Source organism: Streptomyces longhuiensis, from assembly GCF_020616555.1.
GTDB lineage: Bacteria > Actinomycetota > Actinomycetes > Streptomycetales > Streptomycetaceae > Streptomyces > Streptomyces longhuiensis.
Genome location: NZ_CP085173.1, coordinates 1704413 through 1759667, shown reverse-complemented (window position 1 = coordinate 1759667; position 55255 = coordinate 1704413). Strand labels below are relative to the sequence as shown.

55 protein-coding genes, 1 pseudogene and 1 riboswitch (2 of these 57 cut by a window edge) are annotated in these 55255 nt (G+C 71.7%); of the genes and pseudogenes, 27 read left to right on the top strand and 29 right to left on the bottom strand.

Features of this window, described 5'->3' with window-relative positions; translation table 11 throughout:
* The 3 genes from LGI35_RS08375 to LGI35_RS08365 all read right to left on the bottom strand — a co-directional run.
* On the bottom strand, positions 1–116 hold the beginning of the coding sequence (locus LGI35_RS08375) for an Rv1733c family protein (protein WP_227300244.1). Its footprint begins 490 nt before the window's first position; only the first 116 of its 606 coding nucleotides appear in the window; its start codon is at positions 114–116; the stop codon falls past the left edge of the window.
* Between the two features lie 173 nt (positions 117–289).
* Positions 290–1114: an MOSC domain-containing protein gene (locus tag LGI35_RS08370; RefSeq protein WP_227293263.1), complete on the bottom strand. Its 825-nt coding sequence runs from the start codon at positions 1112–1114 to the stop codon at positions 290–292.
* Positions 1115–1159: 45 nt separating this feature from the next.
* Positions 1160–1597 carry a DUF6643 family protein gene (locus tag LGI35_RS08365; protein ID WP_116500463.1) on the bottom strand — a complete coding sequence of 146 codons (438 nt, stop codon included), beginning with the start codon at positions 1595–1597 and terminating at the stop codon, positions 1160–1162.
* A 260-nt stretch (positions 1598–1857) separates the two neighbouring features.
* Here LGI35_RS08365 and LGI35_RS08360 point away from each other — a divergent pair, with 260 nt between their 5' ends.
* The gene (locus tag LGI35_RS08360; RefSeq protein ID WP_227293262.1) at positions 1858–3135 is read left to right on the top strand and encodes a TerD family protein; all 1278 of its coding nucleotides are present in this window, start codon (positions 1858–1860) and stop codon (positions 3133–3135) included.
* Positions 3136–3148: 13 nt separating this feature from the next.
* Here the strand turns inward: LGI35_RS08360 and LGI35_RS08355 are convergent, their stop codons facing one another.
* Positions 3149–4324 (bottom strand): glycosyltransferase, encoded by a 1176-nt coding sequence (locus LGI35_RS08355; protein WP_227293261.1) that lies wholly within the window; start codon positions 4322–4324, stop codon positions 3149–3151.
* A gap of 58 nt (positions 4325–4382) precedes the next feature.
* Here LGI35_RS08355 and LGI35_RS08350 point away from each other — a divergent pair, with 58 nt between their 5' ends.
* The gene (locus LGI35_RS08350; protein WP_227293260.1) at positions 4383–5171 is read left to right on the top strand and encodes a glutamate racemase; all 789 of its coding nucleotides are present in this window, start codon (positions 4383–4385) and stop codon (positions 5169–5171) included.
* Between the two features lie 105 nt (positions 5172–5276).
* Positions 5277–5828 (top strand): hypothetical protein, encoded by a 552-nt coding sequence (locus LGI35_RS08345; protein WP_227293259.1) that lies wholly within the window; start codon positions 5277–5279, stop codon positions 5826–5828.
* Between the two features lie 14 nt (positions 5829–5842).
* Here the strand turns inward: LGI35_RS08345 and LGI35_RS08340 are convergent, their stop codons facing one another.
* Positions 5843–6913 carry an O-antigen ligase family protein gene (locus LGI35_RS08340; protein WP_227293258.1) on the bottom strand — a complete coding sequence of 357 codons (1071 nt, stop codon included), beginning with the start codon at positions 6911–6913 and terminating at the stop codon, positions 5843–5845.
* A gap of 226 nt (positions 6914–7139) precedes the next feature.
* Here LGI35_RS08340 and lnt point away from each other — a divergent pair, with 226 nt between their 5' ends.
* From lnt to LGI35_RS08320, 4 genes are all read left to right on the top strand, one after another.
* Positions 7140–8738, top strand: a complete 1599-nt coding sequence (gene lnt, locus LGI35_RS08335) for an apolipoprotein N-acyltransferase (protein WP_227293257.1) — start codon at positions 7140–7142, stop codon at positions 8736–8738.
* 10 nt (positions 8739–8748) lie between these two features.
* Positions 8749–9228: an NUDIX hydrolase gene (locus tag LGI35_RS08330; protein WP_227293256.1), complete on the top strand. Its 480-nt coding sequence runs from the start codon at positions 8749–8751 to the stop codon at positions 9226–9228.
* 55 nt (positions 9229–9283) lie between these two features.
* Positions 9284–10075 (top strand): 3-hydroxybutyrate dehydrogenase, encoded by a 792-nt coding sequence (locus tag LGI35_RS08325; protein ID WP_227293255.1) that lies wholly within the window; start codon positions 9284–9286, stop codon positions 10073–10075.
* Between the two features lie 90 nt (positions 10076–10165).
* Positions 10166–12109 carry a helix-turn-helix domain-containing protein gene (locus LGI35_RS08320; protein WP_227293254.1) on the top strand — a complete coding sequence of 648 codons (1944 nt, stop codon included), beginning with the start codon at positions 10166–10168 and terminating at the stop codon, positions 12107–12109.
* Between the two features lie 143 nt (positions 12110–12252).
* Here LGI35_RS08320 and LGI35_RS08315 read toward each other — a convergent pair whose 3' ends face one another.
* Positions 12253–13644 (bottom strand): MFS transporter, encoded by a 1392-nt coding sequence (locus LGI35_RS08315; protein ID WP_227293253.1) that lies wholly within the window; start codon positions 13642–13644, stop codon positions 12253–12255.
* Positions 13645–14357: 713 nt separating this feature from the next.
* Here LGI35_RS08315 and LGI35_RS08310 point away from each other — a divergent pair.
* Both LGI35_RS08310 and LGI35_RS08305 read left to right on the top strand, forming a co-directional pair.
* Positions 14358–15359: a putative sodium/potassium/calcium exchanger gene (locus LGI35_RS08310; RefSeq protein ID WP_227293252.1), complete on the top strand. Its 1002-nt coding sequence runs from the start codon at positions 14358–14360 to the stop codon at positions 15357–15359.
* Positions 15360–15608: 249 nt separating this feature from the next.
* Complete coding sequence (locus tag LGI35_RS08305) at positions 15609–16361, top strand: class F sortase (RefSeq protein WP_227293251.1); 753 nt, start codon at positions 15609–15611, stop codon at positions 16359–16361.
* An 81-nt stretch (positions 16362–16442) separates the two neighbouring features.
* Here LGI35_RS08305 and LGI35_RS08300 read toward each other — a convergent pair whose 3' ends face one another.
* Positions 16443–18158, bottom strand: coding sequence for an FAD-dependent oxidoreductase (locus LGI35_RS08300; protein WP_227293250.1), 1716 nt, complete (start codon positions 18156–18158; stop codon positions 16443–16445).
* A gap of 230 nt (positions 18159–18388) precedes the next feature.
* Between LGI35_RS08300 and LGI35_RS08295 the strand changes: the two genes are divergently transcribed.
* From LGI35_RS08295 to LGI35_RS08265, 7 genes are all read left to right on the top strand, one after another.
* Positions 18389–19513, top strand: a complete 1125-nt coding sequence (locus LGI35_RS08295) for a SchA/CurD-like domain-containing protein (protein ID WP_227293249.1) — start codon at positions 18389–18391, stop codon at positions 19511–19513.
* 68 nt (positions 19514–19581) lie between these two features.
* Entirely contained in the window at positions 19582–20061 is a 480-nt protein-coding gene (locus LGI35_RS08290) for a cupin domain-containing protein (RefSeq protein WP_227293248.1), read from the top strand.
* Positions 20058–21326: a beta-ketoacyl-[acyl-carrier-protein] synthase family protein gene (locus LGI35_RS08285; RefSeq protein ID WP_227293247.1), complete on the top strand. Its 1269-nt coding sequence runs from the start codon at positions 20058–20060 to the stop codon at positions 21324–21326. Before LGI35_RS08290 ends, LGI35_RS08285 begins: the two co-directional genes overlap by 4 nt.
* Positions 21323–22570, top strand: coding sequence for a ketosynthase chain-length factor (locus LGI35_RS08280; protein ID WP_227293246.1), 1248 nt, complete (start codon positions 21323–21325; stop codon positions 22568–22570). The genes LGI35_RS08285 and LGI35_RS08280 overlap by 4 nt, the downstream gene beginning before the upstream one ends.
* A gap of 26 nt (positions 22571–22596) precedes the next feature.
* On the top strand, positions 22597–22857 hold the full coding sequence (locus LGI35_RS08275; RefSeq protein ID WP_227293245.1) for an acyl carrier protein: 261 nt from the start codon (positions 22597–22599) through the stop codon (positions 22855–22857).
* A 1-nt stretch (position 22858) separates the two neighbouring features.
* Positions 22859–23335, top strand: coding sequence for an SRPBCC family protein (locus tag LGI35_RS08270; protein ID WP_227293244.1), 477 nt, complete (start codon positions 22859–22861; stop codon positions 23333–23335).
* A gap of 31 nt (positions 23336–23366) precedes the next feature.
* On the top strand, positions 23367–23699 hold the full coding sequence (locus LGI35_RS08265) for a TcmI family type II polyketide cyclase (protein ID WP_227293243.1): 333 nt from the start codon (positions 23367–23369) through the stop codon (positions 23697–23699).
* Between the two features lie 94 nt (positions 23700–23793).
* Here the strand turns inward: LGI35_RS08265 and LGI35_RS08260 are convergent, their stop codons facing one another.
* The gene (locus tag LGI35_RS08260; protein ID WP_227293242.1) at positions 23794–24822 is read right to left on the bottom strand and encodes a methyltransferase; all 1029 of its coding nucleotides are present in this window, start codon (positions 24820–24822) and stop codon (positions 23794–23796) included.
* Positions 24823–24872: 50 nt separating this feature from the next.
* Complete coding sequence (locus tag LGI35_RS08255) at positions 24873–25937, bottom strand: right-handed parallel beta-helix repeat-containing protein (protein ID WP_227293241.1); 1065 nt, start codon at positions 25935–25937, stop codon at positions 24873–24875.
* 104 nt (positions 25938–26041) lie between these two features.
* On the opposite strand from LGI35_RS08255, the gene LGI35_RS08250 reads away from it, so the two are divergent.
* A complete protein-coding gene (locus LGI35_RS08250; protein WP_227293240.1) occupies positions 26042–26506 on the top strand; it encodes a hypothetical protein in 465 nt (154 codons plus the stop codon).
* 19 nt (positions 26507–26525) lie between these two features.
* Here LGI35_RS08250 and LGI35_RS08245 read toward each other — a convergent pair whose 3' ends face one another.
* Together LGI35_RS08245 and LGI35_RS08240 are read right to left on the bottom strand one after the other, a co-directional pair.
* Positions 26526–27662 carry an LCP family protein gene (locus tag LGI35_RS08245; protein WP_227293239.1) on the bottom strand — a complete coding sequence of 379 codons (1137 nt, stop codon included), beginning with the start codon at positions 27660–27662 and terminating at the stop codon, positions 26526–26528.
* 67 nt (positions 27663–27729) lie between these two features.
* Entirely contained in the window at positions 27730–28239 is a 510-nt protein-coding gene (locus tag LGI35_RS08240) for a transglycosylase SLT domain-containing protein (protein WP_227293238.1), read from the bottom strand.
* A 406-nt stretch (positions 28240–28645) separates the two neighbouring features.
* Here LGI35_RS08240 and LGI35_RS08235 point away from each other — a divergent pair, with 406 nt between their 5' ends.
* Both LGI35_RS08235 and LGI35_RS08230 read left to right on the top strand, forming a co-directional pair.
* Positions 28646–29527 carry an MBL fold metallo-hydrolase gene (locus LGI35_RS08235; RefSeq protein WP_227293237.1) on the top strand — a complete coding sequence of 294 codons (882 nt, stop codon included), beginning with the start codon at positions 28646–28648 and terminating at the stop codon, positions 29525–29527.
* A 112-nt stretch (positions 29528–29639) separates the two neighbouring features.
* The gene (locus LGI35_RS08230) at positions 29640–30863 is read left to right on the top strand and encodes a cytochrome P450 (protein ID WP_227293236.1); all 1224 of its coding nucleotides are present in this window, start codon (positions 29640–29642) and stop codon (positions 30861–30863) included.
* Between the two features lie 56 nt (positions 30864–30919).
* Here the strand turns inward: LGI35_RS08230 and LGI35_RS08225 are convergent, their stop codons facing one another.
* From LGI35_RS08225 to nicT, 8 genes are all read right to left on the bottom strand, one after another.
* Positions 30920–32164 (bottom strand): cytochrome P450, encoded by a 1245-nt coding sequence (locus LGI35_RS08225; protein WP_227293235.1) that lies wholly within the window; start codon positions 32162–32164, stop codon positions 30920–30922.
* Positions 32161–32775, bottom strand: coding sequence for a GTP-binding protein (locus LGI35_RS08220; RefSeq protein WP_116500514.1), 615 nt, complete (start codon positions 32773–32775; stop codon positions 32161–32163). Before LGI35_RS08220 ends, LGI35_RS08225 begins: the two co-directional genes overlap by 4 nt.
* Complete coding sequence (locus LGI35_RS08215; RefSeq protein ID WP_116500515.1) at positions 32756–33115, bottom strand: DUF742 domain-containing protein; 360 nt, start codon at positions 33113–33115, stop codon at positions 32756–32758. The genes LGI35_RS08220 and LGI35_RS08215 overlap by 20 nt, the downstream gene beginning before the upstream one ends.
* A complete protein-coding gene (locus tag LGI35_RS08210) occupies positions 33112–33531 on the bottom strand; it encodes a roadblock/LC7 domain-containing protein (protein WP_116500516.1) in 420 nt (139 codons plus the stop codon). Before LGI35_RS08210 ends, LGI35_RS08215 begins: the two co-directional genes overlap by 4 nt.
* Before the next feature lie 119 nt (positions 33532–33650).
* The gene (locus LGI35_RS08205; protein WP_227293234.1) at positions 33651–35366 is read right to left on the bottom strand and encodes a sensor histidine kinase; all 1716 of its coding nucleotides are present in this window, start codon (positions 35364–35366) and stop codon (positions 33651–33653) included.
* Positions 35367–35909: 543 nt separating this feature from the next.
* Positions 35910–36617, bottom strand: a complete 708-nt coding sequence (locus LGI35_RS08200; RefSeq protein WP_227293233.1) for a hypothetical protein — start codon at positions 36615–36617, stop codon at positions 35910–35912.
* A gap of 91 nt (positions 36618–36708) precedes the next feature.
* Positions 36709–37422 carry a YoaK family protein gene (locus LGI35_RS08195; RefSeq protein WP_376224056.1) on the bottom strand — a complete coding sequence of 238 codons (714 nt, stop codon included), beginning with the start codon at positions 37420–37422 and terminating at the stop codon, positions 36709–36711.
* Between the two features lie 42 nt (positions 37423–37464).
* Entirely contained in the window at positions 37465–38559 is a 1095-nt protein-coding gene (gene nicT, locus LGI35_RS08190) for a Nickel transporter NicT (RefSeq protein WP_227293232.1), read from the bottom strand.
* Positions 38560–38588: 29 nt separating this feature from the next.
* A riboswitch (cobalamin riboswitch) is annotated at positions 38589–38812 on the bottom strand.
* A gap of 89 nt (positions 38813–38901) precedes the next feature.
* On the opposite strand from nicT, the gene LGI35_RS08185 reads away from it, so the two are divergent.
* The gene (locus tag LGI35_RS08185; protein WP_227293231.1) at positions 38902–39264 is read left to right on the top strand and encodes an ArsR/SmtB family transcription factor; all 363 of its coding nucleotides are present in this window, start codon (positions 38902–38904) and stop codon (positions 39262–39264) included.
* A gap of 25 nt (positions 39265–39289) precedes the next feature.
* On the opposite strand, the gene LGI35_RS08180 is transcribed toward LGI35_RS08185, so the two are convergent.
* From LGI35_RS08180 to rho, 3 genes are read right to left on the bottom strand one after another with little or no spacing between them, the layout of a single operon-like run.
* Positions 39290–39829, bottom strand: a complete 540-nt coding sequence (locus tag LGI35_RS08180; RefSeq protein ID WP_227293230.1) for an inorganic diphosphatase — start codon at positions 39827–39829, stop codon at positions 39290–39292.
* 48 nt (positions 39830–39877) lie between these two features.
* Entirely contained in the window at positions 39878–40366 is a 489-nt protein-coding gene (locus tag LGI35_RS08175) for a GNAT family N-acetyltransferase (protein WP_227293229.1), read from the bottom strand.
* A 60-nt stretch (positions 40367–40426) separates the two neighbouring features.
* Positions 40427–41590, bottom strand: coding sequence for a transcription termination factor Rho (rho, locus tag LGI35_RS08170; protein ID WP_227293228.1), 1164 nt, complete (start codon positions 41588–41590; stop codon positions 40427–40429).
* A gap of 413 nt (positions 41591–42003) precedes the next feature.
* Here rho and LGI35_RS08165 point away from each other — a divergent pair, with 413 nt between their 5' ends.
* On the top strand, positions 42004–42729 hold the full coding sequence (locus LGI35_RS08165; RefSeq protein WP_227293227.1) for a class I SAM-dependent methyltransferase: 726 nt from the start codon (positions 42004–42006) through the stop codon (positions 42727–42729).
* Here the strand turns inward: LGI35_RS08165 and LGI35_RS08160 are convergent.
* A complete protein-coding gene (locus tag LGI35_RS08160) occupies positions 42726–43211 on the bottom strand; it encodes a YybH family protein (RefSeq protein WP_116500525.1) in 486 nt (161 codons plus the stop codon). The genes LGI35_RS08165 and LGI35_RS08160 overlap by 4 nt on opposite strands.
* A 136-nt stretch (positions 43212–43347) precedes the next feature.
* On the bottom strand, positions 43348–44574 hold the full coding sequence (locus LGI35_RS08155; protein WP_227293226.1) for an alpha/beta hydrolase: 1227 nt from the start codon (positions 44572–44574) through the stop codon (positions 43348–43350).
* 158 nt (positions 44575–44732) lie between these two features.
* Between LGI35_RS08155 and LGI35_RS08150 the strand changes: the two genes are divergently transcribed.
* Entirely contained in the window at positions 44733–46478 is a 1746-nt protein-coding gene (locus tag LGI35_RS08150) for a phosphatidylglycerol lysyltransferase domain-containing protein (protein ID WP_227293225.1), read from the top strand.
* On the opposite strand, the gene LGI35_RS08145 is transcribed toward LGI35_RS08150, so the two are convergent.
* On the bottom strand, positions 46465–47823 hold the full coding sequence (locus tag LGI35_RS08145) for a hypothetical protein (protein WP_227293224.1): 1359 nt from the start codon (positions 47821–47823) through the stop codon (positions 46465–46467). The two genes, LGI35_RS08150 and LGI35_RS08145, sit on opposite strands and share 14 nt — an antisense overlap.
* Before the next feature lie 152 nt (positions 47824–47975).
* Here LGI35_RS08145 and LGI35_RS08140 point away from each other — a divergent pair, with 152 nt between their 5' ends.
* Both LGI35_RS08140 and LGI35_RS08135 read left to right on the top strand, forming a co-directional pair.
* A complete protein-coding gene (locus tag LGI35_RS08140) occupies positions 47976–49208 on the top strand; it encodes a molybdopterin-dependent oxidoreductase (protein ID WP_227293223.1) in 1233 nt (410 codons plus the stop codon).
* Positions 49208–49756, top strand: a complete 549-nt coding sequence (locus tag LGI35_RS08135; protein WP_227293222.1) for a hypothetical protein — start codon at positions 49208–49210, stop codon at positions 49754–49756. The genes LGI35_RS08140 and LGI35_RS08135 overlap by 1 nt, the downstream gene beginning before the upstream one ends.
* On the opposite strand, the gene LGI35_RS08130 is transcribed toward LGI35_RS08135, so the two are convergent.
* Genes LGI35_RS08130 through LGI35_RS08120 form a run of 3 tightly spaced genes read right to left on the bottom strand, consistent with a single transcriptional unit; the run spans position 49711 to position 51760 of the window.
* A complete protein-coding gene (locus LGI35_RS08130) occupies positions 49711–50364 on the bottom strand; it encodes a class I SAM-dependent methyltransferase (RefSeq protein ID WP_376566486.1) in 654 nt (217 codons plus the stop codon). The two genes, LGI35_RS08135 and LGI35_RS08130, sit on opposite strands and share 46 nt — an antisense overlap.
* The gene (locus LGI35_RS08125; RefSeq protein ID WP_227293221.1) at positions 50361–51029 is read right to left on the bottom strand and encodes a TIGR04282 family arsenosugar biosynthesis glycosyltransferase; all 669 of its coding nucleotides are present in this window, start codon (positions 51027–51029) and stop codon (positions 50361–50363) included. The genes LGI35_RS08130 and LGI35_RS08125 overlap by 4 nt, the downstream gene beginning before the upstream one ends.
* Entirely contained in the window at positions 51026–51760 is a 735-nt protein-coding gene (locus LGI35_RS08120; RefSeq protein WP_227293220.1) for a glycosyltransferase family 2 protein, read from the bottom strand. The genes LGI35_RS08125 and LGI35_RS08120 overlap by 4 nt, the downstream gene beginning before the upstream one ends.
* 123 nt (positions 51761–51883) lie before the next feature.
* Here LGI35_RS08120 and LGI35_RS08115 point away from each other — a divergent pair.
* Together LGI35_RS08115 and LGI35_RS08110 are read left to right on the top strand one after the other, a co-directional pair.
* A pseudogene (locus LGI35_RS08115) lies at positions 51884–52576 on the top strand (response regulator transcription factor); the annotation flags it as partial.
* Positions 52577–52874: 298 nt separating this feature from the next.
* Positions 52875–53987 (top strand): sensor histidine kinase, encoded by a 1113-nt coding sequence (locus tag LGI35_RS08110; RefSeq protein ID WP_227293218.1) that lies wholly within the window; start codon positions 52875–52877, stop codon positions 53985–53987.
* Positions 53988–54020: 33 nt separating this feature from the next.
* On the opposite strand, the gene LGI35_RS08105 is transcribed toward LGI35_RS08110, so the two are convergent.
* Positions 54021–55046, bottom strand: coding sequence for an NAD-dependent epimerase/dehydratase family protein (locus LGI35_RS08105; protein WP_227293217.1), 1026 nt, complete (start codon positions 55044–55046; stop codon positions 54021–54023).
* 203 nt (positions 55047–55249) lie between these two features.
* On the opposite strand from LGI35_RS08105, the gene LGI35_RS08100 reads away from it, so the two are divergent.
* Positions 55250–55255, top strand: the beginning of a protein-coding gene (locus LGI35_RS08100) for a VOC family protein (protein WP_227293216.1). It continues 786 nt past the right edge of the window; only the first 6 of its 792 coding nucleotides appear in the window; the start codon lies at positions 55250–55252; the stop codon falls past the right edge of the window.

The window sequence follows — 55255 nt, the reverse complement described above, 5'->3', positions numbered from 1 at the left end:
GGTGCGACAACGACGATGAGCAGCACCGCCACCAGCGCGACCCAGGCCTCCGCGAGGTCGGTCGCGCGGCGCAGCGGATTGTGCCGCCACCGCCAGAGTCCGGCGATTGCCCGCACAGCCAAGCACCCCCTTCCGCGTCCGTCTTAACCGTGAACGGCACGGCTCACGCGCAGGTGGGGCGAAGAGAGAGCGAAATCACCCCACTCGACGAAGCTCTCCGCCTGTCCCCGCCTTTCCATTGTGCTCCAACGACCGTGATCCGGCGCGGGGTTCCCCGCGCGGCCAGGAGTCAGGCCAGGATCGTGATCGCGTCACCGATCCGGACGGTCCCGGTCGTCTCCGGGACCAGGTTCGTCCCGAAACACAGCTGGTCACCGAAGCGGCGGTGGCGGGCGAGCGTCCGCAGCGGCTCCTTGCCACGCTCCGAAGTCGACTGGTTCGTGGTGGTCACCACGCAGCGGCCGGACTTCTTGGTGATACGGAACGTGACTGCGCCGATGGCGATGCGTGACCAGTCGTCCTCCGCCCAGGGCGCGGTGCCGTCCACCACGACGTTCGGCCGGAAGCGGTTCATGGGCAGCGGGCCCTCGTCCGCGTGATCACCCTGCGCGATGAGCGAGTTGAGGGCGTCCAGGGAGGACAGGGTGGTGAGCAGCAGCGGATACCCGTCGGCGAAGCTGACCGTCTCGCCGGGCTTCGCGTACTCGGGGTCGATGGGGCGTCGCGTCGCCGGGTCGTCGAGGTGGAGGAGTCGCACGTCGGCTTCCAGTTGCGCGCTCCACCAGGCGTGCGCCGCGTCGTCGGCGAGTACGGCCTCGACCTTGTCCCCGAAGATGTTCACCGTGGTCGTCCCGGCGGGCCGGGGCACCGGCACGGTCAGGGGCGCGCGGCCGGGGGCCGACATGCGCAGACCGTCACCGTCCGGGATCTCGGCCGACGTGAGCGCGAGGCGCGGGTGCTGGCGCTGGGTGACGATTTTGCCCGAGGTGTCGATGAGCACCCACCGGCGGTCTCCTGCAAGACCCCACGGTTCCACGGCCGCCTCGCGCGGCGCGTGCCCCCGAACCGACTTCAGTGGGTGTATGTGGATCGAACGAAGCGAGGCATTCGGCATGGGGCCATCCTGCCAGCAGGCACGGACAGCCCCATGTCCGGGAGATCAATAACCGCGGTACTGCTGACGGTTGTACGGATCCTCGTAGGGCGCGGCAGGGCGGGGCGCCGCGGGGCGCATGGCCTCGTAGCCGGTGCCGGGCGCCGGGCGCTGCTGCTGTTGTTGCGGCTGCTGCATGCCCGCGTAGCCGCGGGGCCCGGAGGCCTGCTGCGGGATGTACGGCGCCGGCGCGTGCTGGAGAGGCGCCTGCTGCGGGGTCGCGTAACCGTACTGGGGCATGGGTGCGGAGGGCGCGGCCGGCAGCGCGGGAAGCGCGGACGGGAGCGCGGGCAGATGACTGCCGGTGTCGTACATGGCAGGAACCCGGATCGGGGCGATCTGGGGTGTGCCCCGCTCTGCGACGAGGGAGTCGTAGATCGGAGTGTCCGGGAAGGACGGCGCGGAGTAGTAACCGCCGCCATAGGTGGAGCGGGGGGAGGTCATGGCACATAAGTTAAGCCCACGATGTGCTGGTTGGGGAGACCGATAAGAGGGTTGTTTTGCGTGTCGGCAGTGACGCGAGATCCCCAATGCGAGCGAACTTGGCAAAATCGGTCGTCGTTCAGCGTTCGGATCGTGTAAAGGCGAGTTCTCGGTGGGTTACCGGCGGTTGGCCAGTGATCATCAACCGCGTGCCCCTGTGCCGCTTTCGGTCGCGGGGAATAGGTTGACCAGGAAGCCGGAGATCTCTGTTGGGGGCGGACATGCCAATGTCTAAAGGTTCGAATGTCGTCGTGCCGGCGTCGGCCGTGCGGATCGAATTGGGGTGGCGTTCAGGCGCGGGGGTGCCCGACGCGGACGCGTCCGCGCTGTTGCTCGTCGCCGGAAAGGTCCGGTCGGACGCGGACTTCGTCTTTTACAACCAGCCGGCGCACGCCTCGGGGGCCGTACGTCACGAGGGCAAGCGGAGCGCGGACGGCCAGGTGACCGACACGATCTCGGTCGACCTCGCGCGCGTGGAGCCCGCGATCGAGAACGTGGTGCTCGCCGCGTCGGCGGACGGCGGCTCCTTCGGGCAGGTCCCCGGGCTGTACATCAGGGTCCTCGACGCGGCGGACGGCGCCGAGATCGCGCGCTACGACAGCGCCGACGCGAGCGTGGAGACCGCCTTCGTCCTCGGCGAGCTCTACCGGCGCCAGGGCGCCTGGAAGTTCCGCGCCGTCGGCCAGGGGTACGGCACCGGTCTGGCGGGCCTCGCCGGTGACTACGGAATCACGGTCGACGAACCCCAGACACCCGCGCCGACACCCGCACCCACGCCCGCGGTCACGCCCGCCCCTGCACCGCCGGTCGCGGCCCCCGTCACCGCGCCGCCGCCCCCCGCCGCACCCCCGCAGCAGCCCGTCCGCCTGACCAAGGTGACGCTCACCAAGGCCGCTCCTTCCGTCTCCCTGGCCAAGCAGGGCGGCACGTCGGGCTCGATGCGCGTGAACCTCAACTGGGAGGTGCGCAAGCAGTTCAAGGGGTGGGGCAGCAAGCTGGGCCGCGCCGTCGCGCAGCACGCGGACCTCGACCTGGACCTGTGTGCCCTCTACGAACTCACCGACGGACGCAAGGGTGTCGTCCAGGCACTGGGCAACGCCTTCGGCGCCCTGAACCGCCCGCCGTACATCCACCTCGACGGCGACGACCGCACCGGTGCCGTCTCCAGCGGCGAGAACCTGACGATCAACCTCGACCACAAGAACGAGCTGCGGCGCGTCCTCATCTTCGTCACCATCTACGAAGGCGCCCGCAGCTTCGCCGACCTGCACGCGACCGTCACGCTCCAGCCCCAGTTCGGCGCGGCCGTCGACTTCTCCCTGGACGAGTGCACGGTCCCGTCCACGGTGTGCGCGCTCGCGCTGATCACCAACACGGGCAGCGACCTGACCGTGCAGCGCGAGGCCCGCTACCTCGTGCCCGAGCGCGGCGTGAGTCCGCAGCGCACCGTCGATCACGCCTACGGGTGGGGCATGAACTGGACGCCCGGCAGAAAGTAGCCGCCCCAGTCCGCTACTGCCGCTCCGGCGCGGGGTCCGGCCTGGAGTACGTACGCCCCTTCCAGGCCGCACCTCGCCCCCTGTAGTGCTGCACGGCGGAGTCGACCGTCATGAGGAGATACAGGAACGCGGTACCCGGCAACAGCGGCGCCAGCCACAGCGGTTGCACGTAATAACGCAGCATCGGGATGTACGTCGCCGTCATCAGCAGCCAGGCGAGCCCGCCGAGCAGTGCGATGAGCCCATGGCCTGTGGCCAGTCCGGCGACGAGCGCGACCGGCGGCGCCAGATAGACGAGCGCAAGCCCGGCCACGGTCCCGGCGAGGAGCAGCGGGTTGTGCCGCAGCTGGGCGTAGGCGCTGCGCGACACCATGCGCCACAGGTCGCCGAGCCGCGGGTAGGGACGCACGCTGTCGACGCGGTCGGCGAGGCCCAGCCAGATGTGACCTCCGGAGCCCTTCACCGCCCGGGCGAGCGCGACGTCGTCGATGACGGCGTGCCGGATCGAGTCGGGGACCGCGGCGCGGTCGGCGGCTTCGGCGCTCAGCAGCACGCAGCCGCCGGCCGCGGCCGCCGTGCGCGATCCCTTCCGTGCGATCCGGCGGAACGGGTACAGCTGGGCGAAGAAGTACACGAAGGCCGGGACGACGAGCCGCTCCCACACACTCTCCACGCGCAGCCGCGCCATCAGCGAGACGAGGTCGAACCCACCCGCACGGGCCGCGGCCACCAGCTCCCTCAGGCTGTCGGGCTCATGCGCGATGTCGGCGTCGGTGAGGAGCAGGAACTCGGGGTCACGCGCGCGTGCCAGGCCGATACCGTGCCGCACCGCCCACAGCTTGCCGGTCCAGCCGGTCGGCGGCTCGCCCGGCGAGTCGACCGTGAGCGGCAGCCCGCCGTGGCGCAGGGCCAGCTCCCCGGCCAGGGTTCCGGTGCTGTCCGTGCTGCCGTCGTCGATCAGGAAGATCTCGGCGCGCCCCGGGTAGTCCTGCGCGAGGAGCGAGGGCAGGCTCTCCGGAAGCACGGCCGCCTCGTCCCGCGCAGGGACGACGACACACACCGAGGGCCACTCGGAAGGGTCCGTGCGCGGGGGCAGACGCAGATCCGTACGCCAGAAGAAGCCCTGTCCGATCAGCAACCACACCCACGCGGCAAGCGATGCTGCGGTCATCCACACAACGGCGTCCATCCGCCGCAGTCTGCCCCACCGCACCCTTGGTGCGAGGGGCATCGTCTATGGTTTCCGGGTGAAGATCGCGCTGATGGACTCGGGAATCGGACTCATCGCGGCCGCCGCCGCGGTACGGCGCCTGCGGCCCGACGCCGATCTCGTCCTGTCCTCCGACCCCGGCGGGATGCCCTGGGGGCCGCGCAGCGTGCAGGACGTCACCGAACGGGCCCTGGCCGTCGCCGAGGCCGCCGCGGAGCACCGTCCCGAGGCGCTGATCGTGGCCTGCAACACCGCCTCGGTCCATGCCCTGCCGGCCTTGCGGGCCCGCCTCGAACCCGGCATCCCGGTCATCGGCACGGTCCCCGCGATCAAGCCGGCCGCGGCCGGCGCCGGACCCGTCGCCATCTGGGCCACTCCCGCCACCACCGGAAGCCCTTACCAGCGGGGACTGATCCGGGACTTCGCGGACGGGGTCGAGGTCACCGAGGTGCCCTGCCCGGGTCTCGCCGACGCCGTGCAGTACGCGGACGAGGACGCCATCGACAGGACGATCGCGGCCGCCGCTGCGCTCACCCCGACCGATGTAAGTGCCGTGGTCCTGGGCTGCACCCATTACGAACTCGTGGCGGAACGCATCCGCGCCGCCGTCCAGCAGCCCGGCATGCCGCCGCTCGTCCTGCACGGCAGCGCCGGGGCCGTCGCCGCGCAGGCACTGCGCAGGATCGGCGCCGGGCTCGACGCCGAGAGCGGTGCGCAGGGCGCCCTCACCGTCATCCTCAGCGGCCGCACCTCCGCGCTGCCGCCCGCCGCACTCGCGTACGCGGAAGGCCGGCTGCTCCAGGCCGCCGTCAGCCACGCACAGTGACGGCGGCGCCCGGATTTCGGGCACGGCCCAGGAGTTTTGGGGCTCTGGGCAATCACTCTCCGCGGCACAGTGCCTTCACCGAGGAACATGCGTAGTCTCAGTTCCATGAGGGACCACTCCGGTAGTGAGCGGCGCGCGTCCGTCGCCCCCGAGATCTGGACAGGCCGTGCACACAATCGCGTGCAGTGGCTGGCAGCGCTGGGCGGAGCCGCGTGTGTGGCGCTCGGCATCGAGCTCGCCGTGGCTTCCCAGTGGACTTCCGGTATCGCCGCGCTGGTGATGTCGGTGGTCGGCTGCATCGCCGCAGGTCTTCTGATCCTCTTCGGGACCCTTGCCTTCGTCCACGTGGCCGTGAAGGTCGACAAGGACTACCTGGAAGTGCGGTGCGGCCACATAGGAGTGCCACGCCGCCGCATCCTGCTCGCCCATGTGGTGGGAGCCGAGTTCGAACCCCGTGTCACGCCCCGCCAATGGGGCGGCTGGGGATACCGCTGGCGCCCCGAGCAGGGCACGGCCGTCATCGTCCGGCGCGGTGAGGGCGTCGTGCTGATCATGGTCGACGGCAGGAAGTTCACGGTGACCGTGGACAACGCCGAGTCCGCGGTCCGCGCCATCCACGACCGGCTCAAGCCGACCTCGATGGGCCCCGTGGCCTGACGGCGCTCGCACACTTACACACGGCCGCCCCGGACACGTACCGGGGCGGCCGTAGTGCTGTCCGAGGGCTCGTCGCCCCAGGGTCTCGCCGTCGCCACCCCCGCGAGCAGGCCCGCGCCCGCGGTGACGGTGGTGAAGCTCAGGGCGTTGCCGAGCGTCGCCAGACCGGCGAGAGCGGTCAGCGCCGCGCCCGCCGTCAGGACCACCGGCGTGGAGCGCGCCGACCGCCACAGGACGTACAGGAGCCAGCAGAACACCGCGGCCAGCAGGCAGACGCCTACGAGTCCCTGCTCGGCGGCCTGCTGGAGCGGGGCGGAGTGCGGCTTGCCGTCGGGCAGAAGCGTCTCGCCGACCGTGGGGCTGAGCTCCCCGAAGCGGCCGGGGCCCACGCCGAGGCCCGGATCGGACTCGGCCTGGCGCAGCGCGTCCTGCCACAGAAGGATCCGGTGCTGCGAGAGCTGCCCCTCCAGGGAAGCGGTGAGCCCCGAGGGCAGTGCGCCCTTCAGCAGTGCCAGGGAAAGACCGGTCACCAGCCCCGTCACGACGCCGAGACCGGCGAGGCCGAGCCCCCTGTGGCGCCGCATCCTGACCGAGGCGAGGGAGCACAGCAGCACTCCCGCGCACGCGGTGACACCAGCGACCGACCCGACGGCGGCGGCAGCCGCGACCGTGCCGCCCGCCAGCAGGAACAGGGCCGCGCGCACCGGTGGACGCTGCGCCGCCCAGGCCGCGCAGCACGCCGCCCCGGTGGACAGCGCCAGGAGCGCGGCCGTCGCGCCGGTGCGGCCGAGCGGAGAGCCCGTGTCGGGCGCGGGCACGGCGTGCGGGGACGCGAGCGCGAGCCCAAGTCCCGCCAAGGCCGCCGCGCAGGGCGCCGCCATGGGTGACAGCGCGCCGGAGATCCGGCCGCACGCATAACCCGCCGCCACCGCGAGCACCGCCAGGAGCACGCCCTCAGGCCTGCCCGCGCGGGCGGTCGCGGTGATCAGCGACCAGGCGGCGCACGCTCCGAGCGCGAAGACGCCCGCCGCGTCGGCGACATTGCGCCGCTCGTACTCCGCCGACGGACCGGCCGTCGACGACATCCCCGTGGTCCCCACCACCCCGTCGCCCCCCGACTGTGACGGGCCCCGAGCGTCATGGCCGGATACGACCGTTCCTCGGGGACTCGGGGCACACCGTAACGGCTGATGCACCGGTTTGTGCACGGGTTGCGCAGGAACGATGCTGCGCGGGGTGCTCCGGCGGGGCCGGCGCGACCCCCGCGGACCGCCGTGTCGCCCGGCAGGTGACCCGCCGTACACTCCCCGAGTGACCGCCACCGCAACCTCCGTAGACGAGCCGGAACAGCTCGATCCGCAGTCGGCGCCCGCCTCGCGCCGGGCCCGCCTGCCACGACGGATCGCTCCGGCCGCCGCAGCGGTGCTCTCCGGAGTGCTGCTGTACGTCGGCTTCCCGCCCCGTGAGCTGTGGTGGCTCGCGCCCCTGGCCCTCGCGCTCTTCGGAGCGTCCGTCCACGGGCGGCGGATGCGCGCCGGATTCGGCCTCGGCTTCCTCATGAGCCTCGGCTTCCTCGTGCCGCTCCTGTCCTGGACCGGCGTCGACGTCGGGCCGCTGCCGTGGCTGGCTCTCGCCCTCGCCGAATCGCTCGTCATGGCCCTGGCCGGACTCGGCATCGCCTATGTCTCACGGCTGCCGCTGTGGCCGCTGTGGGCCGCGGGCGTGTGGATCGCGGACGAGGCGCTGCGGGCCCGCTTCCCCTTCGGCGGCTTCCCCTGGGGCAAGGTCGCGTTCGGTCAGCCCAGTGGCGTGTTCCTGCCGCTCGCGTCGCTGGGCGGCACCCCGCTCCTGGGCTTCGCGGTCGTCCTGTGCGGCTTCGGCCTCGCCGCTCTCGCGCTGCGCCTCAAGGACGTACGCGGTGTACGTGACCGGGGCGTGGCCGTCGCCGCCGCGTTCACCGTCGCGCCCGTCATCGCGGGAGCCGTCGCGGCGCCCCTCGTCTCCACCGCGGCGGAAGCGGGCACCGCGCGCGTGGCCGTCATCCAGGGCAACGTGCCGCGTATGGGCCTCGACTTCAACTCCCAGCGCCGGGCCGTGCTCGACTACCACGTACGGGAGACGATGAAGCTGGCCACGAAGATCGAGGCGGGCCAGGTCAAGAAGCCCGACCTCGTGCTGTGGCCCGAGAACTCCTCGGACATCGACCCCTACGTCAACCCCGACGCGTACGCCGAGATCGACAAGGCGGCCAAGGCCGTCGGCGCGCCCATCTCCGTCGGCGCCGTCGTCACCGCCAAGGACGGCACGCCCCGCAACCGGCAGATCCTCTGGGATCCGAAGACGGGCCCCGGCACCGTCTACGACAAGCGGCAGCTCCAGCCGTTCGGCGAGTACATGCCCTACCGGAGCTTCTTCCGCATCTTCAGCAAGGACGTCGACCGCGCGGGCAACTTCGTGGCAGGCAAGAAGCCGGTCGTCTTCGACATGGCGGGCACCAGGATCGGGCCGGTGACCTGCTACGAGGCCGCGTTCGACTCCGTCGTGCGCGACCAGGTGCAGGCGGGCGCGCAGATCCTCTCCGTGCCCAGCAACAACGCCACCTTCGACCGCAGCCAGATGACCTACCAGCAGCTCGCCATGGACCGGGTGCGCGCCGTGGAGCACGGCCGCGCCGTGATGGTGCCGGTGACGAGCGGCGTCAGCGCGATCATCAGGCCCGACGGATCCGTCGCCCAGCACACCGGCATGTTCGTCGCCGACACCCTGGTCGCCGACGTGCCCAAGCGGACCTCGCTGACCCTCGCCACCCGCCTGGGCGGATGGCCGGAACTGCTGCTCGTGGCCATCGGCGTGGGCGGTCTCGGCTGGGCCGCGCTGCGCTCCCGCCGGAGCGGGTCCGCCGCCGGATAAGGTCGCAGGCATGGCTACCCCAGAGTTCATCCGCAAGATCCGGGCCAGCGTCGGCCACCAGCTCCTCGTGCTGCCCGGCGTCAGCGCCGTCGTCTTCGACGACGCCGGCAGGGTGCTCCTCGGGCGCCGCGCCGACACCGGAAAGTGGGCGGTCCTAGCCGGAATCCCGGAGCCGGGGGAGCAGCCCGCCGAAGCCGCCGTACGCGAGGTGTACGAGGAGACGGGCGTCGAGTGCGTGGCCGAGCGCGTCGTCCTGGTGAAGACCCTCAAGCCGGTGACGTACCCGAACGGCGACCGGTGCCAGTTCACGGACACGTCCTTCCGGTGCCGGGCGACCGGCGGCGAGGCCCGGGTCAACGACGACGAGTCCCTCGAGGTGGCCTGGTTCGAGCTGGACTCGCTGCCGCCGCTGGGCGACTTCTGTCTGCTCCGGATCAAGCAGGCGGCCTCCGACGGGCCGACATGGTTCGAGACCACGTCCGAGCGCTGAAGTATGGGTGCTGACCACATCGGGCGGGGCGCGAGCGCTGCCTAGGGTGCGGAGCATGACCGCGCCCAACGCACCCCTCACCGCGCCGCTCGATCTCGGCGGCCGCATCGCACTCGTCACCGGCGCCGCAGGCGGCATCGGCCGCGCCTGCGCGCTGCGGCTCGCCGCGGCCGGGGCCAAGGTGAGAGCGGTCGACCGGGACCGGGAGGGCCTCGACGCGCTCGCCGAGCAGGCCGGCGCCACCCCGGGCGGCATCGAGCCGCGCGTCCTCGACCTCACCGACCTGGACGCGGCCGAGGAGTGCGCCGCGGGCGCCGACATCCTGATCAACAACGCGGGCATCCAACTGGTCCGCCCCATCGAGGAGTTCCCGCCCGACGTCTTCCACACCGTCCTGACGGTGATGCTGGAGGCACCCTTCCGCCTGATCCGCGGCGCCCTGCCGCACATGTACCAGCAGGGCTGGGGGCGCATCGTGAACCTCTCCTCGGTCCACGGCCTGCGCGCGTCCGCGTTCAAGTCCGCGTACGTCGCCGCCAAGCACGGCCTCGAAGGGCTCTCCAAGACCGCCGCGCTCGAAGGCGCTCCGCACGGCGTGACCTCGAACTGTGTGAACCCCGCCTACGTCCGCACGCCGCTGGTCGAGAAGCAGATCGCCGACCAGGCCGCCGCCCACGGCATCCCCGAGGAGCGGGTCCTCGCCGAGGTCATGCTCCAGGACAGCGCGCTCAAGCGGCTCATCGAACCCGACGAGGTCGCCGAGGCGGTCGCGTATCTCTGCAGCCCGCGGGCCTCCTTCATCACCGGGACGTCGCTCGTCCTGGACGGCGGCTGGACCGCGCACTGATCACCCTCGCGGGTGGCGCCGATTGTCTGATCCACTGAGTTGTCCACAGGGCTGGCGGGGCCGGCCGTACGACGGGTAATCCTGTTGAGCATGTCGCACGATCCAGCACAGTCCCCGTCGGGCCCCGCAGGCTCTGAACGCCCCGCATCGAGTGCCGAGGCACCGTTCCTCGAGCTCCTCGCCCGGGGCGCGTCCGCCGACGCCTACGAACAGCCCGTGCTGGTCGCCCGCGCCGAGGGCGAGCCACCGGGGCGGATCGACGCCCTCGAACACGCCAAGGGGCTCGCCCTGCGCGTCCGTGCCGACCTCGAAGACAGGCGCCGCCGCGAGGCGGAGCTGTCCGCGCTCTTCGAGACCGCGCACGATCTCGCGGGCCTGCGCGACCTGAGCGCCGTCCTCCAGGCCATCGTGCAGCGCGCCCGCTCCCTCCTCGGCACGGACGTCGCCTATCTGACGCTGAACGACCCGGCCAGGGGCGACACCTACATGCGCGTCACCGAGGGCTCCGTCGCCGCGCGCTTCCAGCAGCTCAGGCTCGGCATGGGCGAGGGCCTCGGCGGACTCGTCGCCCAGACCGCCCGGCCCTACGTCACCGCGGACTACGCCCAGGACGTCCGCTTCAAGCACACGCGCACCATCGACACGGGTGTCCACGACGAGGGGCTCGTCGCCATCCTGGGCGTGCCTCTGATGCTCGGCCCCCATGTCATCGGCGTGCTGTTCGCCGCGGACCGGCGCGCTCGGGTCTTCGAGCGGGAGCAGATCGCGCTGCTCGGCTCGTTCGCGGCGCTCGCCGCGGCCGCCATCGACACCGCGAACCTGCTCTCCGAGACCAGGGAGGCGCTCGGCGAGCTGGAGCGCGCCAACGAGATCATCCGGGACCGCGGCGACGTCATCGAGCGCGCGTCCGACGTCCACGACCGCCTCGCCGAACTCGTCCTGCGGGGCGGCGGCGTCCACGACGTGGCGGCCGCCGTGTCCCAAGTCCTCGACGGGACGGTGGAGTTCGCCGACGTGGTCACCGCCCCCGACAAACCCCTCGACGCCTCGCGCGCCGACGGGCACGCCGTGCGGGACGGGGACGACTGGGTCGCCGCCGTCGCGGCGGGCGGCGAACTCCTCGGCGCGCTCGTGCTGCGCGGCCACCCGGGTCTCGACCCCGTCGACCAGCGCACCCTGGAGCGCGCCGCGATGGTCACCTCGCTCCTGCTGCTCGCCCGACGCTCCGCGTCCGAGGCCGAACAGCGCGTACGGGGTGAGCTGCTGGACGATCTGCTCGACGCGCGGGACCGGGACCCGCGACTGCTGCGGGAGCGCGCCGCGCGGCTGCACGCCGACCTGGACGCCACCCATGTGGTGCTGGCCGCGCGCCTGGAGACCCCGGGCGCCGACGCCGAACATGAGGCCGCCGCACGGCGCCGCCTGTGGTCCGCCGCGTCCCACCTCGCCGCCACTCGGCACGGGCTCGCCGCCGCGCGCGACGGGGGAACGGTCCTGCTGCTTCCCCTGAGCGCCGCGGACCGGGCCTCCGACCTCGCCCGCCGCACCGCCAAGCACCTCTCCTCCGCGGTCCACGAGCAGGTGACGGTCGGCGCGTCGGCCCCCGTGGAGGACCTGGCCGACCGCACCGACACCGTCGCCGCGGCCTACGCGGAGGGGCAGCGCTGCCTGGACGCCCTGCGCCTGCTCGGCAGAGCGGGGGAGGGCGCGGCCGCGGAGGACTTCGGCTTCCTGGGCCTGCTCCTCGCGGAAAGCCGGGACATCTCCGGGTTTGTCGAACGCACCATGGGTGAGGTCGTGACGTACGACCGGCGCAGGGGGACCGACCTCGTGCGCACGCTCGACGCGTACTTCGCCTCGGGCATGAGCCCGGCCCGCACCAAGGACACGCTGCATGTGCACGTGAACACGGTGGCGCAGCGCCTGGAGCGAATAGGGCGCCTGCTCGGCCCGGACTGGCAGTCGCCGGCGCGTGCTCTGGAGATCCAACTCGCGCTGCGGCTGCACCGGTTGGCCGGGGCGACAGCGGGTTGACGGGCGGGTCGCGGGTAGCTGGTCGCGGTTGCGGGTCGCGCTGCTCTGTGCTCAGTGCTCAGTGCTCAGTGTGTCGTGTGTTGTGTGACGGCAAGGCCCCCGTACGCGGGGTGCGTACGGGGGCCGGGGGAGCGGTGGCCGGGTCAGGCGGTGCGGGCGTCCGCCGTTCGGGCCGTGGCCGACGTCTCGTCGGCGGTGCCGTCCTCCTCGATCTGGGCCAGGTCGCGGTGCCTGGTCTCCTTCGCGACGCCCACGGCGATCAGCGTCAGGACGGCGGCGGCGATCACGTACAGGGCGATCGGGGTGGAGCTGCCGTAGTCCGCGAGGAGCGCGGTGGCGATGAGCGGCGCGGGCGCTCCGGCGGCGACCGAGGCGAACTGCGCGCCGATGGAGGCGCCCGAGTAGCGCATCCGCGTCGCGAACATCTCGGAGAAGAAGGCCGCCTGCGGTGCGTACATCGCCCCGTGCAGGACGAGGCCCACGGTCACGGCGAGGATCAGGTTCCCGAAGCCCCCGGTGTCGATGAGCGAGAAGAAGGGGAACATCCACAGGCCCACGCCCGCGGCCCCGAGCAGATAGACGGGCCTGCGCCCGACCCGGTCGGAGAGCGCGCCCCAGGCCGGGATGACCGCGAAGTGTACGGCGGACGCGATGAGTACGGCGTTCAGCGCGGTCTGCTTGGAGACGCCGGCCGAGGTGGTGGCGTACACGAGGATGAAGGCGGTGATGACGTAGTAGCTGATGTTCTCGGCCATGCGGGCGCCGATGGCGACGAGGACGTCGCGCCAGTGGTGGCGCAGCACGGCGACGAGCGGCGTCTTCTCGCTCGCGTCGCCCCGCGCGGCCCTGCGTGCCTCGGCCCGGGCCAGCGCCTCCTTGAAGACAGGTGACTCATCGACAGAGAGACGTATCCACAGTCCGACCATGACGAGGACGCCGGACAGCAGGAACGGGATGCGCCAGCCCCACGAGGTGAAGGCGGAGTCGGAGATGAGCGCGGTCAGCAGGGAGAGCACGCCGGTGGCGAGCAGCTGTCCCGCGGGCGCTCCGGTCTGCGGCCAGGAGGCCCAGAAACCGCGCCGCTTGGCGTCCCCGTGCTCGGAGACGAGGAGCACGGCACCGCCCCACTCGCCGCCGAGCGCGAAGCCCTGGATCAGGCGCAGGACGGTGAGCAGTACGGGAGCGGCCACGCCGACCGTGCCGTAGGTCGGCAGGAGGCCGATCGCGAACGTCGCCGCGCCCATCATGAGCAGGCTCAGGACCAGCAGCTTCTTGCGGCCGAGCCGGTCGCCGTAGTGCCCGAAGACCAGCGCGCCGAGGGGCCGCGCCGCGAAGCCGACAGCGTACGTCAGGAACGAGAGGAGCGTGCCGACGAGCGGGTCGGTGTTGGGGAAGAACAGCTTGTTGAAGACCAGTGCGGCGGCGGAGCCGTAGAGGAAGAAGTCGTACCACTCGATCGTGGTGCCGATGAGGCTCGCGGCGACGATCCGCCGGAGGCTCGCGGGCGGTGGGGGAGCGGTTGCTGCGGAGGCCATGTGGACCACTTCCAGGCGTTGGGCGGGGACGGGTACGTGTCGGCACAAGGTAGAAAGACGCAGGTCAACGGCACATGTGGTGGGGCACCATAGTTTTGGTCGGTGCTATGCGGGGAGCCACCATGAGGAGACGGTGAGCAGCGTCAAGTCCATTGCGCGTCGGCGTGTCGCGACAGCGCGACGCCCATGGCCCTCCCCGGTCGCTGGGCCAGACGGATCAGACTGATCGTCAGCGGCGAGGGCGCGGGGGTCGGATGCGTCGTCAGGGATGACGGCCGGCACCGGACCCGTCGTCAGGCATCTGGGCGGGCGCGGGTCGGACGCCTCATCGCCGATGAGGTGTTGGCCGGATCGGACTGGGTGTCAGCGATAAGGGCGGAAGGACCGGACCCGTCGTCAGCGATCGGGGTGCGCCGGGCCGCTGGTCCGGATGAGGAAGATGCGCGCAATCGTGTCGGGGCCGATCGGGTTGTGCCCGAAGCGATCCACGAGCCGGAAGCAAAGGGAACCATATGACGAAATGCCTGGTCAGGATCTGTGACCTGCACCCGGGTTGAGCCGTTGGAGGCCGATCGGGTGGCGACGCGGCCAAAAACCCTGCGGCGGTTCGAGTGGTGTGTGGGCTGCATGTGGCTGACGGTGATGAGGTCGGGGCCGAGTAATTCGAGCTGACAAAGCGTCAGTGGCTCGGCCGTGGCGGAAGGACTACGACGATGCGTACTGCCCGCATGCTCCTCGCTACCGCGACGGCTACGGCCGCACTCGCCATCGCTGCTCCTGGTGCGTTCGCCGCCGCCGCAGGCGACTGGGACAACGATGACTCTTCCTACAGCGCGGAGCACGACAAGAGCAGCAACCACAAGGACGAGCACGGCTCCGGCAAGGAAGGCCGCGGCTCCGGCAAGGAAGACCACGGTTACGGCAAGGAGCGTGGTGACGGCGGCTACGGCTCGGGCCACGGCAAGCCGCGTGGTGGCGTGCACGCCGGTGGTGGCGCCCTCACCCTGCTGAACGACGACGACTGGAACAAGGACGAGAACGAGAAGGGCGACTCGGACGAGCACGGCGGCCGGGGCGGCAAGGACGAGCACGGTTCCGGCTACGGCAAGGACGAGCACGGTGACCGGGGTGGCAAGGAGCGTGGCGACGGCGGCTACGGCTCGGGCCACGGCAAGCCGCGTGGTGGCATGCACACCGGTGGTGGCGCCCTCTCCATGGTGAAGGGTGACGACTGGAGCAAGGACGAGAACAAGAAGGGCGACTCGGACGAGCACGGCGGCCGGGGCGGCAAGGACGAGCACGGTTCCGGCTACGGCAAGGACGAGCACGGTGACCGGGGTGGCAAGGAGCGTGGCGACGGCGGCTACGGCAAGGAGCGCGACGACCACGGCAAGCCGCGTGGTGGCGTGCACGCCGGTGGTGGCGCCCTCACCCTGCTGAACGACGACGACTGGACCAAGGACAAGGAGAAGTACGACCCGGAGAGCTACAAGAAGGACGACGAGGGCTACGGCAAGGACTCGTGGGGCTCCGGCTCCGGCTCCGGCTCCGGCTACGGCTCCGGCCACGGCAAGCCCAGCGGCGGCATGCACACCGGTGGCGGCGGGCTCGCCACGTCCGGTGCGGGTGTCACGGCAGGCGGCGTGGCGGTCCTCGCGGTCGCCGCGGCCGGCGCGTTCGCGATGCGCCGTAAGCGCGCATCCGAAGCGTCCTGACCGGTGCCCGTCATAGCGGCCGGGGCCGCCGCGTCAACACGTCGCGGCGGCCCGGCTGCCTTCTCTTTTGTGTAGATCCCTCTTGAAGCTCCCGACCTGGCTGCGCGGTCCCGTCGGACCGCGCTTGTGCTGTTGGCGGACCCTTTTGCCGATCCCGAACTTCTCGTGCCGATCCCGATCTTCTTCGTGCCGTTCCCGACTTCTTGTGCTGTTCCCGATCTGCTCGTCGTTCCAGTGAGGTGGTGCCAGATGGCAGCCCGGTTGCCTTCCCCCGATCAGACCGAGTCCGTGCCGCCCGGGCGCCGATCCCGCATCGGCGCCTGGATCGTGTGGTCCGTCGGAATCGTCGTCCTGGCGGTGAGTCTGTTCGGCGGTAATGAGACGTCGTCGGACACCTCTGATTCCTCCGGTGCGGCGCGGCCGCCCGCGGTGGCGTACGAGCCGTCCTCGGACGCCGTGCCGCCCGCGCCGTCCGAGCCCCCCATGATGCCCGCGCCGTCCGAGCCGCCCGCAGCGCCCGCGGCACCCGTGGAGCCCGTCGGAAAGCATCTGCCGCGGGCCAAGCCCACGCGGCTGCTCATCCCGAAGATCGGCGTGGACGCCCCCTTCACCGAGCTCGCCATCGGCCCCACGGGCCAGCTGCAGCCGCCGCCCGCCGCCGACACGAACCTGGTCGGCTGGATGGCCGACGGCGTGTCCCCGGGCGAGACCGGTACCTCGATCATCGCCGGGCATGTCGACACGAAGACGTCGGCCGCGGTGTTCGCCAACCTCAGGGCTCTGAAGCCCGGGGACACCTTCACCGTCAAGAGGGACGACTCGCGCTCGGCCACCTTCGTGGTCGACAGCGCCGAGACGTTCGCGAAGAACGCCTTCCCCAACGAGCGCGTGTACGGGGACACGCCTGAGGCGCAGGTCCGGCTGATCACCTGCACCGGGGTGTACGACCACGTCAAGAAGGACTACACCGACAACCTGGTGGTCTTCGCCCATCTCGTCTGAGGACGGGGGGAGTTGTCTGTCTCTCGTCCGATGCCGCCGAGACGGGAGTTGTCCGTCTCTCGTCCCGGCGGGCGGAGGTTGTCAGTCCCGGTCCAGGACTTCCGCGAGGGCGTTCCGCAGTTCCTTGCCGGGATCCGCCGACGGACCTTCGGACCGCCACGCGACGAACCCGTCGGGGCGGACGAGGACCGCACCCTCCGGGGCGACACCGTGGGTCTCCGCCCAGTCCACGTCGCCCACGGGGGACAGCTCCGCGTCGGGCCCACTGCCGATGCGGTACGAGTCGAGCGGCACGGCCATCCGTTGCGCGACGTCCGTGGCCGCGTCGTGCCACGCGCCGTCGCCGTCCCCCGAACTGAGGAGCACCAGCGACCGCTCGTACAGGTCGAGCGTGGAGACCCGGGTGGCGGCGCGGTTCAGCCACATGTGGGGCGCGCGGCTCCCGGGCTCGCCGGTCAGCCGCATTCCCTCGGGTACGACCGGCATCGCCGGGTCGGCGCCGAGGACCGCGCCGCGCGGATAGCGGTAGCCCAGCGCCACATTGAGGATTCCGCCCTTCTTGCCGCCGGGGCCGCCTGCTCCGGGTCCGCCGGGTCCGCCGGGGCCACCCGCTCCCGGACCGCCGGGTCCGCCGGCTTCCGGGTTGGGGGTGTATCCCGGGTGGCTGTGCTCGACCGAGCGCGTCGAGGCGCGGGCGCTCGTCGCCTCCGCGACCGGCCGGCGCTCCAGGTCGTAGGACTCCAGCAGACCGGGGCCGGCCCAGCCGCCGAGGACGGCGGCCAGCTTCCAGGCGAGGTTGTGCGCGTCCTGGATACCGGTGTTGGAACCGAACGCCCCGGTGGGGGACATCTCGTGGGCCGAGTCGCCGGCGAGGAACACCCGGCCGTCCGAGTACCGTTCGGCGACCCGCTCGGCGGCGTGCCAGGCGGCCCTGCCGGTGATCTGCACATCGAGGTCAGGGACTCCGGTGGCCCGCCTGATGTGTTCCGTGCAGCGCTCGTCCGTGAACTCCTCGAGCGTCTCGCCGTTCTCGGGGTGCCAGGGAGCGTGGAACACCCAGTGCTCACGGTTGTCGACCGGCAGCAGAGCGCCGTCGGCCTCCGGGTTCGTGAGGTAGCAGACGATGAAGCGCCGGTCGCCGACGGCGTCCGCGAGGCCCCGCGAGGTGAACGTGATGCTCACGTTGTGGAACAGGTCGCCCGGGCCGCTCTGCCCGATGGCGAGCCGCTCGCGGATGGGGCTGCGCGGGCCGTCCGCCGCGACGAGGTAGTCCGCCCGGACGGTGGTGTGCTCGCCCGTGTCGCGGCTCTTGAGCTGCGCGGTCACACCCTGGGCGTCCTGCTCGAACGACATCAGTTCGGTGTGGAACCGCAGGTCCCCGCCCAGCTCCCGCGCGCTCTCCAGGAGGACGGGTTCGAGGTCGTTCTGGCTGCACAGGCACCATCCGCCGGGGCTGAAGCGGGCGAGCCCGCCACCGGGGTCGATCTCCTTGAACAGCCACTCGCCGGCGTCGCCCACCAGGGTCGGCGTCTGGAGGATGCCGTGGTTGTCGGCCAGGACCGATGCGGCGTCCTCGATGCGCTGCTGGATTCCGGCCACCCGGAACAACTCCATCGTGCGCACGTTGTTGCCGCGCCCGCGGGGGTGGATCGACGTGCCCGAGTGGCGCTCCACGAGCATGTGCGGGACGCCGAGACGCCCCAGGAACAGCGAGGTCGACAAGCCCACCAGGGAGCCGCCGACTATGAGCACCGGCACGTGCTGAGCGCCCTCGAGGGGCTCTTCCGATCGGTTCATTGATTGCCTCCAGCCGCAGCCACGGGTGAGTCGGGGGTTGGACCACAGTCCATGCCTCCCCGCGTCGCTTCGCCCCCTGGAGAGCCCGGATGGGTGCCTCGCTCACCCGTACGGCGCCCGCGGATCGCGCCCTCCGGTGGCCCGATCGACGATCGGCTCATGGCGACCCCGGCATTTCGGACGCGGTGGTCGTTCCTGATCTTCTGTGAAGAAGAGGAGAGGTGTGCCGTATGACCCCCATCTCAGGACGCATATCGCAGTCGGCCTTCGACGGCTCCAGGTTGCGGGTGATCCTCCTGCTCGATCTGTACGAGGGAGCCCAGCAGCAGTTCCTGGACGCGTACGAGCACATGCGCAATCAGGTCGCGTCCGTGCCCGGTCATCTCAGTGACCAGCTGTGCCAGTCGATCGAGAACCCTTCGCAGTGGCTCATCACCAGCGAGTGGGAGAGCGCCCCGCCCTTCCTCGCCTGGGTGAACAGCGAGGAGCACGTCGAGACCGTCAGGCCGATGCACAACTGCGTCAAGGACACCCGGTCGATGCGCTACAGCATCCTCCGGGAGACCAACCCCGCCGAGCCGGTCACGCCGGCACCGGCGGCGGCGAACGCGGTGGCGGCCCGTGTGGGTGACGGCGCGGCGCGCCACGCCCTCACCTTCACCGTCAAGCCGGGCTCCGAGTCGAAGGTCGCGGAGATCCTGGCCGGCTATCAGTCGCCCCAGGCCCAGGTCGACGACACCACGCGCCTGCGCCGCACCTCGCTCTTCATGCACGGCAACCGCGTCGTGCGTGCAGTGGAGGTGGAGGGCGATCTCCTCGCCGCGTTGCGTCACGTCGCCCGCCAGCCCGAGGTGCGGGCGGTCGAGGAAGCGATCAACCCCTACCTCGAGCAGGACCGGGACCTGACCGACGCCGATTCGGCGCGCGTCTTCTTCACCCGGGCCGCGCTCCCGGCCGTCCATCACGTGGTGTCGGACGTTCCGGTACCGCGCGACCTGCGGCGACACGCCCTGTACTACCCGGCCAAGAAGGGCCGCGGGATGGACCTGGCCCGGCTGCTGGCCGAGCAGGACGCGGCGGCGGCGGACGAGCCGGGCAATCCGGTGTACGGCAGCACCGTCTTCCAGCGCGACGACATCGTGGTGCGCCTCATCGACATCACCGGTGAGCTCGACAGCGACCCCGTCGCCTCCCTCGGCCTCAAGGGCGCGAAGAAGAGCGAGGAGCTCGAGCGGCTCCTCGACGGCGCAGCGATCGGCGTCGAGGGCTCCCTGCAGACGGAGCGCAACATCAACCGGCTCCTGTCGCACGCCGACATGATGCCCATCACCGACCGCAGCTCGGCGGGTTCCTGACGGACAACCGCGGGGTGTCCGTGGGCGCGCTGCCCCGGACGCCACCGCCGCACCCGGAGGTATCAAGCATGACCAAGAATCCACGCATCGTGGACTTGAGCGAGACCGAACCCAACCGCCGGCGAGGAGGTGACCTGCGGGCGATGCTCACGCCCGCGACGGTCGGCTCCACCAGCGGTTTCATGGGCCTGGCCCTCGTCCAGCCCGGCGAGCGCATCGGCGAGCACTACCACCCGTACTCGGAGGAGTTCGTCTACGTCGTCAACGGCGCCCTCGAGGTGGACCTGGACGGCGAGACGCATGAACTCCGCCCGGACCAGGGCCTGTTGATCCCGATCAACGTGCGGCATCGCTTCCGCAACGTCGGCGACGTGGAGGCCCGTATGGTCTTCCACCTCGGACCGCTCGCCCCGCGCCCCAGCCTCGGCCACGTCGACACGGAGGAGACCGAGGGCGCCGAGGCCGGACCCGGGTTCATCACCGGTGGCCCGGACCTGACCGCGCCAGGACACGGACGGTCGTCCGAGCGTAGTGGGGCCATAACGTGACCCGGCGGGTGGCGGTCACCGGAGTCGGTGTAGTCGCCCCGGGCGGTATCGGGGCGGGAGCGTTCTGGGACCTTCTCGCCAACGGCCGTACCGCGACCCGCGGCATCACGCTCTTCGACCCGGTGGGCCTGCGCTCACGCATCGCCGCCGAGTGCGACCTGGACCCGGTCGCGCACGGCCTCGACCCGGAGCTGGTCGAACACGCCGACAGATACATCCAGTTCGCGGTCATCGCCGCCGACGAAGCCGTCAAGGACTCCGGCCTCGACACCGGGGTCGAGGACCCCTGGCGCATCGGGGTGTCCCTCGGCAGTGCCATCGGCGGCACCACCCGCCTGGAGCGCGACTACGTGCTGGTCAGCGAGGGTGGGAAGCGGTGGGACGTGGACCACCGCGCGGCCGAACCGAAACTGCACATGGCGTTCTCGCCGAGCACACTCGCCTCGGTCGTCGCCGAGCAGTTCGGCGCCCACGGCCCGGTGCAGACGGTCTCCACCGGCTGCACCTCCGGGCTCGACGCGGTCGGCTACGCCTTCCACACCATCGCGGAAGGCCGCGCCGACATCTGCATCGCCGGGGCGTCGGACTCGCCGATCTCCCCGATCACGATGGCGTGCTTCGACGCCATCAAGGCGACGTCGCCCAACAACGACGACCCCGAGCACGCCTCCCGCCCCTTCGACGCCGAACGCAACGGCTTCGTGATGGGCGAGGGCGCCGCGGTGCTCGTCCTGGAGGACTACGAGCACGCCCGTGCGCGCGGCGCGCACATCTACTGCGAGCTCAGCGGCTACGCCACCTACGGCAACGCCTACCACATGACCGGTCTGACCAGCGAAGGCCTGGAGATGGCCCGGGCGATCGACAACGCGCTCGGCCAGGCCCGCCTCGACCCCACGCTGATCGACTACGTCAACGCCCATGGTTCGGGCACCAGACAGAACGACCGTCACGAGACGGCCGCGGTCAAGGTGTCCCTGGGAGCTCACGCCTACGACACACCCATGAGCTCCATCAAATCCATGGTGGGTCACTCGCTGGGCGCGATCGGCGCGATCGAGGTGGTCGCGTGCGTCCTTGCCATGAAGCACCAGGTGGTGCCGCCCACGGCGAACTACGAGACCCCCGACCCCGAGTGCGACCTGGACTACGTACCGCGCACCGCACGCCCGCGAAAGCTGCGGAACGTGCTCTCCGTCGGCAGTGGATTCGGCGGATTCCAGTCCGCGGTGCTCCTGACCGAACCAGGTGGGAGGACACGATGAGCAGTGAACGTGCCCGGGGCGCGGCCATCACCGGGATCGGTGTGATCGCGCCCAATGGACTGCACGCCGACGCGTACTGGAAGTCCGTCCGGGAGGGCCTCGGCGCCCTGGACCGGATCACCCGCGAAGGGTGCGAGGACATGCCGCTCCGCGTCGGCGGTGAGGTCCGCGGCTTCGATCCCGCGGATCTCATCGAGGAGCCGTTCCTCGTCCAGACGGACCGGTTCACCCACTTCGGTATGGCCGCTGCGGCGCTCGCCCTCGACGATGCCGGGCTCGGCCGCGGAAACCCCGCGGAGCCGTACTCCATCGGCGTGGTCACCGCGGCCGGCTCCGGCGGCGGTGAGTTCGGACAGCGAGAGCTCCAGAAGCTGTGGGGTCAGGGCTCCAAATTCGTGGGCCCCTACCAGTCCATCGCCTGGTTCTATGCCGCGAGCACCGGACAGATCTCCATCTGGAGCGGCTTCAAGGGGCCGTGCGGAGTGGTCGCGAGCGACGAGGCGGGTGGTCTTGACGCCATCGCGCACGCGGCCCGCACCGTACGGCGCGGAACCGGCGCCATGGTCGTCGGATCCGCCGAGGCGCCTCTCGCCCCGTACTCGATGGTGTGCCAGCTCGGCTACCCCGAGCTCAGCACCGCCGAGGAGCCCGACCGGGCCTACCTGCCCTTCACCAAGGGGGCCCGCGGATTCGCGCCCGCCGAGGGCGGCGCGATGCTCGTCGTCGAGGACGAGACCCGCGCCCGCGAACGGGGGACGGACATCCGGGCCGTGGTGGCCGGCCACTCGGCCACCTTCACCGGTGCCTCCCGCTGGGAGGAGTCCCGGGAGGGACTCGCCCGAGCGATCAAGGGCGCCCTCGACGAGGCGGGCTGCGCCCCGGAGGAGATCGACGTCGTCTTCGCCGACGCCATGGGCGTACCGGAGGCGGACCGCGCCGAGGCGCTGGCCATCGCCGACGCCCTGGGTGCGCACGGCAGCCGCGTCCCCGTCACGGCACCCAAGACCGGTACCGGGCGGGCCTACTGCGCGGCGCCCGTGCTGGATGTCGTCTCCGCAGTGTTCGCGATGGAGAACGGCCTCGTACCCCCCACCCCCAACGTGTTCGACATCTGCCATGACCTCGACCTGGTGATGTCTCGCGCTCGCCCCGCCGAACTGCACACGGCCCTGGTCCTCAGCAGGGGACTCATGGGCTCCAACGCGGCGCTGGTAGTGCGCCGCGGTGGCGACTCCGCCCGGTAGGACCGGGCGGGAAGGAGAACACTCGCATGATCACCGCAGAACTGACCTTCGACGATCTGGCCGGCCTCATGAAGAAGGCGGCCGGAGTCACCGTGGACCCCCAGCAACTCAAGCAGTCGCCGGACTACCCGTTCGACGCCGTCGGCCTCGACTCCCTCGGCCTGCTCGGCATCGTGGGCGAGCTCGAGAACCGGTACGGCGCGTCGCTTCCCCAGGACTCGGAGCGCTGCAAGACGCCCCGCGAGTTCCTCGACCTCGTCAACAGCACCCTCAAGGCTGGAGCCTGACATGTCAGGGCACACAGAGAACAGCATCACCATCGACGCTCCCATCGACCTCGTCTGGGACATCACCAACGACATCGAGAACTGGCCGCAGCTCTTCAGCGAGTACGCGTCCCTCGAAGTGCTCTCCCGCGAGGGCGACACGACGACCTTCCGCCTGACCATGCACCCGGACGACAACGGGAAGGTCTGGAGCTGGGTCTCGGAGCGGACCATGGACCGCGCCAAGCGGACCGTGCGTGCCCGCCGCGTCGAGACCGGGCCCTTCGCGCACATGGACATCCGGTGGGACTACACGGAGACCCCGGAAGGCACCCGTATGGACTGGGTGCAGGACTTCGCCATGAAGCCCGAGGCCCCGGTCGACGACGCCTGGATGACGGACAACATCAACCGCAACTCCGTCACGCAGATGGGCCTCATCCGCGACCAGATCGAGCGCGTCGCCCGTGACCGCCAGAAGGCCGCAGTGCCCCGCTGATCGCCGACCGCCCGTCCAGGAAGGAAACCCGATGCACCACGCCCTGATCGTCGCCCGCATGGCGCCCGGTTCGGCGCCGGCGATCTCCGACGTGTTCGCCGCCTCCGACCGAGGTGAGCTCCCGCGTCTGATCGGCGTCAACAGCCGTAGCCTGTTCCAGTTCGGCGACGTGTACCTGCACCTCATCGAGTCCGACGAGGACCCGGCGCCCGCCATCGCACAGGTGGCAGGGCACCCCGAGTTCCGCAGTGTCAGCGATCAGCTGTCGGCGTACGTCAGCGCGTACGACCCGCAGACATGGCGCAGCCCCAAGGACGCCATGGCGCACCGCTTCTACCACTGGGACCGCAACAACCCCTCCTGAGCGAGGGCACGACACAACCCGAGGCCGCCGGTCCCGCGTCAGACGCGGAGCCGGCGGCCTCGGGTTGTGGTCCGCAGACCGTAGGTGTTGCGGATCAGGCGGGCACGGTGCACTCGAAGGCGTGCAGGTACGCGTTGACGGGACGGACCTCGCCGAGGACGAGACCCGCGTCCGTCAGCCGCTCGACCATGCTCAGCCGGGTGTGCTTGGCGCCGCCGACGTTGAGGAGCAGCAGCAGGTCCATGGACGTCGTGAACTTCATCGAGGGGGTGTCGTCGACGAGGTTCTCGATGACGATGACGCGGGCACCGGGCCGCGCGGCCTTGCGGACGTTGGCCAGCGCCCGGCGGGTGCTGTCGTCGTCCCACTCCAGGATGTTCTTGATGATGTAGACGTCCGCCTGGACCGGGATGTCCTCGCGGCAGTCGCCGGCGATGATGCGCACCCGCGAGGACAGCGAACCGCCTTCGCGCAGGCGCTGGTCGGCGTTCTCGACCACCCCCGGCAGGTCGAGCAGCGTGCCGTGCATGTCGGGGTGCTTCTCCAACAGGCTGGCCACGACCTGCCCGTGACCGCCGCCGATGTCCGCGACCGAGGCCACGCCCTCCAGATCGAGGAGGTCGGCGACGTCGCGCGCGGACTGCTCGCTGGACGTCGTCATGGCGCGGTTGAACACGTGCGCCGACTCGGGAGCCTCCTCGTTGAGATAGGTGAAGAACTCGCTCTCGTACACGTCCTCGAAGACGTTGCGGCCGTGGCGCACCGCCTCGTCGAGCTTCGGCCAGACGTTCCAGGTCCACGGCTCGGTGCACCACAGCGCGATGTAGCGCAGGCTGTGCGGGTCGTCCTCGCGCAGGAGCCGGGACATCTCCGTGTGCGCGAACGTGCCGTCCGGGCGCTCCGTGAAGACGCCCTGGCTGGACAGTGCGCGCAGCAGTCGGCGCAGGGTCAGCGGCTGGGTCTTCACCTCGGCCGCCAGGTCCTCCACGCTCATGGGTGTGTCGCCCAGGGCGTCGGCCACGCCCAGGCGGGCCGCCGCGCGTACGGCGGCGGCGCACGCTGCCCCGAAAACCAGCTCCCGCAGGCGCATGGGGGACTGGGGAGCCTGATCAACGGTCGTCATCTGTTGCCTCGCTTCTGGTGGCGTGATGGGTGCGGACATGGCATGGAGCCTCAGCACATTCCGGCGGGCACGGAGACCGCACAGCTGTTGTCGCGGAACCTGTTGCCCTTGCCCTTGTCCTGGTTGGCCAGGTCGGCCGTGCCGTTGCCCGTCACGACGTTGTCGCGGATGTCGTTGCGCTGGTTGAGGGCACCCTTGAAGTTCTTGGCGAGCACGATGCCGCCCGACATCGGGGCCTTGCCCACGTTGTTCACGACGCTGTTCTCCGCCACCAGCGAGTCCTCGACGCCGGTGAGGATGATGCCCGACCCCTGGAGGAAGGGCAGGCGCGCGGTCGCGGCGCAGTACTTGTTGTTGGAGTGGACGTAGTTGTTGCGCACCTTCAGCGCGCCGGGGCGCGGCTTGTTCTCGTCACCGACGAGGAACATCGCGGTGCAGTTGCCGGTCGCCTCGTTGTTGGCGACCGTCAGGTTCCGCATGCGCCGCACGGTGACGCCGATCCGGTTGCCGAGCAGGCGGTTGTGGCTGATCCTCGCCCCCTTGGAGTCCAGTGCCCCCTCCTCGGCGTCGACCGTGTTGCCCAGGAAGAGGCCGGCGTCGCCGTTGGCCTCGACGACGTCGTGGCGGAACACCCCGCGCACGGACCGCTCCTGGCCGATGCCCCACTGGCCGTTCTTCTCGGAGGTCACTCCCTCGACGCGGAGGCGGTCGGTGCCCGTCGCCCACAGACCGTTCTTGGTGAAACCGCGAAGGGTCAGGGAGCGCACGGTGACGTGTTCGACGGGCTTGGTCTTGGTCCCGGTCACGCAGATGCCGTTGCCGGCCTTGGCACATGCGTTGGTGGCGGACGCCGTGGCAGGGACGATGACGGTGGACCGGGCGCTCGAGCCCCGCAGCGTCAGTCCGGACACGGTGATGCTGACGCTCTCGTGGTAGGTGCCGGGGGCGAGGACGATGACGTCACCCGGCTTTGCCGTGTTCACGGCTTTCTGGATCGACTCGCCCGGGTTCACCCGGTGCACCGTCCGGCAGTCGGCCGACGGGGCCGCGGCCCCCACGCTCGACGCGACGACGGCCGCGGTGCATGCGAGGTACGCAATCTGTCGCTTGGTCATATGGCGAAGCTACGAGCGGGTGTTCCAGCCCGCCACCGCTGATCGCCCAGGTGGGCAGCCGCCTACGCTGTGGGTGAGCCGAACGAGCGGAGAGGGGGCGGCGCATGGCCACTTGGGGGCTGATCGTCGAGATGACCGTGGGGACGGGGGAGCGCAAGCACATCGAGGCGTCCGTGCTCGCGCATGTGGAGGGCACACGTGAAGAGGCCCTGGCGGAGCTGGGGGAGTGGATCGGGCGCTACACGCCGGAGCATCCCCGCAGTCCGAAGCGCAGTCGGATCTTCCGTACCGCCGACGGGTACCTGCTCGTCGTCGACGGCGCCTGGCAGTCCTTCAGTTCCCGGTTCACGGTCGCGGAGCTGGTGAAGGACAGCGCCGCGCCGCCGCCCGAGCCGCAGCCGACGCCCGTGACGGAGCCGACACCCGTGCCGACACCCGAGGACGCCGCGCCCCCGCCCGCCGCGCCGCCCGAGGGCGCCGCTGTGGCGCCCTCGGGTCCGACCGTGGACCGGTACGCGGACGGGGTGCCGGTGAAGCCGGCCTGGCTGGGCCGCACCGACCTGCCGTGACGGCACGGGTCGAGAGCCGCTAGGCGCCGGCGGACACCGGTGAGTCGGTCCGCGCTGCCACCGAGTTGTCGGTCACGGACTTGGGGATGGGCCGGTCGTCGCGCAGGGCCTGCCAGACCTGGTGGGACGCCTTGGTCAGCGGCAGGACGCGGCCGGCGTCCCGCGCGTCGTAACTGACGGGCAGCGTGATCATGTTCATGTGGTCGGGGCTGATGCCCTTCAGGTCCTTCGCCAGGCCGAGCAGCTTGTCCGCGGACGCGAGACCGGAGTCGGCGCTCACGGTCTTGGTCGCGGTGTCGGCGAGTTCGTAGGCCTTGGCGGGGTTGCTCACCACGCCGATCGACTCGGCGCGGTGGATCAGTGCCTTGATGAACGTCTGCTGGAGCTGGATCCGGCCCAGGTCGCTGCCGTCGCCGACGCCGTGCCTGGTCCGCACGAGAGCCAGGGCCTGTTCACCCTTGAGGGTGTGCTTGCCGGCGCTCAGGGACAGGTGGCTGGAAGAGTCCTTGATGGACCGGTGGGTGGTGATGTCGACACCGCCGAGTTCGTCGACGAACTTCTGGAAGCCCTTGAAGTCGACCTCGAGATAGTGGTCCATGCGGACGCCCGACATCTTCTCCACCGTCTTCACGGTGCAGGCGGGACCGCCCACCTGGTACGCCGCGTTGAACATCGACTGATGCTCGCCCGGCGCCGTTCCGCCCGACGGCTTCGCGCACTGCGGCCGGTCGACCATCGTGTCGCGGGGGATGCTGACGACGGAGGCCATTTTGTGGCTCTTGTCGACGTGCAGCACCATCGCCGTGTCCGAGCGGGCGCCGGTGACGCCCTTGCCGTACTTGCCGTGTGTGCCGGCGCGCGAGTCGGAGCCGAGGAGGAGGATGTTCATCGCTCCGTCGTGACCCGCGTGCGGGCGGTTCTCGCCCAGTACGGCATTGATGTCCGTGCCCTTGAGATTCCCGTTCAGGTGCGACCACGCGTAGGCCACACCACCGCCGCCGACGAGGACGGCACCGAGTGCGGTGTACGTGATGACGCGCAGCCGCTTCCTGCGTGACCTGCCGCGTGAGCGGTGCAGGTTCGCGGACCCGTAGTCGGGGTGTTCGAGGGCGTCGGCTGAGGGCGCGTGCCCTTCGTCTCCGCTGGTGTGCGGCATGGGCGCTGCCCTCCGTTCGAGGGTTGAGATGTGCCGTGGATCAGTTACCGCGTGCGGTCACGACGGCTCAGTACGCGGAGTTGACGTTGTCGATGGAGCCGTAGCGGTCGGCGGCGTAGTTGGCGGCCGCGGTGATGTTGGCGACCGGGTCCGTCAGGCTCTGGGAGGTGCCGGCGACGTGGTAGGCGTCGAAGGTCGGCTGGATGACCTGGAGCAGGCCCTTGGACGGGGTGCCCTTGACCGCGTTGACGTCGTAGCCGTTCACGGCGTTCGGGTTGCCGGAGGACTCGCGCATGATGTTGCGGTGCAGACCCTCGTAGGTGCCCGGGATGCCCTTGGCCTTCATGATCGCGAGGGCCTCGTTGATCCAGCCGTCGACGTTGTTCCCGTCGGTGGCCTTCTTCGTCGAGACCGAGTGAGCGACCTTCGGCGCCGCGGTGGGCTCGGCGGCCTGCGCGGGAGACGGAGCGAAGGTCAGCGCTGCACCCGCGAGACCGGCGGCGGCCAGGACCGTGACGGTGGCGCGCTTGAAGCGGGTGGGGCGGGCGGCAGCGGTGATCGGGGCGGAGAAGGTCATACGGGGATTACCTCTTCATGTTCGGGGACATCGTGCGGCGCCGGCCTGTGTGGCGCCCGGGGCGGAGTCGAGATCCGCGCCCTGACCCGGGGGTCCGGAGCGAGCGACTTCGCTCGTGCTCCGACCCGCTCTCCGGGACGACAGCCATAGTTAGCGATGCCCGAGAGGGGGCGCAAGGATGTGACGTACTACCCCACTACGGAGGAATGTCCGAAATGACCGAATAGGACCCCTCTGGTGGGCCTCTGGGCGACCCCGTCGGCTACTACCGCCTCTAGTATGTGATCTGGCTCCTATGGGGTGCTTCACAGGCTCGACCCCCCTCCGCGTTACCCAGGTCACGCGGTCGGCCCGGTTCGGAGGCCGGGACGATGCCCTAGGAGGGTCACTCTCTTGAGGAGGCGCAGTGGGTGGAACCGCGCGGCAGGTCGACTTCGTGACCGAGGGGCCCATGCCGCACGCGCTGGGCGTGCGCTGGATCCATGGATCGGAGTCGGCGAAGCACAACACCGACCCGGACATCCAGGTGCACCCCTATGACGAGCACACGGTCGTCCTTCGCCAGAACATGGCCGTGCATTACGAGGCCCCCTTCCTGTTTCTGCTGTTCGGCAACGCACGCGCCGTACTCATCGACACGGGGGCCACCGCGTCCGCCGAGTACTTCCCCCTGCGCAAGGTCGTCGACGGGCTCATCGAGGACTGGCTGGCGGAGCACCCCCGGGACACCTACGAACTCCTCGTCCTGCACACACACGCCCACGGGGACCATGTGGCGGCGGATGCCCAGTTCGCCGACCGGCCCCACACGCGCGTGGTCGGGGCGGATCGTGACAGCGCCTGGGAGTTCTTCGGGTTCGCGCACGACCGGCGCCGGGTGGCCCGGGTCGACCTGGGCGGCCGCGTGCTGGAGTGTCTGGCCACACCCGGTCACCATGCGGCCGCCGTCACGTACTACGACCCGCACACCGGGTTCCTGCTCACCGGAGACACCGTGTATCCCGGGCGGCTGTACGTCGAGGACTGGGCGGCGTTCACCGAGTCCATCGACCGCATGCTCGAGTTCGCGGGCGCCCGTACGGTCACCCATGTGCTGGGCTGCCACATCGAGATGACCGGCGAGCCGGGCGTCGACCACCCGGTCCTGACGATGTGTCAGCCGGACGAGCCACCGCTGGAGATGACCGTGGAGCAGCTGCGGGACGTCCGCCGCGCGATCGACGAGATCGGCGACCGGCCCGGCCGCCACGTCTTCCCCGACTTCATCATCTGCCGCTCCGACGGCTGAGGCCCGGGCCTACCACGCCGCCCGCCGCACCAAAACCGTGAGGGGGGCTGTCTGCGCCGACGGATGATCAATAACCTGGTGGGCGTTGCCTGTTACTGACCGAGGGAGCTTCATGTCCACCGCACAGGTCCCCGACATACTGTCGCCGGAGTTCGCCGAGAATCCGTACCCGGCCTACGCGGCCATGCGTGAGCACTCTCCGCTCATCTGGCACGAGGCCACGCAGAGTTACGTCATCTCGCGGTACGCCGATGTCGAGCGCGTCTTCAAGGACAAGGAGTCGCAGTTCACGACGGACAACTACAACTGGCAGATCGAGCCGGTGCACGGCAAGACGATCCTCCAGCTCAGCGGGCGTGAGCACGCGGTCCGGCGCGCCCTCGTCGCACCGGCGTTCCGCGGGAGCGACCTCCAGGAGAAGTTCCTGCCGGTCATCGAGCGCAACTCACGCGAGCTGATCGACACCTTCCGCGCCACCGGCTCCGTCGACCTCGTGGACGGCTACGCCACCCGCTTCCCCGTCAACGTGATCGCCGACATGCTGGGCCTGGACAAGGCGGACCACGCGCGCTTCCACGGCTGGTACACCACCGTCATCGCGTTCCTCGGCAACCTGTCCGGGGACAAGGACGTCGCGGCGGCCGGTGAGCGCACCCGCGTCGAGTTCGCCGAGTACATGATCCCGATCATCCGGCAGCGCCGGGACAACCTCGGCGACGACCTGCTCTCCTCGCTCTGCGCCGCCGAGGTCGACGGCGTCCGTATGAGCGACGAGGACATCAAGGCGTTCTGCAGCCTGCTCCTCGCGGCCGGCGGCGAGACCACCGACAAGGCCATCGCCAGCATCTTCGCCAACCTGCTCACCCACCCCGAGCAGCTCGACGCCGTCCGCAAGGACCGCACGCTGATCGCCCGCGCCTTCGCCGAGACGCTGCGCTACACCCCGCCCGTCCACATGATCATGCGCCAGTCGGCGACCGACGTGGAAGTGAGTGGCGGCACGATCCCCGCGGGAGCGACTGTCACCTGTCTGATCGGCGCCGCCAACCGCGACGCGGACCGCTACGCGGAGCCCGACCGCTTCGACATCTTCCGCGAGGACCTCACCGCCACGAACGCGTTCTCGGCGGCGGCCGACCACCTGGCCTTCGCGCTCGGCCGGCACTTCTGCGTCGGCGCGCTGCTGGCCAAGGCCGAGGTCGAGATCGGCGTCGGCCAGCTCCTCGACGCGATGCCGGACGTGCGGCTCGCCGACGGGTTCGACCCGGTGGAACAAGGGGTGTTCACCCGCGGCCCGCAGTCCCTGCCGGTGCAGTTCACCCCCACCACGGCGTGAACCACGCGGCCGGGACCGGCAGTTGCCCGGTCCCGGCCGCGGTGTGCCCACAGGTATCAGTGCGACACGGGAGTGAACTGCACCGGCAGCGCGGTCAGTCCGCGCATCCAGATCGACGGGCGCCAGGTCAGCTCCTGCGGCTCCACGGCGAGCACCAGGTCGGGGAGCCGCTCGAGCAGCGTCTCCACCGCCGTACGGGCGATGACGTCCGCGAGGAGCGGGGCCGGGTACGGGCAGCGGTGCTCGCCGTTGCTGAACGACAGATGGGCCGAGTTCTCCGCGCCCACCTGCGACTCGGGCCAGATCTGCGGATCGGTGTTGGCCGCCGCGAGGCCGAGCACCAGGCAGTCGCCCGCCCGGATCTGCCGCCCGCCCAGCTGTGTGTCGCGCACCGCCCACCGGCCGATGAAGTTCTGCGTGGGCGTGTCCAGCCACAGCACCTCGTTCAGCGCCTGACCGACGCTGAGCCGCCCGCCGGAGACGTTCAGCGCGAACCGCTCGTCGGTCAGCAGCAGACGCAGCGTGTTGCAGATCCAGTTGGCCGTCGGCTGCTGCGCCGCCGCGATGACGGAGATCAGGTCCTGGACGACCTCCTCGTCGGTGAGGCCCGCCGGGTGCGCCAGCATCCGTGACGTGACGTCAGGGCCCGGTGACTCCCGCTTCTCCTTGACCAGTTGCTGGATGCGCGCCCCCACGCGCCCGTACGCGGCCACCGGGTCGTCGCCCTCCGCCGCGTCCAGGGAGATCCGCAGGTCGTCCACCAGCTGCTCGGTGTCGGTGCTGCCCGCGGGCATCCCGCAGAACTGCACCGCCGCCCGCATCGGCAGGGCGTGCGCGAAGGCGGCCATCAGCTCGGCCCGGCCGCTGCCGGCGAACGCGTCGATGAGCTGGTCGGCGATGCGCTCGCAGTCACGGGCGAGTTCGAACTGGTCGACCTCTTCGAGGGCCTGGGTGATGACGCCCGCACGCCGCTGGTGCTCGGCGCCCTCCGTGAACAGGACCGACGGCTGGTAGCCGACGAACGGCATCAGCGGCCAGTCGGCAGGGATGTGCTCCCACTGGTTCCAGCGCCGCGAGTCCCGGGCGAACAGCTCGTCGTGGCTCGTGACATACGTGACCTCGGGATAGCCGAGGACCAGCCACGCCGGGATGTCCCCGTCGAGCAGGACGGGCGCGATCGCGCCGTGCTCCCTGCGCAGGGACCGGTACAGCTCCGAGGGGGTCTGCTGGTACTCCAGGCCGCTGAGGGCCACCGCGCCGGAGTGGGCGGGGCAGCCGGGCGGCGGGGTCGCGTCGGTCATGGTGTCTTCTCCCGGGCCATGGCCAGTTCGTAGAGGTGGTCGACGAGGGTGATCAGGACGTGCTTGCCCGACGACCTGACGCGCGCGTCGCAGTCGATCAGCGGCACGTGCTCGGGCAGCGTGAGTGCCTGACGGATCTCGTCGAGGGAGAACCGGGTCCCGTCGCCGTCGAACCGGTTCACAGCGACCACGAACGGCGTCCTGTGGTGCTCCAGGCGGTCGATGGCGTACCAGGAGTCGCTCATCCGCCGCGTGTCGACGAGCACGACCGCGCCGAGCGTCCCCGAGAACAGCCGGTCCCACAGGAACCAGAAGCGCTCCTGCCCGGGGGCGCCGAACAGATAGAGCACCATCCGCTCGGTGAGGCTGATGCGCCCGAAGTCGAACGCCACCGTCGTCGTGGTCTTCGAGGCGACCGCGGCAGGCTCGTCGACGCCGACGCCCGCCTGGGTCATGACCTCTTCGGTGTTCAGCGGCCGGATCTCGCTGACGGACCGGACCAGGGTCGTCTTGCCGACGCCGAACCCGCCCACGATGACGATCTTGAGCCCGGTCTCGGCGACGTCGGCAAGCGGCGTACGGGAGGGCAGCTCAGAGGTTGCGGAGTCCATGCAGCACCTCCTTGAGAAGGGCGGAGTCGGGGAGCGAGGCGACGGACCGCGCCGCGCGTGGGTGCCGGGCGGTGATGCGGCCCGTCGCGAGGAGGTCGCCGAGCAGGATGCGCACCACCGTGATCGGCAGGCCCATCTCCGCGGCGATCTCGACCACGGCCGCCGGATGCCGGCACAGGTCGAGGATGCGGACGTGCTCCGACTGCATCCCCGGCGTGGGCTCGCACTCGGCGACGACCAGGGTGACCAGGTCGAAGGTGTCGTCGTCGGCCCGGCTGCGGCCACCCGTGACCGTGTACAGCCGGTCCGGGTCACCGGTGTCGACGGGCCTGCGGGTCATGAGGACGCGCTCTCGCCGTCGGCTGTCCGTGGCTCGGCCCGCAGGTGCTCGCCGATCTGCTCGACGAGCTCGCTCATCCGGTGGCCGACCACGCCCGGGTCGGCGCCGTCCTCGGCGATCACCGCGAGATGCGCGCCCTCGCCCGCCTCGACGATGAACAGCAGACCGCCGTGGAACTCGGTCATCGAGTGCCGTACACCGCCCGTCCCGTCACCGAACTCCACCGAGGCGCCCTGGGCGAGCGCCTGGATGCCGGAGCATATGGCCGCGAGCTGGTCGGCCTGGTCGAGGGTCAGATGCTCGCTCCAGCACAGCTTCAGACCGTCCCGGGAGAGCACCAGGGCGTGGCGCGTGCCGGGCGTGCGGTCCAGCAGGCTCTCCAGGAGCCAGGTCAGGCTGTTGTCAGTGGTCCGCATGGCGTGTGGGGCGGGTTGTGCCCGGCGAACCGGTCACCAGCCCGTGCCTCCAATCAAACGTTCTCGTACGGGGGATGGGGGCGCCGGTGCCCGGGCGCGTGCGGGGAGCGAAAGGCGGGTTACTCGGCCGGCGACTCGTCGGCCTGGTGGGGCACCTCGGGCGACGTGCCGGGCGCTTCGTCGCGGGCGCGCCGCGAGCGGTGGAAGGCGCCGAACTGCGCACCGGCGTCGCGCGGCGCACGCACGGACTCCTCCGCGGGTGCGCCGCCCTCGGCGGGGGCGCGGTCCTTGCGGTCGCGTTCGGCCGAGGCCATGGTGCGCCCCGGCGCCCGTACCGGCAGACCGCCCGGCGTCGCGGACGGCGGGTCCGCCTGGGCGGGAATCCCGGGCGTGGTGTCGTCGGACGTCTGCGGCACGGGGGCCGGCGCCGTCACAGGTGCGGCGGGGGTGGTGGCACCGCGGACAGGGGGCTGTTGCGGAGCGGGGTCGCGCTGCTGGGCGAGCAGCTGCGGCGGAAGGAGGACCACGACACCGGTGCCGCCGCGGGAGGACGGCCGGAAGTTCACGCTCATCCGGTACTTGGCGGCGAGGCGGCCCACCACGGCGAGGCCGAGCCGGGTGCCCTGGAGCGAGGCCAGGTCCGTCTCCCGGCCCGACACCGCGGCCTCGGCCCGGCGCATGGCCGCGTCGGCCATCTTCAGGCCGCTGTCCTCGATCGTCACGACGATCCCGGCGCTGCGTTCCTCGACGTAGACGTGGACCTCGTCGATGGGCGGCGAGAAGTTCGCGGCGTTGTCCATGAGTTCGGCCAGGAGGTGCATGACGCCCTCGGCGGCGAAGCCGGCGATCGCGGCGTTCGTGGCGCAGTGGAGCCTGACCCGCTGGTAGGCGGCGATCCGGCCGACCGCGCCGCGCAGGATGCTCTCCATGACGATCGGCTTGTTCCACGCGCGGCTGGCGCGGCCGCCCATGAGGAGGGCCAGCCGGTCGGTGAGCAGGCCGAGTTGGGACGTGTTGTGGTCGAGTCGGAGCAGATCGCCGAAGACCTCCTCGCCGTGCCGGTCCTGCATCTCGCGCAGATCGGCGAGCATGCTGACCGACTTGGCCTGCACCCGGCTGAGGGCCTTGGCGCTGGCGGCCTGGGCGGCCGCGGCCCGCCGCTCGCTGGTGGCGAGTTCCCGTACGAAGGACTCCGTCAGGGTGCGCAGGTGCGCGTCGTCGGGGTGGTCGAGGCCCGAGAGGACCGCGTCGGCGGTGGAGCCCTCGCGCAGCGCCGCGACGGCGGCCGGCAGGGTCGCGGTGGCCAGCTCGTCCAGATCGTGGTCGATGCGGGCGATGCGGCGGGCCGTGTCCTGAGCGGTGGCCACCGCGGACGCCTCGCGGCGTACGGCGTCGTCCAGTTCGGCGGTGAACGCCTCGAGTGCCTGGCGCAGTTGGTGGTCCGCGGGTGGCGCGGTGGCGGCGAGTGCCTCCTCGGCGCCCGCGCCGTCCCGCAGCCGCTTCGACACGGAGGGGAGGGTGACGTTCACGAGATGGGCGGCCTCGGCCCCGCGCTGCGTCAACTGCTGCTGGAGCGCGAGCGATTCGCCCTGCGCGGCGTCCACGGCACCACGGGCGCGCTGCTGGAGCAGGGCCGCCGTGATGAGGGAGGCGGCCACGCAGAGCCAGCTGACGAGGAGCGCGACGAGCACCCAGGTGCGGGCGGCCTGCGGAGCCGCGGCGGTCACCGCGCCGACGGCCGCTCCGGCCACCACGAGGACGGCGAGGGGGACGGCGAGCGTGGGGCGCCGCGACGTGGGTGTTCGGCGCGGCCTCGGGCGGGCAGGCACTGGCATTCCGCGGTCCCATCGGTGCTTGCGTGCGGGAAGGTCGTGGCCGATCGGCTCGAATCGGCCGCACGGCCGGTCCCACCAACGGGATGGTGATCTTCCGGCACGTATGTGGCGCTCATGCTAGCCACCGCGCGCGGTGAGAGAACCGGGACAATGAACGCAGAGCGCCCGGCGGCGAAGTTCGTCGTGAAGTCGTCAGCCTGTCCGGGGACCGTGGTAGCGAACTTCGCCGTCAGGGGTGTGGCAAATGGGGACAGGTGTACGGGTGTTGGGTGCGGCCGGGCGTGAGTGGGCTCGGGACGGGGCGCGTTCACCGGTGCGGTGGCCGGTGAACGGCGGCCCTGAGCGGCTCTCGCGTTACTGTCGAGGGGCTGTTTTCAGCCAACCCCGGCCGGATGGCCGATGCCGCGTCATGGATGTGGAGCCTCGGAGGGTCCGGTTCGGCCGGCCACAATGGCGGCGATTGTCGGCAAAGCGCGGTTGGTCAGGGGCGGAACGGATGTACGGCGCACTTGCCTCGTGTGTGACCGTCGGCGGACGGACAGGTCAGTCCTCCTGCGGGGCGCGCGTCCTGCGCCACAGCACGTAGGCGGCCCCGCCCGCGAGCGCCGCGCCGAAGCCGATCCGGCCCAGGTCCACGCCGCCGTCCGCGGTGCTGCCGACTCCGGCGCGCGCGCCGCGATAGCCGCCGTCGCGTGTCACGTTCATCGGGGTGCTCCACTGCCTGCCGTCGGGACACACTCCCTGCACGGACACCTGCGAGCTGGTCCCGACCTCTCCGGCGAGGCGTGCCGTCCCCCGGTACTGGGTGCGCCCGTCCCGCCCGCTCCCGCCGCCGTACACGGGGAGTGAGACGGAGCCGGCGGCGAAGGCCTGGGACCGGGCGGTGATGGAGCCGCCCCGCCCGCCGCCGGCGCAGGAGACCGTGATGTCGACGGAGGACGAGGCCGCCACCGTCGAGGGGGAGAGGAAGGCCTCCGCGAAGGACTCGCCGTCAGACGAGCCCCGGTCGCGGCCCCCGTCCGACGAGCCCCGGTCGCGGCCCCCGTCCGACGAGCCCCGGTCGCGGGGCCCGTCGTCCGAGTCGTTGCGGCTCAAGGGGGCGGTCCGGCCCACCGAGTCGGTCCGGCTCACCGCGTCGGGTGCGGTCACCGCGGCGGGCGCGGCGACGGGGTGCTGTGCTGCTGCGGTCCCGGGCGCGAGCGCGGTGAGGCAGGCGGTCGTCGTGATGACGGTGGCTATCGGGCAGAACATGAGGCGTCTCCGGTCCCTGTGCCGCAGCGGCAGGGGGAGCTGCGGTCCTGGTCAGGACGCTAGTGAGCCCGGGCGGGCTGCGCCCGCAGGGTTAGGCCGATCGGACGTCGCCCGCGTCGGCGGCCGGCTCGCGATATCCGGCCGCGGTGGCCGCCACGAGCAGGGTGCCGACGAGGAGCGGCCAGCCGAGGCCGTGGTGCAGCACGAGCAGCGCGCCGAGCGTGGCGCCCGCGACCATCGCCACCACGGAGACCATCCGCCGCCCCGTCCGCACACCGGTGCCGCCCGCGAGCGAGGACTCCGAGGCGAGCCCGGTCAGCGTCATCGTGAGGACCGTCGTGGTCATGTCCGGGACCGCGAGCTTGCGGACCGTCGCGTTGCGCAGCCCCATCGCCCCCGCGAGGACGGCGATGAGGGCGTACGTCGCCTCGCCCGGCCACGCGAACGCGACGGCCGTCGCCACGGCGAGCAGGACCGCCTCGGTGACGAACACCGACCGCACCCAGATCTCCCGCGCCCGCTCGGCGAACACTCCGGTCAGCCGTCCGGCGCACACGGCCCCCGCGAGGAACGCGCCGAGACAGGTGAGCGATCCGAGGGCGGAGAACCCGGGAGCGCCCGCCGCGGCGAAGCCCATGACGACGACGTTGCCGGTCATGTTCGCAGCGAAGACGCGGCCGAGGCCCAGATAGCTGACGGCGTCGACGATTCCGCTCACGACCGTGAGGACCGTGAGGGCCGCGGGGAGGGTCGACCGGCGCGGCACGGACGCGGGCGCCGCTGGTGGATCGCTGGCTTCACTCACCCGCACGACCTTACGGAGTCCCGGTCCCGGCGGCCCGCCGGATCAGGTCCGCACGGCCCACCGTTCCTCGACCTTCGCAAGCCGCCAGTACCCGATGGCCGCCGCCCAGACGACGACGAACAGGCCCACGATGATGAACCCGACGTTGTCCAGGTCGAGCCCCGCTATCCAGCCGGTCACCGAGTCCCGCAGGTCGAGCTTGTCGTGCAGGACGCCCACGAGCTCGATGGTGCCGATCAGGAACGCGACGGCGATCGAGAGGCCGGTGATGGCCAGGTTGTAGAACACCTTGCGCACGGGGTTCGAGAACGCCCACTGGTACGCGAAGTTCATGAACGTCCCGTCCAGGGTGTCGAACAGGCTCATTCCCGCGGCGAACAGGAGCGGCAGACACAGGATCGCGTACCAGGGCAGTCCGGCCGCCGCGCCGCTGCCCGCCATCACCATCAGCGTGACCTCGGTCGCCGTGTCGAAGCCGAGGCCGAAGAGGAAACCGAGCGGGTACATCTGGCCCGGCCGGGTGATGGACTTGGTGAACCGGCCGAGGATCCGGTTCATGAATCCCCGTGAATCCAGGTGCTGTTCGAGCTCCGCCTCGTCGTACGAGCCCGCGCGCATCGCCCGGAACACCCGCAGGATCCCCACCAGGGCCACGAGGTTGAGCGCCGCGATGAGATAGAGGAAGGACCCGGAGATGGTGGTGCCCATGACGCCGAGCGTCTGATGGGTGGCGGAACCCTCGTTCATGATCCGCCCGGCGAGCTGGGTGCCCCCGGCGATCAGCGCGGCGAGCACGACCACCACGCTGGAGTGGCCGAGCGCGAACCAGAAGCCCACCGACACCGGGCGCTTGCCGTCGGCCATCAGCTTGCGGGTCGTGTTGTCGATCGCGGCGATGTGGTCCGCGTCGAACGCGTGCCGCATCCCGAGGGTGTACGCGGTGACGCCGAGGCCGATGCCGAAGGCCTTCGACCCCACCTCGTAGTGCTCCGGTACGACGAGCAGGAACAGCACGCCGAACGCGACGACATGGAGCGCGGCTATCACCGCCAGGAGCCCGGCGGTGCGGACGGTGTCCTCGCGCCGCCAGTGGAAGGCGTCGCGTCCGGTCTCCGGGGGCTTTACGGGCAGGGCCATGCGGTCACGCTCCAACACCTCGTGGAATCACTTCGTGAGATGCCGTGGCCGGTCTCCTGGCTGACGGGTGTCCGCGTCCGCCCCTGCCTTCCCAGCTGCGCGCGGCAGCCAGTGGCGTGGTGGGGCGAGGCGTCCCGAGTCGTCTCGTCGCCGAGGGACCCGGGGCCCGATCACAGTGGCGAGGGCCGCTTCGGTCTGGGTCCTTTGAGGGACCGTCACCGAATTCCCGAGCGCCACGGCCCGCCCACACTAGAGGCCGGTCGGCGGCGCCTGCAAGGCTGCACACCTGCGTAGGTGTGCGCGGGTATTCAAGATCACATCGGCGGCTGCGAGGATGGGGTCATGCATCTCGTCCCTGCCGAGCGCGCCGACCGCCGCACGATCGACGGCCACCGGGTCTGCGAGGCCATCGCCGCGATCGGTGAGCCAGGACATGTCCGCGCCTGGGCCGACCGCTTCTCCCTGCTCGCCGATCCCCGGCGCCTCGCGCTGCTGCTCGCGCTGTACCGGGCGGGGCCGCTCGCCGTGTCGGATCTCGCCGTGGCCACGGGCATGAACGACCCGGCGGTCTCGCAGGCGCTGCGGCTGCTGCGCGCGGCCGGCGTGGTCGTGGGGGAGAAGGAGGGCAGGATCGTGCGCTATCGCGTCGTCGACGCGGCGACCGCGGATCTGCTCGAGCACTGCGCGACGGACGGCGCGCACTGACACGTGCGCGCCGTCCTGGTCGGTTTCAGTCCCGTAGGGCGGCGGCCCGCCGGCGCGCGGCGGCGATCTCCGCGTACGTGAGGTCGCGGCCCTCCCAGTGCGAGCCCTCGACCGACTTGCCGGGCTCCAGGTCCTTGTAGACCTCGAAGAAGTGCGTGATCTCCAGACGGTCGAACTCGGGGATGTCCTCGATGTCCCGCAAGGACGCATGGCGCGGATCGTGCGCGGGCACGCACAGGACCTTCTCGTCCATGCCCTTCTCGTCCCGCATCACGAACATGCCGATCGCCCGGCATTCGACGGTGCAGCCGGGAAACGTCGGATCGCCCACGAGGACGAGCGCGTCGAGCGGATCGCCGTCGCGTCCGAGGGTGTCGACGATGTATCCGTAGTCCGCCGGGTACTGGGTGGAGGTGAACAGCATCCGGTCGAGCCTTATGCGGCCGACGGAATGGTCCATCTCGTACTTGTTGCGGGAGCCTTGGGGGATCTCCACGGTGACGTCGAACGCGTGGACCGCGTCGGTGCCGTGGGCTGCGTCGGTGTGTCGGACCTCGTTGTCCAAGCCGGCCTCCTCGTCCACCTCGAGTGTGCTCCCGGGAGTGCGGGCGCGTCAGCCGATCGGGAACTCCAATTCGGGCCTGTCCCACATCACGGCGGGCGGCGCGGCGGCCGCGGTGCCGGTGCGGACGGCTCCCGTGCTGCGGTAGAAGCCCTCGGCGGGCGGGTGCGAGACCACGCGGACCGAGGCGAGTCCGGCGGCGCGCGCCTCGTCCTTCATATGGGTGACGAGCAGCCGCCCGATGCCGAGCCCCTGCGCCGCGTCGGCGACGAACATCAGGTCGAGCTCCGGCGGCACGAGTGTGAGCGCGTAGAACCCGAGCACCAGGTCGTCGGCGTCGACCGCGACGAAGACACGATGAGCCTCGATGTAGTCGGGGCCCACCCGGTAGCCGGCCACCATCGACGCGTACGGGGCCTCGTAGGCGCGGGACGTACGGACGAGCCGGGTCAGCCGCTTGGCGTCGCGGGCGGTCGCCCTGCGCACCCGGACCGCCCCGCCGTCCCCCGCGCCTCTCGGGACTGTAATGCTCGAAGTCATAGTGAGAGTATTACGCATCCTGTCGCGCCGATCGACCGGGGACCTGGTACCGCGGCCGTCTCACGCGGTGGGCACGGTGGACTGCACCTGCCGCAGGAACGTCGCGTTGTCCGGCGTCTGCCGGATCCGCTCGACGAGCGTCTCGAGCCCGGTGTGCCCGTCCCGCGACTGAAGAGCGCGCCGCAGCCCGCGTACGACCGCCAACTCGGCCTCCGGCAGCAGGAGTTCCTCGCGGCGCGTGCCGGACTGGGCGAGGTCGACCGCGGGGTGGATCCGGCGCTCGGCAAGGGTGCGGTCGAGGCGGATCTCCATGTTGCCCGTGCTCTTGAGCTCCTCGAAGAAGTAGTCGTCGGCGCGGGAGCCGGTGTCGACGAGCGCGGTGGCGAGGATGGTGAGCGAGCCGCCCTCCTCGGCGAGCCTCGCCGCTCCGAAGAACCGCTTGGGCCCGATCAGCGCGGAGGCGTCGACACCGCCGCTGAGCGTACGTCCGCCGGACGAGGCCGTGTTGTTGTGGGCGCGGCACAGGCGCGTCAGGGAGTCGAGGAGGATGACGACGTCCCGGCCGTCCTCGACGAGCCGCTTGGCACGCTCGACGGCCAGTTCGGCCAGCGCGATGTGCGCCTTCGCGGGCTGGTCGAAGGTCGAGGCGAGGACCTCGCCGCGCACCGAGCGCCGCATGTCGGTGACCTCCTCCGGCCGTTCGTCGAGGAGCACCACCATCAGATGGGCCTCGGGGTGGTTCGTGGCGACGGACGCGGCGAGCTGCTGGAGCAGCACCGTCTTGCCGGTCTTCGGCGGCGCCACGATCAGCCCGCGCTGCCCTTTGCCGATGGGGGTGAACAGGTCGACGACGCGGGGTGTCACGCCGCCCTTCGCGGTTTCGAGACGCAGCCGCTGCCGCGGGTGCAGGGGAGTGAGGTCGCCGAACCGGGGCCGCCCGCGCAGTTCCTGGACGGGGCGCCCGTTGACGCGCTCGACCTCGGCGAGGACGCGCGGCCTGCCGCAGGTCCCCTGGATCAAGTCGCCCTTGCGCAGGCCGAGTCGGCGGATCAGGGCGGCCGGGACCTGGACGTCGTGCGACGTCGGCAGGAGGTCGGCGAGGCGCAGGAACCCGGGCCCGCTGCCCGGGATGTCGAGGACGCCCGAGGCCTGGACCGCGATCTCCTCCTTCGGCTGCGTCGTGAACGCCTTTGTGGTGGTGGGGGGTTCGAGTGTGGTGGTCATCGGAATCGGTCCTTTCGCGGACGTTCGTACGAGAGCATGAGTGAGGGGGATCCGGCGGGAGCGGGGCGGTGACTGCACGCCCCGCGAGGCGGGCGGGCGAAGAGGCCCGTGAAAGCCCTGAGAAGCCTGTGGCCGGGGAGAAGCGATGCGGGGTACGGCGCGTCGGCGCCGCCTGGCGCATCGCTGACATCGATTCGACGAATCCCGCTGTCGCGGCGATTCGGAGAGGGGGACGGGCACCGGCGCCGAAGAGGCGGCTAGCACATGTGCCATTCGCACTGTAACACCATGGGGGCGCCGTCCCGCAAGGGCTCACGTCACGGGCCGCCGTTCTCGGCCGCCCCGTGACCCTTGCTCGACCCCTTGAGCACAGCCCCCGTGACACTGGGCGTGGCGGCCTATGCTGAGCCCCGATGTTCGCACCCGAAGGCCCCACAGTCCGGGAGCTCGCCGTCCAGGCGCTGTCCTCCGTCGAGCACGGCTACGACCTGCTCGCCCCCAAGTTCGACCGCACGCCGTTCCGCACGCCCCGGTCGGTCCTCGGACCCGTGACCCGTGCCCTGCGCGTCATGGGTCCCTTCGAGCGGGGACTGGACCTGTGCTGCGGGACCGGCGCGGGGTTCGGCGTCCTGGCGCAGGTGTGCCGCGAGCGGCCCGTCGGCGTCGACATCAGCGCGGGCATGCTCACCGCGGGCCGCGCGGCCCACGGGAGCGGCGCTGACCTGGTGCGCGGCGACGCCCTCGCCCTGCCCTTCGGCCCCGCCTTCGACCTCGTCGTCAGCTTCGGGGCGTTCGGCCACTTCCTGCCGAGGCAGCGGCCCGCCCTGTTCGCCCAGGTCCACTCCGTGCTGCGGCCGGGCGGACGCTTCGCGTTCCCGGTGCCGGCTCCCGCGCGGCCCGGCTCCCGCGGCTACTGGTCGATGCTGGCCTTCGACGGCGCGATGCGGGTCCGCAACGCGCTGTGGCGGCCGCCCTTCGTCATGTACTACCGCGGCTTCCGCCTCGGCGACGTACGGAACGAGCTGGTCAGGGCCGGTTTCGACGTGGAGCTCCGGGCGCTGCCCGAACTCGGCGAGCGCTCCGACGGCAGCCCCAGGTGCCGCCTCCTGGTGGCCACGAAGGCCGGCCCGCCGCGCTAGACGTCGGTCTCGGGCGCCCCGCCCGCCTGCCGTACGTCCTCGTGGAGATGCACGATCAGCCAGCGGCCGACCGCGGGGTCCTTGCGCAGGACCGCCGTGTTCCGCAGCAGCTCGGGACGGAGCGGGGTGCCGTCCGGGCCGGGCGTGTACGCGACGCGCAGCCAGTAACGCAGGACCGCCGTGTCACCGAAGACGTCGACCACCGGGTCGTACGGGCGAAGCCCGCTCCCCACGGGCCCGTCCCCGGACTCGGGCCGCTCGTCCCGCACCCGGTCCAGGTCCGGCTTGCCGAGCAGCAGCGGCTCGGCGGCCGGGTCCCAGATCGTCGCCTCCGGGTCGAGCCGGGCGTCGATCTGGGCGCGGTCCCCAGTGGCGTACGCCTCGTACATGCCGGTCACGACGGACCAGACGGCGGCCACGTCGCCGGGCGCCGCGCCCGGCCTGGCCAGTGCGGGGCGGGCGGACACGGCGGACTCGGGCATGAGGGCTGCTCCTGGTCGGACGGGGGAGGCGCGCCGGGGCGGCGCCGATGCCAGGCCACCGTAACGGGTCGTCGGTGACGGGTGATCCGTCGGGCCGGAGCGAGGCCCGGGCAGGCGGGACAGCGACGCGGCGCGGCTACGGGTGTGGCCGGTTCGCGGCCTGTGCCGTGGGCCGGCGGTGCGATGAGGGCGTGGTGTCCTGCGGGAACGTGAGCTGGCCGCTCATCCACCGCATGGCCGGAGCGATCTCCCGCTGCCATGTCGTGAAGTGGTGGCTGCCGCGCGGCAGGATGATCTGGGCCGACGTCATGGGCGGCTTCACCGCGTGCAGGAACCTCATCGTGTCGCCGTAGTCCTTCTCGCCCGACCTGCTGCTGGCGGCCAGGACGGACACGCGCGGTACCGGCAGGTGCTCCAGGCGCCAGACGAGGTCGTGCTCGCGCCGCCGCCGCGCGGCGCCGGGACCCGAGCCGAAGAGGCTGCCGGTGGTCAGGTCGTCGCTGATCCTGTAGTCCGCCGACAGCGCCGCCGCCGACGTGTACACGCCGGGGTGGCGCAGGGTGAGCTGGAGCGCGCACGTGCCGCCCGACGAATAGCCGAGAGCGCCCCACGCGCTGGGATCGTGACCCACGCGGTACGACCGCTTGAGCGCCTGAGGCAGATCCTTCGTGAAGAACGTCTCGGCCTTCGGACCGCCGGGTACGTCCACGCACTCCGTGTCACGGGGCGGCGCGATCGTCGGGCGCACCATCACGATCACCGTCGGCTGGATCTTGCCCGCCCTCAGCAGCCGGGCGGCGGTCTGCGGGACCTGGAGGTACTGGGCGAGGTTCATGATGCCGCCCGGGTAGCCGCTGATCGCGACCATCACGGGGAAGCGCTGGCGGTGGAACTGCTTCTGGAAGTACTGCGGCGGCAGATACACGAACGCCGGGTTCACGGCCCTGCTGCGCCGTCCGACGATCTTGACCGAGTCGACCCGGCCGACCTGTGCGGCGGGCCCGTGCGGAAGGCCCTTCACCCGATCGAGGCCCTGTGGCCCGGCGGGCTGCACCAGACCGCCGCGCACCGCGCCGACCGTGGAGTGGACGCCGGACCGGCCGAGCGCCGTGACCTCGGCGGGAGCCTTGTCGACGTGGCCGAGCAACTCGTCCCACGAGCCGTAGAAGTCGAAGTTCGTGTTCACGGCGACGGCGAACGCGGTGAGGATCGTGAGCTGGGTCGCGCCGATCACGCCGAGGCGGCCGAGCACGGCCGCGGGCCCGCGTCGGGCGAGCCGCGGCCACACCCAGACCGCGAGCCCCACACACACCAGGGCGGCCAGCACTGTCGCGTACTCGAGTGCCCGGCTCGTCAGGCCCATGTCTTCCTCAACTTTCAGCAGTCATGTGCGCTGTTCGGCGGTTGTCACCGGGAAAGAGGCGCGATGACCGTGGCAGGTTTTGCCGGCCACCGCGTTCTTACCGTGCTCCTGTGTCGCTCTTACTCCAGCGAGGTGGAGCACTCCTACGCTCGGTCACTGTGAAACAACGCCCCGCCGCCGTGGCAGGTCACACGTGCCTGATCATCGGAATTCTGGACATCGCGTCGGCGATCTCCCCGCACATGCAGGAGACCCGCATAGAGCGCATCGCGCCCTATGTGCCGGGCCTCGCCGAGGAGGTGGCCCGCGCCGCCGCGCTCGCCGCGGGACTGCTGCTCGTGATGCTCGCCAGAGGCCTGCGCCGCCGTAAACGGCGCGCCTGGGAGGCGGCCGTGGGGCTGCTCGCGGTCAGTGCGCTCGTCCAGGGCGTGCGCCATCACGCCCTGATCCCCGCGACCGTCTCGGTCGTCCTGTGCGTCGCGCTCGTCGCCCACCGCGAGGAGTTCTACGCACTCGGCGACCCGCGCGGCAGAACGCGCGCCCTGTGGAACCTCGTCGTCCTCGGCGGCAGCAGCTTCGGGCTCGGCCTGCTCGTCGTCGGGGTGCGCGCGCACCAGGAGACGGGCCACGCCATCACGTTCGCCGACCGGGTCCAGGAGGTCGGCTACGGCCTGCTCGGCGCGTCGGGCCCCATCGCGTACCGGAGCGACCGGGCCGGCGACATCGTGTACTTCTCGCTGCTGGCGCTCGGCGTGGTCACCGCCGCCACCAGCGTCTATCTCGCCCTGCGGCCCGTGACCCTGCGCCCCGCCGACAGCGACGAACGGCTGCGCGCCCTGCTGGCCGACGAGGGGCGGCGTGACTCGCTCGGCTACTTCGCGCTGCGCGGCGACAAGAGCGTCCTCTTCTCGCCCTCGGGCAAGGCCGCCGTCGCCTACCGCGTGGTGTCCGGCGTCGCCCTGGCCGGCGGCGACCCCATCGGCGACCACGAGGCCTGGCCCGGCGCCATCAAGGAGTTCCTGCGGGAGTGCGCCCTGCATGCCTGGACCCCCGCCGTCATGGGGTGCAGCGAACTCGGCGGACAGGTCTGGGTCCGCGAAGGCGGTCTCAAGGCGTTGGAGCTGGGCGACGAGGCCATCGTCGACTGCCAGGCCTTCAGCCTCTCGGGGCGCACCATGCGCAACGTCCGGCAGATGGTCAACCGCATCGAACGCGTCGGCTACACCTGCCGCATGCGGCACGTGCGCGATCTGCCCGACGAGGAGAAGAAGCGGCTGCGCGAGGCCGCCGCCGCGTGGCGGGGCAGCGCCACCGAACGCGGGTTCTCCATGGCGCTCGGCCGGTTCGGCGACCCCGACGACGGGGACTGCGTCGTCGTCACCGCCCACCAGGACGACGAGGCGGGCAACGACCGCGTGCGCGCCCTGCTCCACTTCGTGCCCTGGGGCGAGGACGGGCTCTCCCTCGACCTGATGCGCCGCGACCGCACGGCCGAGCCCGGCCTGAACGAACTCCTCATCGTGGCCGCCCTGCGCGGCGCCCCCGGGCTCGGAGTGCGCCGTGTGTCGCTCAACTTCGCGGTGTTCCGGGCCGCTCTCGCGCGCGGCGAGCGCCTCGGCGCGGGCCCGGTGCTGCGGGTGTGGCGGGGGCTGCTCGTGTTCCTGTCGCGCTGGTTCCAGATCGAGTCCCTGTACCGCTTCAACGCGAAGTTCCGGCCCGCGTGGGAGCCGCGCTTCGTCGTCTACCCCACGGTGCGCGACCTGCCGAGGATCAGCTGGGCCTGTCTCCAGGCCGAGGCGTTCGTCGTCCTGCCGCACCCGGCGGAGCGGCTGCGGCAGCTCCTGCGGAACCGGCCCGCCGCCCGCGAGGAGAAGCCGCAGCCGGTGGAGATCACCACCCCGTGACCAGCAGGTGGTTGACCAGCAGGGCGAGCACCGCCTGCGCGGTCAGCCACCCGCGGCGCCACCGCGCGGGCAGCAGAGCGGTGGCCGCGACGAGCCAGACGCCGAACGGGAGCCAGATGCGTTCCGTCTCCGCCTTGCTCATGCCCGACAGATCGGCGGCCAGGAGGGCGAGCGCCGCGCCGAGGACGACCAGCGCGAGCCGTCCCTCCGGCTCCGCGCGCGCGTGCAGGACACGTCCCGGAACCCGGCGCAGCCCCGCCGCCGTGGCGAGCCCGACGATCAGCACGGTGCACGCGAGGTTGGCCCACACCCAGTAGCCGTACGGCCGGATCCCGCCCGCGCCCTGGTAGTAGCGCTCCGTCAGCAGGTGGTAGGCCTCCCACCAGTTGAACCCGACGAGGGTGAACGCGACGGACACCACGGCCGCCCCCACGACGAACAGGGGCAGCGGCCGCGGTGTCCGCGCCGCGAGCAGCACGGCCGCCGCGACGAGGACCATCAGGGTCAGCCCGTACGACAGATAGCAGGTGAGCCCGAACAGCAGTCCGCCGCCGAGGGCCGCCCAGCGGCTGCCGCGGGTGGCCGCCACCGCGAGCAGCGCCACGGACCAGGCGGCGACCGCCGCGAAGTAGCCGTCCGCCGACGTGCCCACCCAGACCGCGGCCGGCGCGAGTGCCAGGAAGGGTGCCGCGCGGCGCGCCGTCCGCTCGTCGGCGAGTGCGCGCACCGTGACGAGGACGGCGACCGCCGCCGTGCACCCCACCGTGATGCACCACACCCCGGCCCACGCACCTCCGCCGAGCCCGATCCGGTCCAGGCCGACGAAGGTCAGGGTCGCCGCGGGCGGATGCCCGGCGACATGGGGAGGCCAGTGGGCGGGCGAGTTCAGCAGGATGTGCCGCGTGAAGTCCCTCAGCGTCGCGCCGACGTCGTCGAACCGGTCGATGACCCGCAGATACTCGTACGACGTGGTGAGGCGCCCGGCGATGCCCCGCTGCCAGCCGTCGACGAGCGCGAGCGAGAAGGTCCACGCCGCCGACGCGGCCCACACGGCGGGCAGCAGCAGCCGCCACCGCAGGCGGGCCGCCACCACGGGCCCGTAGGAGATGACCAGTACGGCGACGGCGATCGCCGCCGGGGTGCCCGGGCCCACGTGGGGATCCCAATGGGCGTACACGGGCGCCCAGTCGACGTGCAGGGTGCCGTAGTGGTCCTGGATGTATCTGCCCACGAGCGCGGCCGCCGCGACCAGGGCGGCGGCGGCAGCGGCGGCGAGCAGGTCACGGCGTGTCCCGGTGGAGGGCGGTGCGGCGCGGGGGGCTTCGGGAGGAGCTTCGAGCTTCACATCCGGAACGCTAGGCGCCCGCAGCGCCGAAACGGTGGCACCGGGAGGCGCGTCACCGAACCGTCAGATCTTCCTGGGCCGATCCGCGGGCTGTGCGCAATACGGTCGGAACAGGTCGGCGGGCCCCGCCGCGCACAGCCTGAAGGAACCACATGGGCGTCCTCCCCCGCACTCTCCCCGATCCGTGGCGCAGCCCCCTGCGCGGCCCCCGCTTCACCGCGGTTCTCGGCCTCGTCCTGCTCGTCGGCATGACCCTGCTCTTCGTGACCGGCCTCTTGTCGTACGCCGCCTACAACCCGAACCTCGCGGCGGTCAACGACAAGACGCCCGGCAAGGGCCTGCTCGGCTTCTATCTGTTCTCCTGGCCGACGGACCCGCACTGGCTGTACCGCCTCACCCAGGGACTGCACGTCACCGTGGGCGTCGTGCTCGTGCCCGTACTCCTCGCCAAGCTGTGGTCGGTCGTGCCCAAACTGTTCGCGCTGCCACCCGCGCGCTCCATCGGCCACGCCCTGGAACGGCTGTCGCTGCTCCTGCTCGTGGGCGGAGCGCTCTTCGAGTTCGTGACCGGCATCCTCAACGTGCAGCTCGACTACCTGTTCCCCGGCTCCTTCTACCCGCTGCACTTCTACGGCGCCTGGGTGTTCATCAGCGCGTTCGTCGTCCACGCCGTGCTGCGCGTACCGCAGGCACTGCGCGTGCTGCGTGAGAGGAAGGCGGGCCTGCCCGAGACGGGTGATCTGGTGCCGGCGAAACCCGCCGAGCCGACGGTCTCACGGCGCGGGGCGCTCGCCATGGTCGGCGCGGGCTCCCTCCTGCTGCTCGTCACGACGGCCGGCCAGAGCATCGGCGGGGTATGGCGCCGCACCGCCCTGCTCGCCCCGCACGGCGGCGCCGACCCGGGCACCGGCCCCGGCCGCTTCCAGATCAACAAGACCGCCGCCGTGGCCGGCATCCGTACGGCCGACACGGGCGAGCCGTGGCGGCTCGTCGTCACCGGACCGAAAGGCACCGTCCACCGGCTCACCCGCGACGACCTGCTCCGACTCCCGCAACACACCAGCGCGTTGCCCATCGCCTGCGTCGAAGGCTGGTCCACGGACGACCAGCACTGGAGCGGCGTACGGCTGCGCGACCTGGCCGCCCTCGCCGGGACCGACGGCGACACCGACGTGTTCGTCGAATCGCTGCAACAGCACGGCGCGTTCCGGAAGGCGGCCCTGCGGCACAACCAGGTCCACGACCCGCGCTCCCTGCTCGCCCTGCGCGTCGACGGAGCCGACCTCACCCTCGACCACGGCTACCCGGCCCGTGTCATCGTCCCCGCCGCGCCGGGCGTCCTGAACACCAAGTGGGTCGCCCGCATGACGTTCGGAGCGCTGTGATGAACCGCCTGAGTCGTGGGTATGGCGAGAGCCCGCTCCAACTCCTGCTGCCGACAGCCTCGTTCGCCCTCGCCGGATACGCGGGCGTGCGGCTGCTCGAGAACGACCCATGGGCCGTGGCGGTCTGGTTCGTCGGCGCGGCCCTCGTCCACGACCTGCTGCTCGTGCCGGTGTACTCGCTCGCGGACGTCGCGGCGCGGAAGGCGCTCGGCGGCCGCAGCCGCACCACGATGACGTATGTACGCGTCCCCGCGTTCCTGTCCGGCCTGCTGCTCCTGGTGTGGTTCCCGCTGATCACGCGGGCGCGAGCGGACCACTACGTCCTTGTGACGGGACATTCGGGGGACGCGTTCCTGCCGCGGTGGCTGCTGCTGACGGCCGCGCTTTTCGCCGCGTCGGCCCTGTGGTTCGTGGCCGTCACGTTCCTCGCTCCCGCGTCGCCCTGGAGGCAGGCGCGCAGGGCGCGCCGGGAGGAGCGGGCGCGGGAGCGTGAACGGGCGCGTCAGCGGCGCAAGGAGACGAAGGAGCGCCCGCCCTCGGACCACTGAGCGACCGGCAGCCAGCCGAGCGGGCGCGCGTACCGCAACAGCGCGCGCGTGCCCACCCGGGCCCACGGGAAGAGCGCGCCCGCGGCGCCCCGCCCGTCGTCGACCCGCACCTCCACCCGCTCGTCCATGTCCAGCGGAGCCGTCTCGGCGATCAACAGCCCGCCGGAAGCGGTGAGTTCGCCGACACGGGACAGCAGGGCCCCGGGGTCGCCGCCGATCCCGATGTTGCCGTCGAGGAGAATTGCCGTCCCCCAACGGCCCTCACCGGGCAGGGAGTCGAAGACGGAGCGCTGCAACGCGGCGCCGCCGAGACGCACCGTCCGCGCGACCGCGACCTCGCTCACGTCGATGCCGAGCGCGCGGTGACCGGCCGCGGCGAGTGCGGCGACCAGCCGGCCCGGGCCGCAGCCGATGTCGAGGACAGCGCCCTCGCAGCGGCGCAGCGCCGACAGGTCGGCGGCGTCGGCGACCGCGCACCAGCGCTCCACGTCGAGCGGCAGCAGCCATCCGTCGGCGCGCCGCAGGAAGAGGGGTCCGCGCTCGTTGCGCACGGCGTCCGCGTAGGGGTCCGTACACCAGGCCGGTGCCGCCTCGCGCATCGTGGTCATGAGCGGACCACCCGCGTCAGCCGCGCGTGCTCGGCGGCGAACCGGCCGTCCGGCGCGGCGGCCGCCACCAGGGCGGCGTCGTGGGCCGTGTCGACGTCCCGCAGGACCGGCAGGTCCCGCACGCGCAGCCCCGCATCCGTGAGCCGGGTCCGCTGGGCCGCACCCGTGTGCGCCGTCGACATCGGCACACCCCGCAGCAGCTCCGGGTCGGGCTCGGCGAGCCCGAGCGCCCAGAACCCGCCGTCGTCGGCGGGCCCGAACCACGCGTCGCAGTCCCGCCAGGCGTCGGGTCCGAGCGCGGGAGCGAGCAGCGCGGGCGTCACCTGAGGCGTGTCCATCCCGATCAGGACGGCGGGCCCGTCGCACCCGGCGAACGCCGCCGCGAGCCGCTCGTCCAGGCCGCCGCCGCACTGCGCGACCACGTCGAACCCGGCCGGCAGCCACGCTCCGGGCGCCCCGTCCAGCACCAGCACCCGGCGCCGCGCGGACGTGGCGAGCGCGGCGTGCAGGGTGTCGACGAGCGAGGCCTCGGCCAGGCGCGCGGCCTCCTCGGGCGTGAACGGCGGCGTGAGCCGCGTCTTGACCCGCCCGGGCACCGGGGACTTGGCGATGACGAGGAGCGTGGTGCCGTGCCGCCGAGCCGCGGGTGACCCGTCGGCGCTCACCGGGATGCCGCCTCTCCGTGCGACGAGAGCGCGGGCCGGGGTTTCTCCGCGAGGACCGCGCGCATGTCCCGTACCGCCTGCCAGGTGCCACGCCAGGTGCCGGTGACCTTCGACTTCCCCGTACGGGGCCGGTAGGGCACCGGGCGCTCCTCGATGCGCCAGCCCGCGTCGGCGGCCCGGACGACCATCTGGAGGGGGTAGCCGCTGCGGCGGTCCGCGAGGTCCAGGGCCAGGAGGGAGGTGCGGTGCGCGGCGCGCAGCGGGCCCAGGTCGTGCAACCGCAGCCCGGTGCGCCGGCGCAGCATCCCCGCCAGCGCGAGATTCCCGGCGCGCGCGTGCACGGGGAAGGCGCCGCGGCCCTGCGGCCTGCGCCGCCCGAGCACGAGATCGGCCCGGCCCGCGACGACGTCCTGGACGAACGGCGCCAGCAGACCCGGGTCGAGCGACGCGTCGCAGTCGCAGAAGCAGACGACGTCCGCGTCGGACGCCAGCAGGCCCGCGTGGCAGGCGGCCCCGAAGCCGCGCCGGGGCTCCGTCACCACCGTCGCGCCCAGGGAACGGGCGACGTCGGGGGAGCCGTCGGTGGAACCGTTGTCCACGACGAGCGCCCGCCAGCCGTCCGGGATGCGGGCCAGCACCCACGGCAGCGCGGCGGCCTCGTCGAGGCAGGGCAGCACGACATCGACCGACGAGGCCGGGGCGGGGAGGGAGGGACAGTCAGGGGGGATCACGGTGTCACCCTACGAATCCGAACCGGACATTTCAGGCCTCAGCTCCTTACGAAACGCGGACGTCGCACCCGGGTGACCCCTCCGGCGGCTCGGATCGGCACCCCCGGGTGCGACGCTGGTGGAATGCAGACACCACCGCTCGGCCGCGTCCTCGTCGTCGACGACGACCCGACCGTCGCCGAGGTCGTCGCGGGCTACCTGGACCGCGCCGGCTACGACGTCGACCGCGCCGCCGACGGTCCGGCCGCCCTCGACCGCGCCGACGCGCACGGGCCCGACCTGGTCGTCCTCGACCTCATGCTGCCCGGCATGGACGGCCTCGAGGTGTGCCGCAGACTCCGGGCCCGCGGCCCCGTCCCCGTGATCATGCTGACCGCGCGCGGCGACGAGGACGAGCGCATCCTCGGCCTCGAAGTCGGGGCGGACGACTACGTGACCAAGCCGTTCAGCCCGCGCGAGCTGGTCCTGCGCGTCGAGTCGGTGCTGCGCCGGGCCCGCGCGGCCACGGCACCCAAGCCGACGGGACCGCTGCGCGCGGCCGCCCTCACCGTCGACCCCGCGGCACGTCGGGCCGTCAAGGCGGGGGTCGAACTCGCCCTGACGACAAGGGAGTTCGACCTCCTCGTCTTCTTCCTGCGCAACCCGGGCCACGCGTTCTCCCGTGAGGAGCTCATGCGGCAGGTGTGGGGCTGGGACTTCGGTGACCTGTCGACCGTCACGGTCCACGTCCGCCGACTGCGCGGCAAGATCGAGGACGACCCGGCGGCCCCGCGCCTCATCCAGACGGTCTGGGGCGTCGGCTACCGCCTGGACCCGGACCCGGACCTGGACCTGGGTTCGGGCCCGCACGGTGACGCCAGTCGGTCCGACCGCGCGCCAGACGTTCCCCAGCCCGACCGTGCGCCCGACGTTTCTCGGCCCGACCGTGCGCCGGACGTTTCTCGGCCCGACCGCGCGCCGGACGTTTCTCAGCCCGACCGTGCGCCGGACGTTGCTCGGCCCGACGGCGCGCCGGACGTTTCTCAGCCCGACCGTGCGCCGGAAGTCCCTGGGCCCGACCGCGCGCCCGAAGCCCCTCGGCCCGACCGCGCACCGGCAGACTGGACCCGACCCCGTGCATGACATGCTCCTCATCGCCCTTTTCGCGTTCCTTGGTGCCCTCGGCGCGGGCCTGCTGGGCGCGCTCGCCCTGTTCGTGCTGCGCCGCCGCTCCCTGACGGTGTCGCTCACGGTCGTCGCCGCCGTCGCCGTGACGGCGATGCTGGCCGGAACGCTCGTCGTGGCCTGGGCGATGTTCCTGTCCCCGCACGACCTGACCGTCGTGACGACCGTCGCCGCGATGGCCGCCACCGTGTCACTGGCCACCGCGCTGCTCCTCGGTCGCTGGGTCGTGGCCCGCAGCAACGCGCTCACTCTCGCCGCCCGCTCCTTCGGCGACGGCGGCAGCTTCGCGGCGCCCCTCGTCCCCGCCACGGCGGAACTCGCCGCGCTCACAAGGGAGTTGGAGGCAACCAGCGCCAAGCTGGCCGCCTCCAGGGACCGCGAGCGCGCCCTGGAGACCTCGCGCCGCGAGCTCGTCGCCTGGATCTCGCACGATCTGCGCACCCCGCTCGCCGGGCTCCGCGCGATGTCCGAGGCGCTGGAGGACGGCATGGCGGCCGACCCGGACCGCTATCTGCGCCAGATCCGCACCGAGGTCGAGCGCATGAACGAGATGGTGGGCGACCTCTTCGAACTGTCGCGCATCCACGCGGGGACCCTCGTCCTGACCCCGTCCAGGATCTCCCTCCACGACCTCGTGGGCGACGCGCTCGCGGGCGCCGACCCGCTCGCCCGCGAACACGGCGTACGCCTCGTCGGCGACCGCGTCGACAAGATTCCCGTCGAGGTCGACGGCAAGGAGATGAGCCGCGTCCTCGGCAACCTCCTCGTGAACGCGATCCGTCGCACGCCGGCCGACGGCACGGTCGCCGTGGCGGCGGCCGGCTCCACGGACGGTGTGGTCCTGACGGTCACGGACGGCTGCGGCGGCATCCCCGAGCAGGATCTGCCGCGCGTCTTCGACACGGGATGGCGCGGCAGCCACGCCCGTACACCCCCGTCGGGCGCGGGCCTCGGGCTCGCCATCGTCAGGGGAATCGTCGAGGCCCACCGGGGCAGCGCCGCCGTGCGCAACGTGGCCGGAGGCTGCTGCTTCGAGGTGACGCTCCCCGCCGCCGGGGCGTAGCGGGCACGCGCCCCGGCGGCCGGCGCGGTCACCTCACGCAAGCTCCGCCTTGGCGAACTCCGTCATCCCCTCCTCGAACCCCACCTCGGCGCGCCACCCGAGCTCGGCCCTGAGCCGCGCCGGGTCCGCCGTGATGTGCCGTACGTCGCCGAGCCGGTACTCGCCCGTCACGACGGGCATCGGCCCGCCGTACGCGGCGGCGAGTGCGTGGGCCATCTCGCCCACCGTGTGGGGATCCCCGCTGCCCGTGTTGTACGCGACGCACGAGTCGGAGGGCCGGTCGCCCATGGCCTCGAGGGCGAGCGCGTTCGCCGCGGCCACGTCGTGCACGTGCACGAAGTCCCGCCGCTGGCGGCCGTCCTCGAAGACGCGCGGGGCCTCGCCCCGGGCCAGCGCCGACCGGAAGAACGACGCGACGCCCGCGTACGGGGTGTCGCGCGGCATCCCCGGCCCGTACACGTTGTGGTAGCGCAGCGACACCGCCCGGCCCCCGGTGGCCCGCGCCCAGGCGGACGCCAGATGTTCCTGGGCGAGCTTCGTCGTCGCGTACACGTTGCGCGGGTCCGTGGGGGCGTCCTCGCCGACGAGGCCGGGGCTCAGCGCGTCGCCGCACCGCGGGCACGCGGGCTCGAAGCGGCCCGCCCGCAGGTCGCCCTCGGCACGCGGTCCCGGGCGCACCACTCCGTGACGCCCGCACTCGTAACGCCCCTCCCCGTACACGACCATCGACCCGGCGAGCACCAGATCCCGTACCCCCGCCGAGGCCATCGCGGCGAGCAGCACGGCCGTGCCGAGGTCGTTGCGGGAGACGTAGTCGGGCGCGTCGGCGAAGTCCTTGCCGAGGCCGACCTTCGCCGCCTGATGGCACACCGCGTCGACGCCGGCGAGGGCCGACTCCACGGCGACGGGGTCGCGTACGTCGGCGACGACCCAGGGCCGCTGTTCGTCCGGGTCGGGCGGCCGGACGTCGAGCACGACGGCCTCATGTCCTCGTGCGGAGAGAGTGTCCACGACCGCGGACCCGATGAACCCGGCACCGCCGGTGACCAGTACACGCATGCCGCCCACGCTATGCGGGGCGGGGCGCCGCGAGAGCTCTCCGCGCCGATACGTCATGGCTCCGTAAGGGTGGTGCGAACAGAGTTCGGTATCGCGCGGCGGCCTGTACGCGGCTAGCGTGAACCGGTGAAACCGGGATGAATCGCACCGCCGCAACCCGGACCGCCCCCCAACCACCACCACTCGGAAGAAGGGTTCGCGCCATGGCC

Coding starts and splice junctions, on each gene's coding strand:
- LGI35_RS08370 (WP_227293263.1), bottom strand. CDS start 1,114: ATGCCGAATGCCTCGCTTCGTTCGATCCACATACACCCACTGAAGTCG.
- LGI35_RS08365 (WP_116500463.1), bottom strand. CDS start 1,597: ATGACCTCCCCCCGCTCCACCTATGGCGGCGGTTACTACTCCGCGCCG.
- LGI35_RS08360 (WP_227293262.1), top strand. CDS start 1,858: ATGCCAATGTCTAAAGGTTCGAATGTCGTCGTGCCGGCGTCGGCCGTG.
- LGI35_RS08355 (WP_227293261.1), bottom strand. CDS start 4,324: ATGGACGCCGTTGTGTGGATGACCGCAGCATCGCTTGCCGCGTGGGTG.
- LGI35_RS08345 (WP_227293259.1), top strand. CDS start 5,277: ATGAGGGACCACTCCGGTAGTGAGCGGCGCGCGTCCGTCGCCCCCGAG.
- LGI35_RS08340 (WP_227293258.1), bottom strand. CDS start 6,913: ATGTCGTCGACGGCCGGTCCGTCGGCGGAGTACGAGCGGCGCAATGTC.
- LGI35_RS08330 (WP_227293256.1), top strand. CDS start 8,749: ATGGCTACCCCAGAGTTCATCCGCAAGATCCGGGCCAGCGTCGGCCAC.
- LGI35_RS08325 (WP_227293255.1), top strand. CDS start 9,284: ATGACCGCGCCCAACGCACCCCTCACCGCGCCGCTCGATCTCGGCGGC.
- LGI35_RS08320 (WP_227293254.1), top strand. CDS start 10,166: ATGTCGCACGATCCAGCACAGTCCCCGTCGGGCCCCGCAGGCTCTGAA.
- LGI35_RS08315 (WP_227293253.1), bottom strand. CDS start 13,644: ATGGCCTCCGCAGCAACCGCTCCCCCACCGCCCGCGAGCCTCCGGCGG.
- LGI35_RS08310 (WP_227293252.1), top strand. CDS start 14,358: ATGCGTACTGCCCGCATGCTCCTCGCTACCGCGACGGCTACGGCCGCA.
- LGI35_RS08305 (WP_227293251.1), top strand. CDS start 15,609: ATGGCAGCCCGGTTGCCTTCCCCCGATCAGACCGAGTCCGTGCCGCCC.
- LGI35_RS08300 (WP_227293250.1), bottom strand. CDS start 18,158: ATGAACCGATCGGAAGAGCCCCTCGAGGGCGCTCAGCACGTGCCGGTG.
- LGI35_RS08295 (WP_227293249.1), top strand. CDS start 18,389: ATGACCCCCATCTCAGGACGCATATCGCAGTCGGCCTTCGACGGCTCC.
- LGI35_RS08290 (WP_227293248.1), top strand. CDS start 19,582: ATGACCAAGAATCCACGCATCGTGGACTTGAGCGAGACCGAACCCAAC.
- LGI35_RS08280 (WP_227293246.1), top strand. CDS start 21,323: ATGAGCAGTGAACGTGCCCGGGGCGCGGCCATCACCGGGATCGGTGTG.
- LGI35_RS08275 (WP_227293245.1), top strand. CDS start 22,597: ATGATCACCGCAGAACTGACCTTCGACGATCTGGCCGGCCTCATGAAG.
- LGI35_RS08270 (WP_227293244.1), top strand. CDS start 22,859: ATGTCAGGGCACACAGAGAACAGCATCACCATCGACGCTCCCATCGAC.
- LGI35_RS08265 (WP_227293243.1), top strand. CDS start 23,367: ATGCACCACGCCCTGATCGTCGCCCGCATGGCGCCCGGTTCGGCGCCG.
- LGI35_RS08260 (WP_227293242.1), bottom strand. CDS start 24,822: ATGACGACCGTTGATCAGGCTCCCCAGTCCCCCATGCGCCTGCGGGAG.
- LGI35_RS08255 (WP_227293241.1), bottom strand. CDS start 25,937: ATGACCAAGCGACAGATTGCGTACCTCGCATGCACCGCGGCCGTCGTC.
- LGI35_RS08250 (WP_227293240.1), top strand. CDS start 26,042: ATGGCCACTTGGGGGCTGATCGTCGAGATGACCGTGGGGACGGGGGAG.
- LGI35_RS08245 (WP_227293239.1), bottom strand. CDS start 27,662: ATGCCGCACACCAGCGGAGACGAAGGGCACGCGCCCTCAGCCGACGCC.
- LGI35_RS08240 (WP_227293238.1), bottom strand. CDS start 28,239: ATGACCTTCTCCGCCCCGATCACCGCTGCCGCCCGCCCCACCCGCTTC.
- LGI35_RS08230 (WP_227293236.1), top strand. CDS start 29,640: ATGTCCACCGCACAGGTCCCCGACATACTGTCGCCGGAGTTCGCCGAG.
- LGI35_RS08225 (WP_227293235.1), bottom strand. CDS start 32,164: ATGACCGACGCGACCCCGCCGCCCGGCTGCCCCGCCCACTCCGGCGCG.
- LGI35_RS08220 (WP_116500514.1), bottom strand. CDS start 32,775: ATGGACTCCGCAACCTCTGAGCTGCCCTCCCGTACGCCGCTTGCCGAC.
- LGI35_RS08215 (WP_116500515.1), bottom strand. CDS start 33,115: ATGACCCGCAGGCCCGTCGACACCGGTGACCCGGACCGGCTGTACACG.
- LGI35_RS08210 (WP_116500516.1), bottom strand. CDS start 33,531: ATGCGGACCACTGACAACAGCCTGACCTGGCTCCTGGAGAGCCTGCTG.
- LGI35_RS08205 (WP_227293234.1), bottom strand. CDS start 35,366: ATGCCAGTGCCTGCCCGCCCGAGGCCGCGCCGAACACCCACGTCGCGG.
- LGI35_RS08200 (WP_227293233.1), bottom strand. CDS start 36,617: ATGTTCTGCCCGATAGCCACCGTCATCACGACGACCGCCTGCCTCACC.
- nicT (WP_227293232.1), bottom strand. CDS start 38,559: ATGGCCCTGCCCGTAAAGCCCCCGGAGACCGGACGCGACGCCTTCCAC.
- LGI35_RS08185 (WP_227293231.1), top strand. CDS start 38,902: ATGCATCTCGTCCCTGCCGAGCGCGCCGACCGCCGCACGATCGACGGC.
- LGI35_RS08175 (WP_227293229.1), bottom strand. CDS start 40,366: ATGACTTCGAGCATTACAGTCCCGAGAGGCGCGGGGGACGGCGGGGCG.
- rho (WP_227293228.1), bottom strand. CDS start 41,590: ATGACCACCACACTCGAACCCCCCACCACCACAAAGGCGTTCACGACG.
- LGI35_RS08165 (WP_227293227.1), top strand. CDS start 42,004: ATGTTCGCACCCGAAGGCCCCACAGTCCGGGAGCTCGCCGTCCAGGCG.
- LGI35_RS08160 (WP_116500525.1), bottom strand. CDS start 43,211: ATGCCCGAGTCCGCCGTGTCCGCCCGCCCCGCACTGGCCAGGCCGGGC.
- LGI35_RS08155 (WP_227293226.1), bottom strand. CDS start 44,574: ATGGGCCTGACGAGCCGGGCACTCGAGTACGCGACAGTGCTGGCCGCC.
- LGI35_RS08140 (WP_227293223.1), top strand. CDS start 47,976: ATGGGCGTCCTCCCCCGCACTCTCCCCGATCCGTGGCGCAGCCCCCTG.
- LGI35_RS08135 (WP_227293222.1), top strand. CDS start 49,208: ATGAACCGCCTGAGTCGTGGGTATGGCGAGAGCCCGCTCCAACTCCTG.
- LGI35_RS08130 (WP_376566486.1), bottom strand. CDS start 50,364: ATGACCACGATGCGCGAGGCGGCACCGGCCTGGTGTACGGACCCCTAC.
- LGI35_RS08105 (WP_227293217.1), bottom strand. CDS start 55,046: ATGCGTGTACTGGTCACCGGCGGTGCCGGGTTCATCGGGTCCGCGGTC.